Below are 40662 nucleotides of genomic sequence, written 5' to 3' on the forward strand. Positions count from 1 at the left end.
TGCTTCGAGCAGATAAGATCCCTCAGAGACGATGAGGTTGATAGGTCCGAGGTGGAAGCGTGGTGACACGTGGAGCTGACGGATACTAATGGATCGATGACTTATCTATATATACTTCGTGAATGATGTTTCATCAATAGTTGTTTCCTTATCCAGTTTTGAGGGTTTTCAAAAAAACTTTCAAAAACACCTTGATTTTCATTACAAGATACAGTATAATAGTTCTTGTCCTTGAAAAAAAGGAGTTATAAAGATCTGGTGATGAAGGCGAAGAGGTCACACCTGTTCCCATGCCGAACACAGTAGTTAAGCTCTTCAGCGCCGATGGTAGTCGGGTTTACCCCCGTGAGAGTAGGACGTCGCCAGATTGATACATTATTCCAACGTAGCTCAGTGGTAGAGCAATCGGCTGTTAACCGATCGGTCGTAGGTTCGAATCCTACCGTTGGAGCCATAGTGGAGAGTTGTCCGAGCTGGCCGAAGGAGCACGATTGGAATTCGTGTAAACCGTTACCACGGTTTCGAGGGTTCGAATCCCTCACTCTCCGCCATTAACATTGGCCCGTTGGTCAAGTGGTTAAGACACCGCCCTTTCACGGCGGTAACACGGGTTCGAATCCCGTACGGGTCACCACTTACGGAGGATTAGCTCAGCTGGGAGAGCACTTGCCTTACAAGCAAGGGGTCGCAGGTTCGAACCCTGCATCCTCCACCATAGAATTTCATTATCGTGCATAACGCACATTATCGCGGGGTAGAGCAGTCTGGTAGCTCGTCGGGCTCATAACCCGGAGGTCACAGGTTCAAATCCTGTCCCCGCAACCAAATTATTCTTTTGAATAGTCACGCTGTAAAGTGCAGCCAAATCATTTGGTCCGGTAGTTCAGTTGGTTAGAATGCCTGCCTGTCACGCAGGAGGTCGCGGGTTCGAGTCCCGTCCGGACCGCCACTTTAAATCTTATACATACTTAGGCTCGGTAGCTCAGTCGGTAGAGCAACGGACTGAAAATCCGTGTGTCGGCGGTTCGATTCCGTCCCGAGCCACCATTTAGCCGGCCTAGCTCAACTGGCAGAGCAACTGATTTGTAATCAGTAGGTTGGGGGTTCAAGTCCTCTGGCCGGCACCACTTTTCAAGTGGAGGGATAGCGAAGTTGGCCAAACGCGGCGGACTGTAAATCCGCTCCCATCGGGTTCGTAGGTTCGAGTCCTACTCCCTCCACCATTTTCTTTTAAAATTAAATAGGGGTATAGTTTAATGGTAAAACTACGGTCTCCAAAACCGTCAATGTGGGTTCGATTCCTACTACCCCTGCTTCTTATGGCGGTTGTGGCGAAGTGGTTAACGCACCGGATTGTGGTTCCGGCATTCGTGGGTTCGATTCCCATCAGCCGCCCCATTTATTTCATAATAAACGAACTGAATTATTGGGCCATAGCCAAGCGGTAAGGCAACGGTTTTTGGTACCGTCATGCGCTGGTTCGAATCCAGCTGGCCCAGCCACTTATCATTGCGGGAGTAGTTCAGTGGTAGAACACCACCTTGCCAAGGTGGGGGTCGCGGGTTCGAATCCCGTCTCCCGCTCCATACATTCACATATTCAGGATCCATTGAATATGATACAATCATAATTGAATATCTTATGGCGGCATAGCCAAGAGGTAAGGCAGAGGACTGCAACTCCTTTATCACCGGTTCGATTCCGGTTGCCGCCTCCATAAGATTATTTGCCGGTGTGGCGGAATTGGCAGACGCGCACGACTCAAAATCGTGTTCCTCACGGAGTGCCGGTTCGACCCCGGCCACCGGTACTAAAAGTCGATAACGACAAGGGAAATCGCTGTATAACAGCGATTTTTCTTTTTGTCTAATTTCGGTGTCGGGACGGGAAGTCGTGTCGCCCTAAATTATTATCCGTTAGGGCGACACGACCTATCACCTAACATCTTATCCTTCGTTGAATGAAACGGAGGATTTTTTATTTATGCCAGACAGAAGAATGAGAAAGCCAAGAAGTAGAATACCTGAAGTCCTGGATGGGAGTTCAGGGCACCTCTCAGAAAGTAAGAAAGCAAATACGACATGGCAAAAAGCTATGGAAGACTTTCTGTTGTGGAAAAAGGCACATGGTGTCAGCGAAGCAACTCTTAAAGGATATAACAACCATATAAAACATTTTTATAAGAAGAACCCTCTATCATGGGGGAAAGAAGAAGAAACCAAGCAAGGGGTTCTAGAGCACCTCTCAGCAAACATAAAGCCGGCAACTTACAATCTTAGATTGATATATCTACGCGCCTTTTATGACTGGTGCATTGGTGAAGGATTTATGTACATTAATCCACTGGATGGGTACAAAAAACGTAAAGCTCCGCCACGAATTGTTGAAATACCATTAGAAACACTACAGCACTTATTAAAGCTTCCAAATCAACAAACGTATGCTGGCTTGAGGGATTATTCCTTAATCCTGTTTACATTAGATACAGGCACAAGGCCCAGTGAAGCTTTTCAATTAACAGTAGAGGACTTTGATATCAATAACAGTTCGGTGACGGTTCCGGAGTCTGTAGCGAAAACGAGACAATCAAGAACACTTCCGCTTCTCCCAAGTACAATGAACACAATAAAGAAACTTATACGGGTGCGGCCGGACGATTGGGGAGAAGATTTGCCGGTCTTTTCAACCACTGATGGTGAGAGTATTACAAGGAAGATATGGAGTAAACGAATGAACGAGTATAGTAAGAAACTGAACTTCAAAATAAGACCTTACGACCTAAGGCATGCCTTTGCCATTATGTACTTGAGGAATGGGGGAAATGCCTTCTCCTTACAGAAGCTTATGGGACATGAGAACATGGATATGACAAAAAGGTATTTGAATATTACGGGTCAAGATTTAAGAGAAGCACATAAGCAGGCCAGCCCAATAAACAAGCTTATTCCGAAGAAAAACACCCGTATAAGAAAACTAAAATGAAAATTCCCAATAGGTATAGCCCCTGTTTATAGGGGCTAACTTTCTAACTACCATATTGGTAAGTGACTAAGCTGATATAGCAATCCTTGTGCTGCTAAGCTGTCAGATATACCTTCAAGAACATTCCTTATGGTAGTTAATGACTCTTTAACTAGAGGTATATTTGGTTTACTTGATTTTGTTTGCTTTTGGATAGTCTCTATTTCTTTTTGAACTGCTTTTTTCGACTTTCTATCTAGTGGCTCTATATGATTAATGTTCTCTTTAAGGGTTTTTATGAACCCGTCTACAGCTTCTGCATCAAATTCATTCACTTGGGTTTGCGATGAGTGTTGTGTGTGTTGTTGGATTTGAAGGCCTGATGTATTACCATAGAAGTTATTTACAGTATAGTTTTGTCTAATAGCTTCAATTTTTTCTTGCTCAGAAAAAGTCATACCTTCCCCCAATACTCCGTCCTTTTCTAGAGTTAAAGTTCAATCAAGAATAATGTTTTTAACTGTCTCAATTATTCTCTGAGCTTGGTTTTTACTGAATAACAGTCTGAACTGCTGTAATCCTCCATCCCCTAGACTGGAGATTAAGTTTTGTTGCTTTTGATTAAGTTGATAAACAAAGTTATTGCTGTCTATGCTATTTACTAAATTCTCGAGTTCGGAGACCGACTCAAATAGTTTAACGTTCGTAATGCTATCCATTAATTCCGGGTCTTCTGTTAACACGGCGCACCAGCCTCTTACTGGATTAAATCATTGAAGAGTTCCAGTTATTTCTCTGTAGTCAGGCGCGTTATTTGGTCTAGCTCTATAGCCGCTTAATTCATCATTTACCCACTTCTCAAAATCAATGAGTTCTAATTTTCTAGCAATGACTAAAGAGCGCCTTAACAGTCCACTTACATCATTATTTGAAACCATTGCTTCTTTTGAAGTTCGAGTACAATTGACTCCATTATTATAGTTCGCCTCCTGCAAATTACAGACTTGATATACGATTACATTATCTTACAAAAACAAGGTAATGACAATTTAGAACCCAATAATGATAGTTAACTATGAAAAAGGAAGCCCCAGTGGACTACCTTTTCATCAACTTGCTATAGAACCGACGAGAATTTGATTAAACAAGTCTTCCTCATCCTCGTTGTTTTTACTTTTAAGGAGTGAATTTCTCACTTCTGCTAGGCTTTTTCCCTTGCTAAACTCCTCTTTAATAGTTTGATATTCACTCTCATTACCGTTGAATTGGGCTAGTTTACTAAGAGTAGCCTGAATGCCAACAGCAGCTTCTTTCGATTTGTGCTCTGCAACCTGCATAGAAAGTTCATAATTCTCAATAATGAATTCAAGCAAATCTTTGTCTTGTGAATATTCCAGCCCAGTCGCTTGGTAGCTAGGTGTTTTTTTGCTTGAGTACGTTGCATCGGTATCGAAGTATCTTATCACTTTATATCTTTTAACTTTTTCTTTATCTCCATCAATGACTATAAAGTAATAGAATTGACCAGTCTTTGTATCCTTAACTTGATACGATGCATTATCTTTGAGAGTAAACGTTGCCCACTTTTGGTCTCCCGCTATATCTTGGCCCTCATCAGGAACTATATAATCAGAAAACCTAAACTTGTCTTCCTCTTTAGAGTAGCTGATAATCTCTTTAATATAACCACTATCTTTATATCTCTTCTTCCATGCCATTTCAAATTTCGCCATGTTGCTCATCCTTCCACTTAGTTTTAGTTTTGTTTGGTTATCTATGTACTGAATTCAAATTCTCTATGTTTTGTTCTGCATAATAAATGTACTAAATATGATAAAGCTTGTGGGGTTTTTTACGATTTAATTTTTCGTAACGAACTTCTTTTTGGATAAAAACTGAATTTTACGTGACATACAGTATGTTCTGCTAGAAATTTTTTATGGTAAAAGGATAATAAAATTTCTTTTTGAAACAATATTTACAAACCTTCAAGATAAGAATGTAGCGAAGCGCTCTTCTGGCAGATGGAAGGCATCTGCTTAGTTGTATAATTGACGAAAATTTTTACTAGGGTCCCCCGTCAAACCTTGGCGCCGACTAACCATCGGTAGGTCACTCGTGAGAAGAGTATTTCCTTCCCCAGAGTAACAATTATCTAGTAGTTGTTACATATACCGTGCCTGTCGCTAACGCGAGGTAGAAAAAAGTGAACACTGTGGTAGTGTGCTCGGTAAAGCAGGACCTGTGGCGAGTTTATTTGATAATCACTTTTTATTGGCTATATTGCCTTTCTATACTTTGAACAAGGGGTAGGTTTCTTTTCTAAAACTAACTATCATAAACCCTGTGAGTTTTGAAAAATTCACCCCCCCCTAAAACAAATGGAATCGCTGGTGAAACATATAACAACAATTAATTTATTGTTGGGTTCTTTAATGAAACCTATATAGGAATAATCTATTTAGTAGTTTAGCAAGAAGATTGATGAGTTGAATGAAGAGCAGACTGAATGTCATTGGCTCCATTAAAGCTTGTTGTAGATATTAGAACAAAAGTTCTATAATGGGGTTATCAAATACAAGTGGGGGACGGCTGTGAGAGCAACGGATATCCTTAAAGTCATTTAAATATGAATCCAGGCGAAAAGCATCGCTTTTGAGAATACTTAATTGATGCTCTCACTGCGTCATAATCCCCAGGAACGGCACTAGAAGAGATTTCAGAACGTAAGCATAAGAACGTCTATCATTGTCCAAATTGCAAATCAGAACATATTGTGCGATTTGGAAAATATACCACGATGGTATACGCTGAAGAAGTGAAGAAACAGTGTTGCCGCTGTAAAGCTTGTCGTATGACGTTCACCGACCTTATAAATACTGTTTTGAACTGAACGCGGCATCTCTATCTTTAAACGAAGTATATCGAATGTATGATAGAAAGTTATTCGCTCCGAAAAGCTGTAAAATTGATTGAGGATGTTACCCTAACCTTGTTCTATTGGAGATGCAAAATTCTTTCGGCATTAAACATATGGAAAGTACAGCACTCCAAGGTATTGTAGAAGGGGACGAGACCTATTTCCTGTACTCGGTAAAGGGACAATAAAAGATTTCGGATAGAAAACCTTGCAAAAGGGATGGCTTCACCAAGAAACGCAGCATAAGCAAGGAACAGGTGTGTGTGCTGGTCGCAAGAGAGCGTGAGAAGGTGATTTTATCCCCAACATTAGAGATGGGGCGATTGACAAAAAGAGCAATTAAACAAAGCCATCGGGCATAAACTTTCGAGTGAGAATCTGTTATGCACGGATGCTTGGCGTGCCTTCAAAACCTATGCGTTTGATAATGGGGTGGACACCTATCAGTTCAAATCAGACGGCAAAATCTGCACCAAACAAAGGGCTTTATCACATCCAAAGCGTCAACAACTACTACCGAAGGCTGAAAGTGTTGATTAATCGTATAAAGGTGTAGTAGCGAAGTATCTAAATCAATAACTGACATGGTTTCAAGTATTAGAAAGCATCCATCATGAAAGAAATGGAGTCACGATGAATGGTGTGCTAATAAAGGAGGCTTTAATTCCAATTATAGAAACCTATGATACAATTTAGGTTATCTAAGTTCGAGGCATAAATAATACCGTTTTTTTGAACTAACGGAGCAGAATAGTCAAATAAGAAAAAGAGTTAAATTGCAAAGGAAGTTTTATTATAATGCGAAGTGTTTTTGATGTCACACAACTAATGTTTATTCGTTTCTTAATGAGACTAATGTTAAAAAGGAAGATGTACAAAGAACCTATTAAAGTAATAGAGAAGTTCCGAGAGCGCTTTGTTAGTAAAGGATACTTGAACGATGACTTGTCAAAAGGACCTGAAACACCCAAGTATTCAATTATTAACAATTTAGTTTCTACATTTGAATCTCTACGTCATTATCGTAACGAAGATGATTTTCACCTTCAGGCGGGTAAACAGTGGGTTGGTGATTTATATAGCAGCAACCACAAAATATCTTTCTTCTTCGTTATTTTCTATGGAGTGATTTTATTAACCGTTTTTATAAATCAGTCTTTCATTACAATACCGGGGGAAATGATGTTCATAGGGCTCTTTGTGTTACCGTTACTGGGATTCATTAGCGCCGTAGGAGGAAGAGGTTGGAAGAGGTTAATGCTAATGTCAATTAACATCCTGGTTTTTGCTTATTCCATTATAATCGTAGCTTAAAGGTCTTTTAAGGGGATTATACAATCTCATAATCAGCGTTCTCTCTGAAGGCTATTTTAATAAGACAATAATTCTGCATAGGACTATCTTATAAGGTAGTCCTATTTTTTCTATAAATAACACCAACGAACTTTAATAGAGCTATGATAAAAAAAGAAAATTATGAAATCATAAAGCAAAGGTTTAATGAAAAAAACGTTAGACTTCTTATCTCTCCCTCGGACTTTCTACAGCGGGGTTATTCGATTTAGAAAAAGGCGCGGTTATATGAGTCCCATTCTAGGCCTTCATAAGCCTATCCCACCGCAAGAGTTTTAGCAGCGTGCGAAAATATGGAATCAAATAATTAAGGATACTATTTTTTTGAACTCAGATTTCAGAGAAGTAATGTGCATGGCTGGGGAATGGGATTTAGTTTATTGTGACCCTCCATATACACACTCTCAGACAATTATTTATGGAGCTCAGTCATTTAATATTAATGATTTGTTTGAAGAAATAGCTGCTTGTAAACGTAGAGGAGCCAAGGTAGTACTTTCAATAAATGGAAGCAGGCGTTCAGGGACAGAAGATATTAGTGTAGAAGCCCCAGAAGGTTTATTTGAAACTGAAGTTCTCGTGAATTGTGGTACTTCTATGATAAATCGACTTCAAAGAAGTGGTAAAAGCATGGATAATGAAGGTGTTCACGATAAACTACTTCTCACATATAAGTTGTAGTTAATTATAAAGAATCGTTTATATGATGTTCAATTTATTTAATAAAGCATCTACTTCTAATAAGTAAGCTTTATTATAGAATGGAAAAAGGACACTACTTTTTAAAGTAGTGTCCTTTTGTATGCTAGGAATATTTCTTGTAGCGCTAAATGCGCCAATATATATTGTAATACATTTTATTTAATATTAAAAGCAACTTTTATTCTGAAAAATACATAGCGGTGTCAATTCCATAAATCCTAAATGGCTAACCAAGCCTCATTAACATTTCCATAACAAAATTCTAACTATCTGGATTAACCTTTCACAAATGACCAAATGATTATGGAGTACATCGATAAAACTATCGTAGCGACTATAAATCTATTTAATTTGGGAACTTTGTCTAATGCATTAAAAATTAAGTTATTGTTATTAAATCTATAATAAAAGAGATACACACATTATAAAGCTGGGTTCCGAGAAACTCAGCTCTTTTGTTTTTTAAAGGGTAGATGTCTGTACCATGCAATTGAATATATGGTTGGAATGAATCATTTGTAAACCCATTTTGAAAATTAATTTAAGGATTTCTAGGATTTCTTTCTTCTATTCACAAATAACTAACAGTTAATTAAGAAAGGAAGAAACTAAATGACTAAGAAAAAGAAAACTGCAAAAAGGTATACACTGAAATGGATTGGAAAGAGCTGCTACGTTTACACGTGGAAATATATAAAGAAATCTAAGAGAGTCAAGGTGGAGCAACGATACAAATGGTATTCGTTAGGACCATTTAGTTTAGACCTTCTGTCAGAGTTAGAAAATATGACATTAGAATCCCGAAGGCAAATGGAATTGGAATACTCTTTTAAATGGCATCAAAGAGAATACATAGAAGGTAAGATAAATGAACTTTTGTTAAGAACACCCTATATAGAAAGAAGAGAGCGAATCAGTGAAATAAGTAATTCCTCAATAAAAGAACAATGGATAAAAAAACTTAGGAATGATTTAAAAGAGGAAGCAAAAGAATGTTGTGACGAAACATTTAAGGGTTTCACACCGGAAACTTTTAGGGATTACTTAAATAATGGTGGTAGTATTAAACAATTGCTAAAGTAAAGAACGCCATTTGTTTACTTTATTAGTACCTTACTTTTTAGAAAAACAGAGTATTGCTGATTTGAAGAGGTGTTAAAGGGCCTCTTAGAAAATTATTGTTCAGAAAGTAAGGGATTCAGTCGTTTCTTAAGAAATATAAGAAGCAGGCAATTTTATTACTTGGAGGAATATTAATGAAAATACTTTTAATGGGGAATTACAAAGGCGGTTGCGGAAAAACAACAAGCAATTTTATTTTAAGTCATCAACTTGTAGAGAAAGGATATAAAGTTCTATTTATCGATTTTGACCCACAATGCTCTGGAACAAGAATGCTCACAAGTGGGAATATGGTAGAGGGAATGGACCAGAACAACATCTTTTCAGCTATTGAAGAAGATGACATTACATCAAACATTATCCCGATAAACGAACAGCTACATATGGTAGCTGGGAGCGAATATATTAATCAATTCGAAAGGATTATGGAAGGTAAAGGCATTAATGAACGGAGATACCTATATTTCCGTTCATTAATGTCACAGTTAATAGAAAAGAGAGATTACGATTACATCCTTTTGGATATGTCACCTTCTAAATCTTCTCTAAGCACAGCAGTTATGGCAGCTGCCACTCACCATATTGTTATAACTCAAGCTGAGATATTATCGATGGAAATGACAAAGAACTACATAGAAGACATCGAAGAACTTCAAGAAGCTGGGATAGATAGTAAGATTAGTGGAGTCACTATTGGAATGATGAACAATACCAAGCTTTCAAACAAGGTTGAAAAGGCGCTGAGAGAGCATTATGGTTCAATGGTATTCCAAATGAAAACAAAACGAAAAAGCCGAATCCATGAATTTTCTGTTCTTGGGTATCCAGAGAAGAACACGCGTGGAATGTTTTATGCTGCAGACAGTAATGCATTATTCCATTATCAGAAGTTAACTAAAGAAATTATAGGAACACTTGAAAGAGCAACGGAGGTAGAATCTTAATGGGAAAATCAATTGAGGAAATAAACATTATTGGTAACCTTACAAGTCAAAAGAAAAAGGATAAGAAGAGTCCCTATGTAGGACCTTCCATGCAAGAATTAAGAGAAACGACTAATTTAACGCCTAAGATAAAAAGGAAAAGTATAGAACCTAAAAAAATGGTTAACACTCAGGTTCCCGAAGTGGTACTTGATGCATTTTTACTTTATTGTGCCAGGAACAACCAGTTTAGGAATAATGCCTTTCCTAAAATGCTTAAATTTGTACTTAACAAGTATAAAAACCATGTATTTCAGTTTGAGGACAGTATAAATGGCAGTTTTGTTTTCGACTGTAAGAAAGTATCTGCGAACTTTGAAGTGCCAATAGAGCTATTGCAGGATGTGCGCACATGGAAAGCAATTAAGAAAGTAAATTATCAAGATATATATTCTCAGGCTATCGTACAGTATCTTAATCAGCATACATAATAAAATGGGCACAGGTTAAAAGAGACCTGTGCTTTCCTGTGTATTTCTAATTATTCGTCTGTTTAGCTACTTATATTCGTTAATCAGAAGATAAGATACAAAAACCGGCAAAATTTGACGATATTCATATAATTTCCTTTGGCATACTCGAAAATTCTATACAAAATATATAGGTTGAACTTTTGATTCCAATCTATTTTTATCAGCATAAACCTTATCTCTTATTTTCTTAAAAGTTAGGTAATAAGAAGCCTCGGTATCCTAACGACATTATTTCTAATAATTTCATTGAAAAAAATCGGATTTTTTCCCATAAGCACATGTATATTTGATAAGTTTAGCGTGAACTACAGTTAAACTAAAACAACGAAACATTCATAGGAGGCAGTTAATAGATGGGGAGCTACATACTAACAGTTAAAGAAAGAGATAGTCTACTGAATAGTATAGACGAGAAACAGAAGGACTTTATTATCAACCAGTTGAAACGGGGAAGAAAAACAATATTTGCAAACGTGCTAGCAGCAGATAAAGGTAGAACAACTTCGGGGCATGTAGAATGGGAATTGGTTGATTATCAAGACGGTGGAACTGGATGGAACAGGCATAAAGAACTCCACTGTGAATGCGGAAAGATTCTGCGGTATCAATACACAGTTAAAAATCTCGAGACAGGGACCATAAGAAAATTTGGAATCAACCACTTTATTGAACACACTGGCATATCTTCTGAATTGGCCAAGGCTATTGTTAGAGGTTGGGAGAATATTGACTACGAGATGGATGAGTTATTAACGAAGATTCAAGAGTGTTGGACATTAGATGATATTATTGCGCCGGACCTTCTTGAACCAATCGACATTCCGAACGATATCCAAGAGCATTTCAATGTTGGTTTACCCCTTTTAGACAGGCAAGTAAGACGGTTAATAGTAAGAGTGAATGAACATTCAAAGAAAGAAGAGGATATAAGAGTATCGAAACTTAAAGAGAATGAACAGCAGTCGCGAGAAGAGATGAAGCAACAACGAGATGAAATGGTTTCACAACTAGACTCTCTGGGAATCTCAGATAATCTGATGTTAGAGAAAGAATTGCAGTTAGGCATCCTTGTGTATTTCAAAAATACAGATGAAACAAGAATTAGTGCGAAAAATATCTGTCAATACCTTATCGAGCTACATGGTGCTCCAAGTGAAACATACCCTGGTAGTTCGGCCTTAAGAATATTTCCAAATGTTTGTGTGTTCTTAAAGAAGCTTGTTGAAGTCGGTAGTTTAGAACTTATTGAAAAAAAGGGAATTGAAGATAGAATTTATCGAAAAGGTGCTATGTAATTAAAGAAAGCACTTTCCAGGTGTGAAAAGTGCTTTCTACTCCGCGAAAAGCTGAAGGTTCATCCATTATACCGTAAAAGGAATCCATCTTCACTATGAGATGGATTTTATTATTAGGCGATTGAGGCTTGTTTTTTTAGGTCCTTGTCACCTGAAAAAGGCCTATAAATCCATACTTTTATGAGCAAGTTCTGTATTTATAAGAAAAGTTCCGAAACTTTGTAACTTTTTCTAATAATTACGGAACTTTTCTTACCTTTTCTTACTTTTTCAGAATCTGAAAAACCTTTTGACAAAGCTGTTTAGGATGGTTTATGCTACTTCATGTGCTTCAGGCGGTTATTAAAAATCAAAAATAATCATATTAAATTTATAATTATTTTTGATTATAGAGAGAAGGGAAGAAGTGGGGAATATTATTCACATATATAAAGTTAACGAATCATTCCAAGTAAAAAGGTTACCCTTCATACCGAAAGAAGATAACCCACTATCAGTTCACCTTGACTTTTGTATTGAGGTTAGTGATGCACTAAGGGGGGAGGGCGAAGACAGTCTTAAGTTCCTCAACATTAAGGGTGAAAAGCTTAAAATGTGTAAGTTAGAAAAGGATAGGGAGATTGATATACGGCCGCCATTTATCATCTTTAAAGATTTTTGGATGACTGAACAGGTTAGAGCAGATGGTTTTGTCCTGCCAGCTAACCCTATACCAACTCGAATGAATGAAAATGACTATGCAAAAATGAAACACTTTTTGAAGACTCTATCAAACTCTTGTGAAGAGTGTAAAACAACATGAAATTCATCATGAATTAGGAGTGGGATTTATGTATACTTTTGAAACTAATGGCAGTAGGACACATGGTGAGCTCATTGTTATTGCAATGCACCATTTTGAGGAAACTAAGGAACTTTCATTCTCTATGGATGTGGGACGGTTTAAAAAAATACTCTGCACACTAGAGGACATCGATAAAATTGCAGAAGACATGAAAAGTGCTGAACGAATCTTCATTGTAAAACGTGAAGGTAAAGAACTTATGCGTTTGGGGTTATTTTCTAATGTATGGATATATGCCGAAGAGGACACGGACGGAGAACATATCAATTACCTAACTTATAAAATAAATAAGGAAGTCCTCGCTTGGTTAGAGGATACAGAATTGAAAAAAACGGTCGAAGAATTGGAGATGCAACAAACATTGAAAAGTTTTAAGGAAGCTTTGAAGGACCTTTAAGATTTCTCTCCAAATATAAATTATAGCAATTTAGAATGTAGTGAAGCACTCCTCAGTTAGATGGCAGGCATCTAATCTGTTGAAATAGACGAAAAACAAAAGTTCCGGAGGTAACCCGTCTGACCTCGGCATCGACTAACTATCGATGTGTGCCGTTATATGGTCATTCATTTCCTAGAGCAATATTGCATTAGGATGTAAATGACCTTTTGTAATATTTGCATATCCCGTACCTGTCATCAATTGATGAGGTGGAAGGGAACACGACACTGTAGTGGTGCGCCAGGTAAAGCAGGACCTAGGCTGGTTGGAGTTGTTCTGACTCCGGTGTTCTTTTAAAGCTCGACCGATGCTGCTAGTAAACTCAAGCAGAACTTTAGTTTCTTACTTCGAATCGCTACTATGCTATTTCCATCCTTTGCGTAAGGGGTAAAATTCTATTCCACTCTCCCTCAGCTCTAGTACCCATATAAATAAATTCCTTGCGTGGACCTCATTGCAATTAGTCATTATTAAAATATAACTACTGCATATCAGGGATGAATAAATGATTTTTTCTCCGGTACTTTCATTAATCCGATATAAAAATAGCACTTTAAGTATTTCCGCCTAGGATGGACATTCTTTTAAAAGTGACGTCGCATGAGGTTATACTCTAAAAAAGAGATGTATAAAAAATGAGCGAAAGTTTCCAGGAACTAAACAGGATATACAATCTACCTGATACGGTTACCGTTAAGGATGCTGCTAACATTCTAGGGATTACTAGGGACGATGTCCGTGAACGATGCCAAGAGGGAACGCTGAGAGCTACAGAAGGGCTACCAGGCAGTGGTAATGGAGAATAGAAACAGAGCAATTGAAAAACTATGGGAATTGGAAGGAGTTCCTCGAAAAACGCTTTCGAATCAAAGAGCAATCCTTAACAATCATTTCCCTGATGGTCAAAAAATTGGATGATGTTCCTGAAGAATGAAAGATGAAACCATCTAAAAGCTCTACCACCCTTTAAACATTTGGTGTTTAATAGAGCGCAACTTACTGGAGGAATCCAATATGGGGTTATTCTTAATAAGGCTGGTTAAAGATAAAGTCTATCAAGAAGTGATGAAAAAATTAAAAACACTTTTTAGTCAATGAAAAGTGTTTTCTGAGCCCATCTACTTTGCTGAAAAGTTTTAAAAAGTTGTTAACCAGGAAGTGATTGTATATCGCTCGTTATTCTCTCTTTAGAAAAACCATGTATTCGCAGGAGGGTTAGATTGGGTAGCGTGGGTTCTTACGGCGATAAAATACTCTTCTTTTTCATATAACTCTCTTTTCTCTTGTTTAAGTCCTTTTTCAATTTGTGATACTCGTTTTTTTCTCTCTGCAATTTCGCTTCTCGTTTAACTATAGGTTCAAATCTAGTAAGTAATATCTCCGTTTGTTTTTTCGTCTCTTGTATAATATTTGATACTAAATCTCCCTGACTTACGCCATCGATATCGTATTCACTTTTAACAGAACGGTTGGCCAGTGAAAGCTCAACGCTCTTCTTCACCTTCTTGTTCCTTCATAATATCAAGGAAGAAACTTTTAGCGCTATATCCTTCAAGTATGCTATTACTCTTCATTCGGACTATCTTTTCCCAAAGAGGCTTACCTTCATCATCTTCAGTCATTTCTTTAGGTAACTTGTCAAAGTACCTTTTAGTTACAAATATTTCCCCGGCTTCAGCTAAGTCGGTATGTTTACTTGCTATATTTGCATGTCTACCTGCCCAACCCAATTCAGTAGCTTCTTCATTTCTACTGCTAATTCCCACTTTTGCCAATAAAACTTTACCGTAATCAATTCCTACGCTGCATCCAATTGTTTTGTTATTAAAGTATTTTTCACATAAAGGATTAAAGAGGTGTTCTACTACACTGACGATAGCCCTTGAGGCATGAAAAGATTTTTTGGCAGCTGATTCATTATCATCTGAAATAAATACCCCCATAACTCTGTCACCGACTATTCGTCTAACACTTCCGCCACAATAGTTGATAATAATAGCTCTGGCGAAAGCTCTATATATTTTAGCCATTGAACTGGGCATAGACTCATCAGAGAGCTGGGTTGAACTTCTAATATCGACGAAAAGTATTGCACATTCAAAAGAATAGTTGTCAGTATCAGTTAAATCATCTTTATGTGGGACTACTGCTCCTTCATCAGAAGAGGTATCAATATCTGAAGTAAATATCTCTTCTAGCTTACTTTCAATCACATCTATGTTTTCACGCTTTAGTTCGGGCATATAGTTCACCTTATAATGTAAATTTTCAGTCATTTTATTATATAATAATGGTAGAATGCTGGAAAGGGAAAGCCAATCTGTGTGATTGGGGGTGACCATCAATTAAAGGAATTCCTATGTTGTAATAATAGAAAGTTTGGAGGGCTAGTAATGGATGAGAGAAGAAGTGGTGAAGAAAGTGCTTTCGATAAAGAGGAGATTAGTAAGAACCTTGATAGGGTTAACTATTGGATTAGCAAAAAGCAATATGAGCATTGATTGGAACCTTCGTGAAAGCGTACAAGCAAAAATGCGAGTCACTGTAAAAAGACTACTCAAAAAATACGGCTATCCACCTGATTTACAAAACCTTGCAGTAGACACTGTTATGAAACAAGCAGAATTGATGGCAGAAGAAGAAGCGAGTACATTAACTGAGGAAAGAGCTTCTTATAATTAAATATTACTCAAATACTATTAGACAGAAGTTATCAATTGGTACACTTCTGTCTTTTTTAAGGGGAGATACTTTTGATAGTAAAAACAGTAAATACAGGATTTGATAATTTCACAAAAGATTTTGTTTATTTAGACAAAGATAAAACTACCAAAGCACGTTCAAGTAGGGATTGGTTGTACGACCAATTAAAGGGTTTTCCGTCAAGTGTAGAGAATTTTCCAAAGTTATATGGTGGTAGAGAGACAAAAGGGTTCGGCTCTTTTAGACGTAGGACTAAAATACGCCCCTTAGATGATATAGACTTCCTTCTAGTCTTCTCAGGAGAAGGAACCACTTATTATGAAAGCTCTACCGGAGAAATAGAATTGAGTGTTCCCGAGTCAGCAGATAAATTAAGGAAACTTTGTAATGATGACAATAAACTAAACTCAATAAAATTCATTGAAAAAATAAAAAAATCTTTATCTAATGTACCGCAATATGAGAATGCTGAAATTCATAGAAATCAAGAAGCTGCTACTTTAAAAATGAAATCATATGACTGGAACTTTGATATCGTTCCAGCATTTATAACAGCAGAAGATAGTAAAGGAAGGACATACTATATAATTCCAGACGGAAGTGGAAAATGGAAGAAGACTGACCCTAGAATTGATAACGAAAGAACTAAGGATGTTAATAAGAGCTTTGGTGGTAATGTTTTAGGCTTTATTAGGTTAATTAAATATTGGAATACCAATTCATCTACTCCGAAAATTTCATCATATCTGATGGAGAATATTGTTTTAGATTACTTCGATGGTAAATATTCATGGTTAGGAAGAAAAGAAGAAGTAAGGGACTTTTTTGGGGAATTAAAAACATCAATTTTTAATTCTCATTATGACCCGAAAGGACTTCAGGGGGATTTAAATACACTAGATTATTATGTTAAGACAAAGATTAGTAATCAAGCAGGGAATTGCTACGATTATGCATGTGAGGCAATAGAGTTAGAGAGTAAAGGTGAGCATAAGGCTGCCGTTGAGAAATGGCGCAAACTGTTCGGTAAGGAATTCCCAGCGTATGAAGAGTAGGAGTGATTTAATGTTTGAAAGACAAAATGAAGAAAAGAATATTCTTTTACTTAAAGCAATGAGACATACTTACAACCAAGCTAAGAAGCTTTACGGAATAAGGATGACAATAGGGGTTTCTATCCCTATTGTTTCCATAATATTTTCTGCATTAAATTATTATGGAAGAATCGATGACTTTTCTTCTCTATTCTCTATAATAGGCTTAGTTTGGCTACCAATCTTCTATTTTCTTCAACAAGTGGAAAATAACCACATAGGGAATGGGGCAAAAATACAGGAAGAATTTGATACAAATGTATTTTCACTCCCTTGGAATAAAGCTTTAGCAGGAACCAAAATTTCTCCAGAAGATGTAGAGGGAGCAGCTAATTGTTTTGAAGGAGATGAATCAACCTTACGTGATTGGTACGGAGGAATGGATTCTAGGCACTACTTAATAAATGTGCTATTAGCGCAAAGAAGTAATTTAATGTGGGCAGTTTCTTTGAAAAAGAACTTCTCGAATTTCATTTTAGTTTTAGCTTTGGCTTATTTAACTGTGACAGTAGCTCTTGGATGCATAATAGATATGTCATTAAAAAGTTACCTGTTGGTGGTTCTTCTACCATCAATTTCAGTCTTGATATATGCAGTAAGTACATGGTGGGACCTAAGGAAACAAAGCGAAAAAATTTGTGAGCTTGGAGCAGAAATAAGGACTGATTGCGAGAAGTTTGCATCATATGAAATAGACATTCATGAAACATATTGCCGTCAATATCAAGATGCTATCTTTATTTACAATAGAGCAAATGCTGTACTCATACCAGAGTGGTTCTATTGGATGAAACGCAATAAAGATGATGAGAGAATGTTAGAAGTAAATAAAAGGCTTAGTGAAGAATCGAATATGAGGGATATATTTTAAGTGAATTAAAAAAATTACTTATAGTGGAGGAGAAATAATTTGTATAAAGCTATTGAATGGGTCAAATTCTGTAGTTGGCTAGTAATTTCAATAATTCTATTGAACTTTCACACAGTATTGGACTATTTAAATAATAAAGGTTTAGTTAAAGATGAAATAATAGAAAAAGTAAGTATTTATTACATATCTGGTAAAGATGAATTTGGATTGTTTTCAGGAGTTTTGTTAGGTGTTACTGGGGGTGTAATTTCTTTAATTGGATTGATTGCAATTTTTGTTTCATTAAACAGCCAACATAAAATACAAAAGTGTCGTGAAATTTATTGGGAATGTATAGATATTATCCAAGAGAATAGTTCGTGCTTTAAAATCGGTGAAAAATTAAAGAAAAAGCTTCAAAAGTATGCGAATGTATATGAATCCGCAAAAAAATTAGATAGGAGCATTGTGTTTGGGTCTAGAACAGGTATTATTGTTGTTCTAGTTATATGGGCTTCCTTAATAGGAATAAGAAATGATTTATCTGTTGAAAATGAAACCCTGCTTAACCTTTTTTTATTGCCAATATTTATAGTAATATTGATATTTTATAGAATATTGGGCAATTTAAATAACTTAGCAATTATTGGAAAGTTGAAGAGTACAAGAGAGCTACTTACCGTACAAGGTAAACATGATTTAAGAAATGTTCTATTAGCATCAAATACAAAATTCAATTTAAACTCTATAGACACTAATAAAAATACAATAGAAAGTGTAAGTGATTATTATCAGAATCCAGAGTATATTCAAAAAATGCAAATGGTAGGGGAACTATTCCCACCTTTAAACAAATTTAGAATATATCTTAAAGGTGTAATGATGTTAGATGAAGCAGAGGAAAAAATAGTAGACTTATACTCTATAGAAAACAGAAAAAAATCTTACATTGAAATCAATCTTGATAAAAAAGAACATGATAGAAAGATTGATGGTTGGCTGGATAAATCTGACTCTTTAATAATAGAAACCTTTAAATTAGTCCCTTGGAGTTCAGTGCCAAAAGAATTTCCTGAATTATTTAACTCTATAGCAAAAAATAGAAAGATTGAACCTGAAGAATTAGAGTTAAAAATAAAAAAAAAACAATTTGATGAGCATGTTTTGGTTGATGAAGAATCTATGACAATAATAGTACCAATTAACGTAAGATATTTATTTGTAAACCTTAAAGTCCGTTCAATTCCAGGGGATAACGATGGATATTCTAAAGAGGATTTAAAAATAATAAATCTTTCTGAAGAAGAACTTAGTACCAGAGACTGGTCGGATAAAACTCTTGCAGCTATAGAAAAAAATGAACCGAAACGTGATGAAATAAATACTATTGAGATGAAAGTGAAGCTAGATTTGCAACATAGTAAAGCAGAAGTAATCTATGGAAGTTACATTAAAGATGATGAATTGCAAGAAGCAGAAAAAAATAATTAACCAAAGCAAGTGCATAGCATCAATTTATGAATTTATATCCCCCGTAACTAAACTACGCACCTAGACCATATAATGAGAGAATTGTAAAAAATTCTTTAACATAAACCGTTAACAGTGTCATGTTTCATCAGTCTACTATTAAAAAGAACTCAACTAAGGAGTTCTTTTTAACTTATTATAATTTCGGGGTTCATGAGTTTATTACCACTTAATCAGTGTTTTTAAGTATTGGTGGGGCTTCCATATCCCCTTTATATAAATGTTCTCTATCAAAAAGTCTTTTTACTTGCATGGGGCTGAATGGTTTATTGTCTCTTGAGAATGACCATCTTCATTCAATTTATTTGCGATTTGTTTTAGTGACATCTTACCTTTAAGACGAAAAGCTTCAATGATTACCTCAGTCTTTTCTTCATTTACAAAAAGCTTTTTAGAACCCTTAATAGAATAATATCCGAGAGGTGGTTGGCCGCCTATATAACCACCCTTCTCTCGTTTTACCAACCTACCGCTATATAATCTTTCTGCAATACGGTTTTTTTAAAACTGTGCAAATACGCCCATCATTTGCCTCATCATTACCATAACAGGGTCTTTTCCCGAAAACTGCTCACGTACTGAAAGGATTTCTACTTCGTGTATTAATAATTCCTTTTCAATGAAAAGTTGTAAATAAAGTTCACGAGCTAATCTATCAAATTTAGCAACTATAACTTTTTGGAATATATTATTCTTCGCATCTTCTAACATATCATTTAAAGCTGGTCGGTTCTGCTCCGCACCACTGACTCCAGCATCCTCATAGATTTGTATGATATGGAATTCTTTCTTGCTACAGTAATCTTTAATCTCACCTAACTGGATACTTAGACCAAATTTATCCTCACCTACTTGGTCATCAGTCGACACACGAATATAAACACCAACATTTTCCATAAATTTTGCTTCCTCCTTGCATAACAGTCACCAAGCGTTATGACCTGTATAACGCTTGTGGACGTAACCGTTACAGTTTTAAATATGCTATCATAAAAATGAGGATTTTTATGGAATATATGTTTCTTTTTGGATTAAATCCATAAGCAAAAATATACGATATTTAATACTTTCTTAAAGGAGCTAACTATGTATTTATCAAACTTAAAGTTATGGAATTATAAGAAATATGGAGAAAGCTCAGGCAATCCAGGTCTATCAGTATCATTTAATCCTCAACTTAACATATTAGTTGGTGAAAATGATGCAGGTAAGACAAGTATTGTAAATGCAATTAAATTAGTGTTAAACACTCAAAGTAATGACTACAACAGCCCGGAGTTAGAGGACTTTTACTTGGAGTCAGGTAAGGAAGAAGTACACCGTAGAACAGAGTTCAAAATTGAATGTACTTTTTCTAGCTTATCTAATGAAGAAGCAAAAAACTTTTTAGAATGGCTTAGCTTTTCTGAGGTTGATGGTGAAATAGTGTTCTATTTAAAACTAACTTTTGTTGCAAGGAGAAATGGGCAAAAAATCACGTATGATTTAAGAACTGGAGAATTTGAAGATGGCCCCTCTATGCCAAGTTATGCACGTGAATTATTAAGAACTACATACCTTAAACCTCTAAGAAATTCTGAAAGAGAGCTAAGCCCTAGAAGAAACTCCCGATTGTCCCAAATTCTCTCCAATCATGATGCATTTAGTAATGACGAGGAACATGAACTTATAAAAATTATCCAAGAAGCTAACGAAGGTATTAATCAATACTTTCAAGGTAGAGACGCATATGGGGAAGACATAGAAGATAAGGGTGGTAAAAAGCTTTTAGAAGAAGTGAATTCTTATCTCGAAAACTTTTCTAGAGAGGGTAATCTCTTAAAATCTAACTTTACTATTGCTGATATAAAATTAAAATCAATCCTTGAGAAATTAAGCCTTCAGTTATTTACTAACAAAGCAGGATTAGGCTCTCAGAACTTATTATTCATTGCAACCGAGCTTTTACTATTAAAAAGAGAAAACTATAGTGGACTGAAATTAGCTTTAGTTGAAGAAATAGAAGCCCATCTTCACCCACAATCTCAAATATTGCTCATAGAATATTTAGAGGATGAGTGCAGCCAATCTGATATTCAATTGATTTTAACAACTCACAGCCCGAATCTAGCCTCAAAAGTGGATATAGAAAGGGTATTAATATGTAAGGAAGATAAAGTTTTTAATATGTCTCCATCATTTACAAAGCTCAGAGAAGGAGATTACTCATTTTTAAAAAGGTTTTTGGATGTTACAAAATCAAACCTTTTCTTTGCAAACGGAATAATCATGGTAGAGGGAGATGCGGAAAATATTCTAATTCCTACACTAGCAGAAATAATAGGTATTCCTTTGTCCAAGCATGGTGTCTCAATTATTAATGTTGGGAGTACAGCATTCCTAAGGTATTCCAATATATTCTTGAGAGAAAACGAGCAAGAAAGTATGGGCATTTCAGTTTCATGTATAACAGATTTAGATGTTAAGCCACCAATGAGTGGTGTGGAATATAAAAATGGCAATGAACCAGTAACCTACGAAGCTAGTAAGTCACTTCATAAAGAGAAGAAAATAGAACTATATTCTGAAGGTGATGTAAAGTGTTTCGTTTCAAAAGATTGGACCCTAGAGTATTGTATTGCACTCGGCAGTTTTAGAGAGGAGTTTTTTAGAGCAATAAAGTACGCTGAATACATTAAAAACAGTGAAAAGATAGGTTTAACGCAAGATAAAATCAAAAGTGGCGATGAATTCGTGTCAAGTGAATTAGCAAGATTAATTGAGGAAGGTAAGACGAAGGATGAGATTGCTTTTCATATATATAACGACTACTTACTCGAAAAGAAAATATCCAAAGCTATTGTTGCACAATGCTTTGCAAAGATTTTGTCCGAATTACAATTATCATCAGATACCACTAAAGAAAGAATATTAGATGATGAGAATTTAGAATATCTTGTTAAGGCAATTAAATTTGCATCGAAAATAGGTGAAGAAGAATGATAAGTATAACAGATGAAAAAATTATAGAAGCGGAAAAAATCTTATTACCCAAAGGGATGAGTTTTACTGAAGAAAAGAAACAAATAATAAGAAGTTTGGAGTCAAAGGATATAGTAGCATGTCCGGGTAGTGGTAAAACGACAACTTTATTAGCTAAACTCTCTATAATAGAAAATCACTTACCCTTAAACAATAATAGAGGAGTATGTGTATTAACTCATACGAATGTAGCAATTGATGAAGTTAAAGCAAGATTAGGAGTTGCTAGTAACAAGTTATTTGAATACCCTAATTTCTTTGGTACAATTCAATCATTTATCAACTATTACTTAGCTATACCTTTCTTTAGAAATGAATATGGGAAAAATGTCAGTTCGATTGATGATGATGTTTACAACCAAAATATCATCAAAGAATATTTCAACCTAGACAGAAATATCAGGTTTGGTTTAGAGAGCAACTATCGTGGTGAAGAAAATGCTATTGAAAAAATTCAAAGTATGAGATTTAGTTTTGAAACTGATGAATTAGTGGATAGAACTACAAATAAGCCACTTTTTAAAACTAAAAATAAGACTTCAATAGCTCTATTAGATTTAAAAATGAGTTTAATGCAAAAGGGAATTCTTTGCTATGAAGATGCATATTGGCTGGCACATAAGTATTTAAAAAAGTGTGGAGACTTACTTTCAAATTTTATGTCTGAAAGGTTCGCGTTTCTATTTATTGATGAGATGCAAGATACATCTGAATTTCAAATAAATATTTTAGAGTCTTTATTGAAAGAAGATATTGTTACAGTCCAAAGATTTGGAGACCCTAACCAGTCGATTTATGATAATTCCGATGAGATGGCATGGGCAATTAGAGAAGCTCCTTTGAAGATTACGGATAGTAAAAGAAACTCACTACTAATTAGTAATTTAATAGCTCCTTTCGAACTGGTTCCATCTGGTATGAAGGGAAATGATGAACATTGTGATATTGCTCCAAAAATAATTGTTTACGAGGAAGGTTCCATAAATGAAGTTATTCCTACCTTTGGAAAAATAATATGTGAGTTAAACCTTCACCGCAATTCGAGGAATATCTTTAAAGCGGTTGGTAGGATTGGCAAAGATAACGGTGATGGAAGAATAAAACTTCCAAGTTATTTTCCTGAGTACAATCAAAAGCACCAAACGTCCCATAGAAGGACGTACCTGGCTGACTTTTTGTCTCAAAAAAACATTTCAGAACACGAACAATATGATGTGAAAGCTTATAAGGATGTAATACTAGAAGCAATTCTACGGATGCTATGGTTATTGAATATAAAAAAAGAAGAGGCTTCTTATTTCTCAAAGAAAACTCTTATAGAGGAAATTCAATTACACCGTTCCCTATACGAAAGGTTTGAAGAGAAGCTAATTAAATGGGTATTAAAAATTAGGGTTGATGAAGAAGTGAAAACAGACTTTATACCTTTTGTTGAAGAACTATTAAATGAAGTATTTAATGTTAAGGATACTACATCTTTGAGAGGCTTTTATGATGGTGAAAATTCTACACCTACAACCAATGAAATGAGTACAAAGCAAAATATGTATTACCATAGTACAAGTGAAGAGGAAAGTTTGAAAATACACATTGATACAATTGCGGGTGTTAAAGGGGAAACACATACTGGCACTTTGTTGTTGGAAACCTTTTTTTATAAATATGATGTTGGTAGTCTTATTGAAGGTTTCAAAGGTAACTTTAAGCAAAGAAGTAAAAGAGGGAAACGGGAGATTGCAGCGTTAAAAAATGCTTATGTAGCTGCATCGCGCCCTACTCACCTTCTATGCGTAGCTGCTCAAAAATCTTCTGTTGCAGGCCATGAAGAAGATATTCAATCCGCAGGTTGGGAATTAGTGTATATCTAAAGTAAAGGGGAGCAGTGAAAACATGGAAGAGGATTACTCTGTTTATGAATAAAGGCATTGAAGACAAAATCTCGTCAAAACAAAAAGGGAAAATTACAGAAAGTAGAGTAGCAGAGTTGATTACATTAGGGTCGAAAGGACAGTTAACCTGTTACATTCCTACCTCAGATGATGACGGAATAGACCTTATAGTAAATGTAAAAAGCAATTTTAGACCGCTTTTTATCCAAGTTAAAAGTAGATTTAAGTTAAATAAAAACAATCGCTTTATTCAAAATGTAGGTTCTGCTACTTTTAAAAGCAATTTACATTTTTATATTGTGTTTATGTATTTTAGCCCTGTAAGTTTAGAGGTAGATACAATCTGGCTTATTCCTTCTGTAGAATTTGAGAAGTTGGCATATCTAAAAAAAGCAGGAGACAATTATAAAGAGTTTTATCGTTTTTCAGCTAATCCTATATCTGAAATTGATAAGTGGGCAAAATTTAAAGTGGACAAGTCGTTATTAGGGAAGATTATATTGAAGGAATGTTTAAAAGACACCAATAAGTCTAACTAGGTTATTAAATGGTGAGAAAAGTTTCTATATCAGATAATCGAAAAAGTATTTCCTTTTTCGATTATCTGTTACCGTTATCAATGATTTACATCACGCAAATAATACCACTCGTTCTTAGTACCATTTATTCTAAAGAGGGGCTTATATTCATTGTCATGTTTAGACTTTATTGAATAAACATCGGTACTTACTCTGTTACTATTACTCCAATTTACATTCCTTTCAAGCTTTAGTGTTTCGTTTGTAAAGGTCTCATACTGAAGCAGAATACCTTTAATATAGTATTGTTCCCCTGCGAGTATACGATTATCTTTATCCTTTATTTTATCTATAGGAACGTAAATTTTCTCATTTTCAAAGATTATTGGAATATCAACTTTAGTGAAAAAACTTTCTTTTAAGTTTATATAGTACACTTCAACTTGTATAGAACAATTTAAAGCTTTCCCAGGCCCTGAATTGTAAAGCTCTAAGTAATTTAGGTTGTAATTATCTAAGTCTAAATTGATTGCGTTTTTATATTGTTCTGTAATTATAAGGCGTCCATTCTTCTGGTTTAAATTTTTTAAGAACAAATCACCATTATAAATTTCATGGATTTCTATTATTGCTCTGTGTTGCTTTTGATATTCATCTTCGTCTTTTTGTCTTTGAGCTGTGATAGTCTTTTTGACACCTAAGTATGTAAACAATCCAGAGACAATTCCACCTATAATAGCACCGTAAAAACTTGCTATATACCCAATCCAATTATTCTCTTCCTCGATACCAAAGGGAGCAAGCCATTTCGGTGGAGAACTAAACATTAAAGAATTTGTTATGATAGGCATAGAAATAATAATAAGTAATACTAATACACCTGATATCCAGAGTTGGCTGTTATCATTTTTCTTGTTTTTCTTGTTCAAATTGAACTCCCCTTAATAATTTAAATTAGCTTATGAAAATTTGTCTATGTATCCAACAAGTCTAACGAAGACACCTCTTTTAAGTCGAACTTCCAAGCATGTAGAAAAATTTCTAATTTACCTGCCTTTATTTTATCTGAGTAAAAATCTTTAGATTTTTCAGAGGCGAACCCCCTGCAAACTATAATCCCACGGACCTTCTCAACACTTTGTTCGTTTTTTAAAGTATTTACATATCCCTCAAGTTGCTGGTATGTATCCATTTCAATCAAGCCTTTTTTTATCTCTACTACAACATAGATACCTTGTTCATCTTTAAACAATAAATCTAATCTTGATTTATTAAGGAATTGTTTTTGTCTCTTAACTAAGGTTAAATTACTTTCTAGTGCCTCAGGATTGTTCTCTAAAAAACTTTCAATATCGTATTCACGTAAATGATAAATATCACTTGTGGTTAGCTTTGTATCTTGGAGGGGCGTTTGTTGGAACTGCATTAAATATTCTATTAGATATTCCTTGGAGTCTTTTTCCATAACAAGTTTTTTTTGCTTAATTTGTTTGTCATTAACTAAATATTTTAAAAGAGTATCGTCTAAGGGGACTGGCCTTTCGAGTACATACGAATATATGGGGTGTCCAAAAACTATCGTGTCACTTTCTTGTCCATGATTTATGTGAGGATTATTATACCTTTCCCTTAGAAACCGGTCTTGTTGGATTTCCTTAACCGTTTTTTTATCAAACACTTTATAAAAGGCTGTGATATATCTTTTGTCCATGATTTTGGTGTGAAAAAATAAATATTCATCCTTGTTAACAGTATTTAAATCTGATTTATGTCCATATGTTAGTTCATTGAAAAGAGGGTCATTTTCTATTTTTCTGTTGTAAGGTACTAGATAGTTTCTTAACATTATGCTTCTCCTTATATTGAAATATTTTCCTTTATTATAATCACAAATATTTGGAACAATCTAGTATTTTTAGTATTTCACTAAGTATTTGGGTCACTAAGCAATTAACAGATAATCAGTGTACGTATAGTTTCCTTATTTATAAATAATAAAATCACTTTTAAGTAGTTAAAATCAATTGACCTTTGACGAGTTTCTTCATTATAATAGTACTGACACACGACCTTAAATAACCGCTCCCGAATTAGGAGTTTATTTAGCCGCTACTCGTGTCGTCCTAAAATATATCAACGAAGATAAGATGTATGATAAATCCTTATATGACAAGCGTTCCAGCCGTTCCCGCGCTTCCGTAACCGTAAAAGGGACTCAAAATCGTGTTCCTCACGGAGTGCCGGTTCGACCCCGGCCACCGGTACTAAATAGCTTGAATGAAAGACGATATCTACTTCGTGTAGATATCGTCTTTTTTGCGTAAATTCCTAATCATAGAGGTACTCTTTCATTCCAGCACACTTTCTTTTGCTTACATCCCCGAACGTTATACACTGGATATCATAAGAAAGAATCTCTCTCCATTTGAATATTTCAGGAGGAAATGCTGAATCTAAACAGGTGGTTCCATTCCTAATGGATTGGGGAATCGAAAGAGTACGGATCGTTATTGAAGGAGGAGGATGACAATGAAGATCGTAGTCACAGGTGCAACAGACGGCATTGGTCTGGCGACAGTTAAACGACTCGTTAAGGAAGGGCATGAGGTGCTTCTGCACGGCCGCAGCGCAGAGAAACTGGCTGACGTAGCCAACGAGCTGGGGGATGAGCAGATCGAGCAGTATGTGGCTGATTTGTCTTCTCCGAGTGAGGTAAGAAGGTTGGCAAAGGAAGTCGCAGCCAAACATGATTCCCTGGACGTTCTAATCAACAATGCAGGCGTCTACAATGCTTCGGAGCCTGTCACGGCCGAGGGACTGGACATTCGCTTTGCTGTGAATACATTGGCTCCCTATGAACTGACAAAAGCACTCCTTCCGCTTATGGATGCTTCAAGCCGTATCGTAAACTTATCGTCGGCTGCGCAGTCGCCGGTGGATGAACAGGCTCTTTACGGGAAGAAGAAGCTTGCTGACGGAGAGGCGTATGCGCAGAGTAAGCTGGCGCTGACGATGTGGACGTATGAAATGGCCCGGCGGGTGGAGCCTGTTGTGGTTGCTGTGAATCCTATGTCCCTCCTGGGCAGCAAAATGGTGAAAAAGGCTTTCGGAACAGAAGGACGCGATATCAACATTGGTGCAGATATTTTGTGCCGGGCGGCTTTGTCCGAGGAATTTGCGGATGCCTCAGGGCAATATTATGATAACGACATCGGAGCGTTCGGTGAACCGCATCCGGATGCGCGTAACCTGGATAAGTGTGAAGCTCTCGTCAAACAGTTGGAAGAGATGGCAGCCAGTGTATAAGTAACAGGTATCCGCCGTGAAGCCGGGCACCTGTTCTATCCTCTCGTTTTCTATCTATTAGAAACGGGTAAAGCTATGGATAGAGAATCTGAAGGAGGAATAAACGTGGGTCAAAACGCAGATTTAATTCACCACTATACAGAGTTTGCTACATTTGAAGCCGAAGGGCTGCAAAATGGGGAAATTGATTTTCCTGAGTTTGAAAAGGTCTTGAATGACTACATATTGAGCCAGCCGAAAGAGACGATGGAATTCAAGGAGTGCTGGGTGTATAAAGAGCAGGATGGACTGCGGACGGTACGTGTGGATTTTTATGATCACAATTTGAAAAATGATATCCGTCTGTGGGGATCCCGAAATCCAGAGGATGGCCAGGTGAAGAGCCTGAACGTGGATGCTTTGGATGTGTCGACGAACGAAGTGGTTTATGAACGTAAGCTGATGTAAGGAAAAAGAATGCCGATGCTGTCATGAAGGCCGCATCGGTTTTTTATATGCGGAAGACGGACAATCATGCCTCCTTAGGAATAAAAAGGGGGGATAGATGGATAGAATAGTAATGGGTGATAAACATGACGAATTCTACACTTTTTCCTACACTGTTGTTCTTTCTATTTCTATTGTTCTCGTTCGGACTTATTTTTTCAAGTCGCCGTCAGGCTGAAGACAAGCGGATGGTTGAAAAGGAAGTGTCCAAGAAGGCGCTGGCTGAAAAGCTTCACAGCGAATTGTCCAAGTATGGGCTGCATCCACAGCAGTACTATCAGGAAGGGGAATTCATAATCGATATGGCTTTTCCTGAGTTGAAAATTGCGATCGAAGCTGTGGAGCACGAGTATTTGGTGTCTCCCGATGAGTGGGAGATGGAATGGGAAAGGGATGCCTTTTTGAAAAATCACGGGTGGACCGTCCTGAGGTTCAGTGCGGCACGTATTGAAGAGGATATATCGAGGATTGCTGAGAAAATCAGCAGGGAGCTGGCCGGACGGCATCATGCAGGATCTTGAATAAGAAGAAGAGATCGAGTCAGAGAGGCCTCTGGCTTTTTCTTTTTGTTAAAAAGGTCAGAATCTTTGATACAATGGAGAGGGTCCTGTTTCTGTGGGAAACAGGCAGGAGGGTGAGTACTTGGTAAAGGAAGGTTTTATGACAGCTATGGAAGATAACTTGACCAGATTAACGATAGAAGGAAAAGAATATATTCTGATCGGCACGGCTCACGTCTCCAGACAAAGTGCGGAGCAGGTGAAGCAGGTCATTGAACAGGAACAGCCGGATGCTGTCTGTGTGGAGCTGGACGAACAGCGCTACCAGTCCATCAGGGACGGAGACCGGTGGAAGAATACGGACATCTTTGAAGTGATTAAAAGTAAAAAAGCGACGCTGTTATTAGTGAACCTCGCTGTTTCATCGTTCCAAAAGCGGATGGCGAAGCAGTTTGGCATTCAGCCGGGTCAGGAAATGATCCAGGGAATTGAATCTGCAGAAGACACAGGGGCAGAGCTGGTGCTCGCCGACCGGAACATCCAGGTGACATTCTCCCGGATCTGGGGCAATCTTGGCTGGAGTGGAAAGTCGAAGCTCTTAATGTCGATCTTCTACGGCATTTTCAGCAATGACAAAATTTCTGAGGAAGAGCTGGAGAAAATGAAGTCCCAGGATATGCTGGATGGCATGCTTCAGGATTTGACCGATCATTTCCCGGACTTGAAGAAGCCGTTGATTGATGAGCGGGATCAGTACCTGGCTCAGAAAATCAAGGATGCGCCCGGAGAGAAAGTGGTTGCTGTGCTCGGAGCGGCTCACGTGCCTGGGATTAAGAAAGAGATTTATAACGATCATGATTTGAAAGCGTTGAAAAAGCGGCCGTCTAAATCAAAAGCGCCCAAAATCATCGGGTGGTCGATCCCGATATTAATTTTATCGATTATTTTATATACATTCCTCTCCAATCCAGCCGCGGGTACCCAGCAGACAATCAGCTGGATCCTTTGGAACGGGTCGTTTTCAGCGATAGGAGCAGCGGCAGCCTTGGCACACCCACTCGCAGTTGTGGCCGCATTTCTACTTGCGCCGATTACATCGCTGAATCCTCTCCTTGCAGCCGGCTGGTTTGCCGGGATTGTACAAGCCTATTTCCGACGGCCGAATGTGGGGGATTTTGAATCGCTTTCCGATGATGTTACGACGGTAAAAGGCTTCTGGCAGAACAAAGTAACGAGAATTCTGCTTGTAGTCGTGCTTGCGAATCTGGGAAGTACGCTTGGGACAGTCATTGGTGGAGCTGATGTGATCCGCTTATTTATTGAAAACCTGTAAAAGAGAAGTCTAGGACAGACTTCTCTTTTTTTATGCTCATTTACAGTATTTTCAACGAATGTTACAATTAGATGACATGAGTTTGTCGGAAAAATATAAATTCAGAGAAAATATGGGCAATAAGGAATGAGAGGATATGAGCAGGTTTATAAAGGGCACATCAATTCTTGGGATTGCTCTCCTTGGTTTTGGTGTGTGGCAGCTGACAGAGATGGATCGGGAGAATCATGGGGAGACGGAAAGTGCCCAGACGATCATTCAACAGGATCAAAGCTATGAGAAGGTTTTTATTGAACAGGAAGAGGAAACAGAGGAGAACCGTCCGGATTATGAGCGCGTGGATAATCAGATGCTCCGGACGATTGAAGACAATGACGAGATGAAAGAACTCGTGTCCGGCCTTGGTAAAGGGGTAACGGATGATTTGAATGATCTGGAAGCGGAAACGGAAGAGCAGTGGAAAACGATTGAAAAAGATACAAAGCAGAAGAAGCAGATGTTGAAGCGGTTGATTGAGCTTACGGATGATAAGAAGATTGAGCAGATTGCTTCCAGTGCTGAGTCCAAACTGGACCGGATGATGGAGGACAAGAAAATCGACTTTTATAAGGAAGCTGTCCTTTCCTTCCAATTGATTTCTGAGCGGTTGTCTTGATAGTGGCTGTCAGGTGAGAGCGAGTCTCCTCACGTTTTGTCGAAATCGTAAATCATTTGAATGATTCATCATCAACGACATGGTAATTTTTGTTTATTTTGCTGTTTTTCAGTTTTTTATGGAGATAAAACGGGGATGTGGAGAATGTAAAACAAATAAGGAGGTTCTTCATTTATGTCCATTGCTGTAAAAGATAGGTTGAGTACAGACAAGCTTAGTAAACTGAGGACGGCCGCTGTTTTGGAGTTTACCGAGGAAATCTTCGAGTCAGACAATTACCGCTGCCTGGAAGTTCTGGATTCGGATCAGCAGCACCTGTTTATTGTGAACAGAAATGACCGCACGCTGACAGCCTTAAGCTTATCGCCGGATATGTCATTGAAAAAGGAAACGTTGTTTGCGGATAAAATCATTTCTATGAAGGAGTACTTCGACGAATACAGCCTCAATGAAAATACACCTCCTAGAAAAATTGAAATCGTATTTATGGAAAACCGGACAGTGCTCATTGAACCTGTCAGTTCCATGGAGCAGGACGAGGAGTACAAGAAAAATGATGTCGCTGCCCAAGTGAATGAGGATTTTGAAAACTTGATCGCTGCTTTGAAGAACACGTTGATTCTATAAGTCAGACGGAGGAAGAGCCATTTGAATGGCTCTTCTTTTTATTTGGCCTGCATAAAGCCGGCACGTCCGGGGACAATAAGAAGACTCGGCATTACATGCGCCAGAATACCTCTCCAGATGCAGCTTTCCTCCCGCACACATCCTCGTCCATCAGGATTGTGGAGGTGATTGAGATGAATACAACCGATCTGTTTGAGCTGTTTAAACTCTTCATTGACTCCCTGCATTTCACCGCTTTTCTCGTATTTTCCATCATCTACGTCTTCCAGCATAAGCAGAAGGATTAGTTCCAGGCGGACTGCTTTCCCCGGCAGTCTGCTTTTATATGTATAAAAAAGAGACCATCCGGGTATAGTAGGCCTATCAGGCTTTTAAACTATGACCCCATAACATTGTAAAGCTGCTATTAAGATTTCGACAAAAAAACGTAAAAATCATGTTGCATCGATAGAATTCGGATGTTATCATAACAAATATAGATGAGGGAAGTTGTACGGACAACTCAGCTCTTCATATGCGGGTGTAGTTTAGTGGTAAAACCTCAGCCTTCCAAGCTGATGATGAGGGTTCGATTCCCTTCACCCGCTCCATTCACTATTGTGATGCAATTATTTTTTATACTTATGTGAACCAACGCAGTGTTTCGTTAAATGGGTAACGAAGCATTGCGTTTTTTAATGTGGAAAAATGGATACAACCTATAATAGAACGAAGACAGGAGGATGCCGGAATGAAAAAACTTCAAACGATGCTGAAGCAGATCGACGGTAAGAGTTACAAAGGATATAAGCAGATTCAAGGGACGTACAGTTTCGAGGATTATACGCTTCATATAGACTATGTGCAGGGAGATCCATTTGCGGCTCCATCGAAAATCAGGATTCAGGTGCCTCAGAGCAGACGACCTGTTCCTGCCGAATATAAAGAGACGAAGAGTCGAAAAACGTACGCAGAAGATGCCTTTGCGAGAGCGGCAGCGGATACGATTAAGAAAACCCAGTTCAGTGTGAAGGGCTCAGGAAAAAGCGGAATGGTCGCCATTGATCAGCCGGGCCAGGAAATTTTAGAACGGACTGCGGTCACCCTGATGCCTGAAGATATCATCATCTGCCTGACGGTGGGCCTGCCCGCAAATGGCCGGCGCATCAATGGAAAGCAGGCGGAAAAGCTGTTTTTCTCTGTGATTCCTGAGATGCTGAAGCAGTCTGTGTTTACTGTCAAAGACAGCGAGCTGGAGGAAGTTTGTCAGCTTGCCGATCAGCACGATGCCCTTTTAGAGGCAATGCGTGAAAACGGCTGGATGTCCTTCGTGGCAGACGGGGCGGTTCTTCCAAGGGAGAGCGGAGTGAGCCAGCGCCCGATGAAAAAAGCCGTTCCTTTTGAGAGCCCGGAGGAAACCCGCGTCTCAATCACGATTCCCCATCGTCAGGAGCCGTTGACAGGGATGGCCTTGAAAAAAGGGATCGTCCTCATCGTCGGTGGTGGGTACCATGGTAAAAGTACCCTCTTGAATGCCATCGAGCGCGGGGTGTATCCTCACATTAAAGGGGATGGACGTGAATATGTCCTGACAGATCCGGACAGTGTGAAAGTAAGAGCAGAAGATGGACGTCAGGTCACCAAGGTGGATATTTCGCCGTTTATTAAAAATCTTCCGCACGGAACGGACACGACGGCTTTTTCTACGGAAAACGCAAGCGGCAGCACCTCCCAGGCGGCCAACGTTATGGAGGCGCTTGAGGCGGGGGCACGCACACTGCTGATCGATGAAGATACGAGTGCCACCAACTTCATGATCCGTGATGAACGGATGCAGGAGCTTGTCGTAAAGGAAAAAGAACCGATCACACCGTTCATTGATAAAATCAGACAGATGAGAGACGATCTTGATGTTTCTACGATTCTCGTCATGGGAGGTTCCGGCGACTACTTCCAGGCAGCGGATGACGTTATCATGATGGATCAGTATGTCCCGGTCAACGTCACGCAGAAAGCGAAAGAGATTGCCGCGAAGTATCCGTCAGAAAGACAATCAGCCGGGGAAGAACACTTCGGCAGCGTTCCACAGCGTGCCTTTCTTCCGAATACGCTGCAGACGAGAAAAGGAAAAAAGGAAAAAGTGCAGGCTAAAGGGCTGTTCAAGCTGCTGATGGGTCATGAAGAAATCGATCTTTCCGGTGTAGAACAACTGGTCGATGCCTCACAGACACGTCTGATTGCCGATGTCCTTCTGCATCTCGATAAAAAAGGCCGGCTGAAGACTGAGCAGAGTCTGCCGGCACTTCTGGATCAGATTGAAAAGCAGCTGGACACGAAAGGCCTCGCTTCCTTCGGTCCGTTTAAAGACCAGCATCCAGGGGAGCTGGCGAGACCAAGAAGATTTGAAATCGCAGCAGCTATGAACCGGATTCGGACAGCTGCCGTGAAAGATATCCGTTAGAAAGGAGAACGTCCGGGTGGATTTTCATCAGTTTAAAGAAGAAGTGATCACCTACAGCAGAGAAATCGGCATCGATAAAATCGGATTTGCTTCTGCTGATGTGTTCGGAGAATTGAAAGCCCGTTTGAAACGCCAGCAGGAACTCGGATACCAGTCCGGTTTCGAAAAGGGGGAGGTGGACGAGCGGACCGAGCCCGGCCGCCTTCTGCCGGGCGCGCAGTCGATTATTTCCATTGCTCTTGCGTATCCTTCAAAAATGAAAGATGCCCCGCGCAGTGTGAAGGGAGAACGGCGGGGGATTTTCTGCCGGGCCTCCTGGGGACAGGACTATCATGATGTGCTGCGGGACCGGCTGCACAAGCTCGGTGCTTTTATAAAAGAGAGGTTTCCGGAAGTGGAACTGAAATCCATGGTGGATACAGGGGAGCTCTCTGATCGTGCTGTAGCGGAGCGTGCAGGGATTGGATTCAGTGGAAAAAATTGTGCCGTGATCACTCCGGAGTTTGGTTCATATGTATATTTAGGAGAACTTGTAACGAATATTCCTTTTGCTCCTGATGAGCCGGTGGATGACAGCTGTGGCGACTGCAACATTTGTGTGGACGCCTGCCCGACCGGAGCCCTCGTCCAGGGCGGCCAGTTGAATGCTCAGCGCTGTATCGCCTTTTTAACGCAGACGAAGGGTTTTCTGCCTGATGAGTTCCGCACAGTGATTGGCAACCGTCTCTATGGCTGCGATACGTGCCAGACCGTCTGTCCAAAGAACCGGAAGAAAGATTTTCATAATCATGAAGAATTCGAGCCGGATCCGGAGGTTGTCAAGCCGAAGCTTACACCGCTCCTGTCCATTTCCAACCGGGAGTTCAAAGAGAAATTCGGGTTCATTTCCGGCTCGTGGCGGGGCAAAAAGCCGATTCAGCGGAATGCGATTCTGGCGCTGGCTCATTACCGTGACGAAACGTCCGTTGATGAACTGATCCGATTAATGAATCACGACCCGAGGCCGGTCATACGCGGAACCGCCGCGTGGGGACTCGGGAAAATCGGCCGTTCCGATTGTTTTGAGGCCATTGAGAAAGCGATGGAAAAGGAAGAAGATGAACAGGTCTTATATGAAATGGAAAAAGGGCTGCAATTTCAAACGTAATCAACTCCTGTACCTTTTCAATCCACTAGAGCTCTAGTATAATAGAAAAAACTGTTAATAAAGAAGGGGTTGGCTATGAACCATCATACTTTTCTATATTACGACACGTTTCAAACTCCTTTGGGGGCTATGACTGTCCTGGCCAATGATGAAGGAGTCTGCCGCATTGATTTTGGTCATCATGAAGATCGACTTCCAGCCTATCAATCTTGGAAAAGGAAGCATTTTCTAAAAGGTGAACTGGTTTATGACCCCGATCATTCATTGATTGTTCAGACAGAAAAAGAACTGCAGGAATACTTCCAGGGAATCCGCACAGCGTTTGATGTTCCGCTCAACTGTTACGGAACAGATTTCCAGCGGAAAGTGTGGAAGACACTGCTTCACCAGATCCCATTTGGTGAAACGCGCTCCTACAAGGATGTAGCCTTAGCGCTGCACTCTCCGCAGGCGATCCGTGCTGTCGGAGGGGCCGTGAATAAAAACCCTTTCTCTGTCATTGTGCCATGCCACCGTGTCATTGGAAGCAACGGAAAGCTCGTCGGTTATGCCGGCGGACTGGACAAAAAAGAAAAACTGCTGGATTTCGAAAAACAGCATACAGCTATACAACATTAAAAGTCCCTGCGGGGGCTTTTTTTCATGGCCTCCCCCCCTCTTCATATACTGAAGGAGGGGGGAAGCGGATGAATAGCACGGAGGAAATCAAGCGTTACTGGCAGAAAGTGCTGGACCAGGTTTTCGATCAGGAGGAAGAAGGATGGTTGAAGCGGAAAATGGAGGGCATGGAAGCGCGTGGTCACAAGCTCCAGCGGATGACTTTCCGAATTTATCCTTATCACAGAAAGGCTTATGATCACGTCGTGGATGTTGCTTATGACCTGCATTTGACCATGCTTGTAAAAAGTGGGCGCCATGTTTTTTTGGAAGAAGGGTTCTACACAGGTCGTGGACAGTGGGCCAAAGGGAAGTGGGTGCATCACGAAGTCGTGACGGAGATTCCCGCCTCCGGGGATTCCTCCTTGCCTTTGACATTCGAGATGGGGGAGAGAGAGCCGGTGGATAATCCACGCTTCGACTACAACCGCCGGGAGGCTGTGCGGTATGCGGACCGCTGGTGGGACAGCTACAACCCGGCTTATAAGAAGTTTGAAGTCGATTGCACCAATTACGTTTCCCAATGTCTGCGGGCCGGCGGTGCACCAATGAGGGGAGCCGGGGACCGGACGCGCGGGTGGTGGTACGGGAATGGAACGTGGAGCTACAGCTGGACTGTGGCTCATGCGCTGCGCTGGTACTTAAGCGGATCGCGTAAAGGCTTGAAAGCCGTGGAAGTATCCTCGGCGGATCAGCTCGCGCCGGGGGATGTCATCTGTTATGACTTTCAAGGAAACGGGCGGTATGATCATAATACTTTTGTTGTGAAAAAGGATGCCCAGGGGATGCCTCTGGTCAACGCTCATACATCAAACAGCCGGCACCGCTACTGGGCGTACGAGGACTCTACCGCTTACACGCCGGATATTCAGTATAAATTTTTCAGAATTAACGGGTGACCGATATGGTATAATGGTCTGGTTGACTACGATTAGACTGAGGTGAAAGTGATGCCTAACCATATTGTCCTTTTCCAGCCGGAAATACCGGCCAATACCGGAAATATCGGGCGGACCTGTGTGGCGACAAATAGTGTCCTGCATCTGATCCGTCCGCTCGGTTTCTCGACTGATGATAAAATGGTGCGCCGTGCGGGTCTCGATTACTGGCCTAAACTGACGGTCCATTACTATGACTCGATCGAAGAGTTGTATGAGAACTATCCAGAAGGCGAGTTCTACTACATTGAAAACTTCGGAACGAAATCGTACGCTGATTTTGATTTCAGTGATGCAAAAAAAGATCAGCTGTTTGTTTTCGGGCGGGAGAGTGACGGCATACCGAAGGAGCTCTTAACAGGTCTTGAAGACCGCTGCCTCCGGATTCCGATGACCGGCGAAGTCCGCTCGTTGAACTTATCCAATACCGCATCGATCATTTTGTTCAATGCTTTACTGCAGCAGGGGTTTCCGGGATTAATCAAATAAGACATGAAAAAACGCACCCCATCGGGTGCGTTTTTTTACTTTCTTGGCCCTGGCTTCGTATCATATCCAGCTGAGAAGATAGCTGTCAAAAATGCGAGGCAGACGAGAATAATCAAGGTTACATTCATGAATAGTCCTCCTTTTCTAGCCAGACAAGCGTTTCTTTTTTAAGTATACCCCATTTTATTCGAGGTGTGAATGGGCTTACAGTTAATTTTATCCTATCCCTGGTGACAGATGCCTATACGATGGCCGGGCTGGTGACATAGAGTGAAGAGTAGGTGAATAACCACAGGAATGGATAGGAGGAGAACGAGTGAATCAGTATCCATATGCTTATCCTTATGGAATAGAAGAAGACTTCCGGAATGAAGAAGAGCGTTTCTTCTTTTTCGGCCCCTTTGCCGGTGGGTTACTGGGTGGCTTTTTAGGCGGTGCCCTGGCTCCAGGTTTGTACGGAGGATTTGGCGGCGGCGGTTATGGCTATCCACCTCCTTATTACGGACGCCCGCCTTATTATGGAGGCGGAGGCGGAGGTTATTACGGCCGTCCCCCGTACGGAGGTTTCTGGTAATCAATAAATCCCCTTCTCCTGATTCAGGAGAAGGGGATTTTGTTTAGAAGTTCGTTGTGTCGAGTTCTTTTCCTTGGGACTCATAGCCCTGCATGTACTTGATCCGTCGCTGGGCGGAGGTGCTGTTCACTTGTTCATCCGCATGATAGGAGGAGCGGACCATCGGGCCTGCTTCACAGTGCTTGAATCCTTTTTCAAGGGCAATCTGTTTCAGTTCCTCGAATTCATCCGGATGGTAGTAGCGTTCCACGTTCAAGTGTTTTTTCGTCGGCTGCAGGTACTGGCCGATGGTCATGATGTCGACGTTATGAGCAAGCAGATCATCCATCGCTTCGATGATTTCCTCTTTCGTCTCGCCAAGACCGACCATCAGGCTGGACTTCGTCGGTGTATTCGGACGGATTTCCTTCACACGGCGGAGCAGCTCAAGAGAACGGTCATACATGGCGCGTGCGCGGACTTTCTTCGTCAGACGGCGGACGGTTTCAATGTTGTGGTTGAAAATATCCGGCTCGCCCTCCATCAAGGTATGCAGGCTTTCATAATCACCTTTCATATCAGAAGGAAGAATTTCCACGGTGCATCCCGGTACCCGGCGGCGGATTGCCTTCACGGTTTCACCGAATACAGCAGCACCGCCGTCGTTCAAGTCATCACGGGCAACCGCTGTAACAACGACGTGTTTCAGTCCCATGATTTCAACGGATTCCGCAACACGCTCCGGCTCGCCCCAGTCAAGTTCGTTCGGCAGCCCGGTCTTAACGGCACAGAAACGGCAACCGCGTGTACATGTATCCCCCAGGATCATGAAGGTAGCGGTTTTCCGTTCACTCCAGCATTCGTGGATGTTCGGGCAGCGGGCTTCCTCGCACACCGTGTTCAATTTCTTCTCGCGCATCAGTTTCTTCAGACCTGTATAGGATTTGTTGGTGTTGATCTTGATTTTCAGCCATTCCGGCTTTCTTATGTATTCCTGGTTTTTACTCACGTTCACCACTCCTTATCCCGCTCAGCGGGCGTAGTTCCATTCATCTGTTTCGTAGCGTTCCCGGGCGATTTTCCTTACCTCGTCCCATTGTTCCTCAGACAGGTGGAAGGGCTCCAGGTGAACATTCAATCCTTGTTCAAATCCTTGTTTAAATGCATGTTTTGTTTCTTCGAAAGAGACAGGCTCTTCGAGGATTTCGTTGACGGCAATGGCTTTGCTGCCGAAAGCTTTGCGGGCTCTTTCCTTGATGCGTTCATTTTTGTAAACAAACATATCAAAAAGCTTCCCATCATCCACTTCAATCGGGATGGACCCGTGCTGCAGGATGATGCCGCGTTTTCTAGTCTGTGCACTTCCCGCCGCTTTTTTTCCATCGACAATCAATTCATACCAGGACGGTTCTTCAAAACAGACAGCTGACCCGTTCACATCCAGCCTGCCTTCAGGAACAGCAAAGTCTGCATCAATGTTCAGGTTCCTGAACCCTTCAAGCAGGCCCTTGGAAATGACGAGATAGGCTTCTTTCACGGAATCCGGCATGTCCTCGTGTTTTTCCGATACGATGACACTATATGTAAGTTCATGGTCATGTAATACCGCACGGCCGCCCGTTTGACGGCGGACGAGCTGATACCCATGCTTTTGAACGCCATCCAAGTCAATTTTTCCTTTTACTTTTTGAAAATAACCAACAGACAGCCCGGCAGGTTCCCAGCCGTAAAAACGCAGAACAGGCGGGATGGCCCCTTCCCGGTGCCAATTCATAAGGGCCTCGTCCAGTGCCATGTTGATGGCAGGTGTACAATGGCCTGAATCGACAAAGTACCATGTTTCCATATGCAGTCCTTCTTTCTTTTTGAGTGAGTACTTTATCAAAGTAAAATAGTCAAAACAATTCTAACAATCGGACAAGGGCATGTCAAAATATAGTAAATCCTTCTTCCGGGAATTTATTAGGACTTTAGGCTGAAGAATTTACAGCCTCAGATTCGGTATATGACTATATAATGAGAAGAGGAGGGATTATGATGAATCAAACCTTGCTGTCCAGCGTGCTTTTTTTAATCAGTGCATCCATCTGGGCCATCCTTGCTATTTTTTACGACGATTACCGCTGGCTGAATTTATTCTTATTTATTTTGTTCCTCGTCATGGGACTTGCCAAAAGGAAAAGCTATATGGAAGGGAAAGATGTGGAAGAGGACGGAGATTGATTCCGTCCTCTTTTTTCATAAATGACGGGCAGCGGCATAGGTTTAAGTAGAGGGGCTGTCCTTCTACCCTGCAGGGTGCAGGTCAAAATGACGTAAAATCACTGGATAGGCAACACCGCAAGGGGACAAGTCGAACGGATTCGTTGTTGTAGTTGTAAGGTTCCTGCAGCTCTTTCATGATGGATGTTTTGGTTCTTTGCACAGGCTAGTCGGGACTGACCAAGCCGCTTCCACATTTCTTTTGTCGTCCAGTTGCAGCGGCTAGTCCCTCGAGGTCATAAGTCCAACACCTCTGTGGAGAAAAGCCCTCCACGGCGGTGCTGGTCTTATGCTTGTCGGGACTGACCAAGCCGCTTCCACATTTCTTTTTTTGTAGTCCAGCTCCGGCACCCAGATGCTCGAGACATAAGTCAATGATCTCCGTGAAGGAAGAACGCTTCACTGCAATCCTTGTCTTATGCTTGTCGCATCTATCAGGGTGCTTCCGCATTTCAGTCTTTGTCCAGTTGCAGCGGCTAGTCCCTCGAGGTCATAAGTCCAACACCTCTGTGGAGAAAAGCCCTCCACGGCGGTGCTGGTCTTATGCTTGTCGGGACTGACCAAGCCGCTTC

At 39.7% G+C, this 40662-nt stretch carries 37 protein-coding genes, 16 tRNA genes, 2 rRNA genes and 3 pseudogenes; 48 read left to right on the forward strand and 10 right to left on the reverse strand.

What is annotated here, in order from left to right; genetic code table 11:
* From ACXAJH_RS19570 to ACXAJH_RS19655, 18 genes are all read left to right on the forward strand, one after another.
* Window positions 1–109 (forward strand): 23S ribosomal RNA (locus ACXAJH_RS19570); the annotation flags it as partial.
* 145 nt (window positions 110–254) lie between these two features.
* Window positions 255–368 (forward strand): 5S ribosomal RNA (gene rrf, locus ACXAJH_RS19575).
* 11 nt (window positions 369–379) lie between these two features.
* A tRNA-Asn gene (locus tag ACXAJH_RS19580) sits at window positions 380–454 on the forward strand.
* A gap of 4 nt (window positions 455–458) precedes the next feature.
* Window positions 459–551, forward strand: a tRNA-Ser gene (locus tag ACXAJH_RS19585).
* 8 nt (window positions 552–559) lie between these two features.
* A tRNA-Glu gene (locus tag ACXAJH_RS19590) sits at window positions 560–634 on the forward strand.
* Between the two features lie 5 nt (window positions 635–639).
* Window positions 640–715 (forward strand) — tRNA-Val (locus ACXAJH_RS19595).
* Between the two features lie 33 nt (window positions 716–748).
* Window positions 749–825, forward strand: a tRNA-Met gene (locus ACXAJH_RS19600).
* Between the two features lie 47 nt (window positions 826–872).
* Window positions 873–949: transfer RNA gene (locus tag ACXAJH_RS19605), tRNA-Asp, on the forward strand.
* A gap of 22 nt (window positions 950–971) precedes the next feature.
* Window positions 972–1047, forward strand: a tRNA-Phe gene (locus ACXAJH_RS19610).
* Window positions 1048–1051: 4 nt separating this feature from the next.
* Window positions 1052–1127 (forward strand) — tRNA-Thr (locus ACXAJH_RS19615).
* A 10-nt stretch (window positions 1128–1137) separates the two neighbouring features.
* Window positions 1138–1223 (forward strand) — tRNA-Tyr (locus tag ACXAJH_RS19620).
* Window positions 1224–1242: 19 nt separating this feature from the next.
* Window positions 1243–1313: transfer RNA gene (locus tag ACXAJH_RS19625), tRNA-Trp, on the forward strand.
* 9 nt (window positions 1314–1322) lie between these two features.
* Window positions 1323–1398: transfer RNA gene (locus ACXAJH_RS19630), tRNA-His, on the forward strand.
* A 29-nt stretch (window positions 1399–1427) separates the two neighbouring features.
* Window positions 1428–1502 (forward strand) — tRNA-Gln (locus ACXAJH_RS19635).
* A gap of 9 nt (window positions 1503–1511) precedes the next feature.
* Window positions 1512–1586: transfer RNA gene (locus ACXAJH_RS19640), tRNA-Gly, on the forward strand.
* A 57-nt stretch (window positions 1587–1643) separates the two neighbouring features.
* Window positions 1644–1717 (forward strand) — tRNA-Cys (locus ACXAJH_RS19645).
* Between the two features lie 11 nt (window positions 1718–1728).
* Window positions 1729–1810, forward strand: a tRNA-Leu gene (locus tag ACXAJH_RS19650).
* Between the two features lie 173 nt (window positions 1811–1983).
* Window positions 1984–2982 (forward strand): tyrosine-type recombinase/integrase, encoded by a 999-nt coding sequence (locus tag ACXAJH_RS19655; protein ID WP_474994950.1) that lies wholly within the window; start codon window positions 1984–1986, stop codon window positions 2980–2982.
* Between the two features lie 47 nt (window positions 2983–3029).
* Here the strand turns inward: ACXAJH_RS19655 and ACXAJH_RS19660 are convergent, their stop codons facing one another.
* The 3 genes and pseudogenes from ACXAJH_RS19660 to ACXAJH_RS19670 form a co-directional block, all read right to left on the reverse strand.
* Window positions 3030–3419, reverse strand: coding sequence for a hypothetical protein (locus ACXAJH_RS19660; RefSeq protein WP_474994951.1), 390 nt, complete (start codon window positions 3417–3419; stop codon window positions 3030–3032).
* A 39-nt stretch (window positions 3420–3458) separates the two neighbouring features.
* Window positions 3459–3899 (reverse strand): annotated as a pseudogene (locus ACXAJH_RS19665) (AbiTii domain-containing protein).
* Between the two features lie 171 nt (window positions 3900–4070).
* Window positions 4071–4694, reverse strand: a complete 624-nt coding sequence (locus ACXAJH_RS19670) for a hypothetical protein (RefSeq protein ID WP_474994952.1) — start codon at window positions 4692–4694, stop codon at window positions 4071–4073.
* Window positions 4695–5555: 861 nt separating this feature from the next.
* Here ACXAJH_RS19670 and ACXAJH_RS19675 point away from each other — a divergent pair.
* From ACXAJH_RS19675 to ACXAJH_RS19715, 9 genes and pseudogenes are all read left to right on the forward strand, one after another.
* Window positions 5556–6599: pseudogene (locus tag ACXAJH_RS19675) on the forward strand (IS1595 family transposase).
* Window positions 6600–6751: 152 nt separating this feature from the next.
* Entirely contained in the window at window positions 6752–7195 is a 444-nt protein-coding gene (locus ACXAJH_RS19680) for a hypothetical protein (protein ID WP_474994953.1), read from the forward strand.
* Window positions 7196–7558: 363 nt separating this feature from the next.
* Window positions 7559–7915: a DNA adenine methylase gene (locus ACXAJH_RS19685; RefSeq protein ID WP_474994954.1), complete on the forward strand. Its 357-nt coding sequence runs from the start codon at window positions 7559–7561 to the stop codon at window positions 7913–7915.
* A gap of 633 nt (window positions 7916–8548) precedes the next feature.
* Window positions 8549–9019 carry a hypothetical protein gene (locus ACXAJH_RS19690; protein ID WP_474994955.1) on the forward strand — a complete coding sequence of 157 codons (471 nt, stop codon included), beginning with the start codon at window positions 8549–8551 and terminating at the stop codon, window positions 9017–9019.
* A 173-nt stretch (window positions 9020–9192) separates the two neighbouring features.
* Window positions 9193–10002: a ParA family protein gene (locus ACXAJH_RS19695; protein WP_474994956.1), complete on the forward strand. Its 810-nt coding sequence runs from the start codon at window positions 9193–9195 to the stop codon at window positions 10000–10002.
* Entirely contained in the window at window positions 10002–10472 is a 471-nt protein-coding gene (locus tag ACXAJH_RS19700) for a hypothetical protein (RefSeq protein WP_474994957.1), read from the forward strand. The genes ACXAJH_RS19695 and ACXAJH_RS19700 overlap by 1 nt, the downstream gene beginning before the upstream one ends.
* A gap of 395 nt (window positions 10473–10867) precedes the next feature.
* Window positions 10868–11809 (forward strand): DUF3895 domain-containing protein, encoded by a 942-nt coding sequence (locus ACXAJH_RS19705; protein WP_474994958.1) that lies wholly within the window; start codon window positions 10868–10870, stop codon window positions 11807–11809.
* A 406-nt stretch (window positions 11810–12215) separates the two neighbouring features.
* A complete protein-coding gene (locus ACXAJH_RS19710; protein ID WP_474994959.1) occupies window positions 12216–12611 on the forward strand; it encodes a hypothetical protein in 396 nt (131 codons plus the stop codon).
* Window positions 12612–12639: 28 nt separating this feature from the next.
* Window positions 12640–13050, forward strand: a complete 411-nt coding sequence (locus ACXAJH_RS19715; RefSeq protein ID WP_474994960.1) for a hypothetical protein — start codon at window positions 12640–12642, stop codon at window positions 13048–13050.
* 1279 nt (window positions 13051–14329) lie between these two features.
* Here the strand turns inward: ACXAJH_RS19715 and ACXAJH_RS19720 are convergent.
* Complete coding sequence (locus ACXAJH_RS19720) at window positions 14330–14593, reverse strand: hypothetical protein (RefSeq protein WP_474994961.1); 264 nt, start codon at window positions 14591–14593, stop codon at window positions 14330–14332.
* Window positions 14577–15335 (reverse strand): adenylate/guanylate cyclase domain-containing protein, encoded by a 759-nt coding sequence (locus ACXAJH_RS19725; protein ID WP_474994962.1) that lies wholly within the window; start codon window positions 15333–15335, stop codon window positions 14577–14579. The genes ACXAJH_RS19720 and ACXAJH_RS19725 overlap by 17 nt, the downstream gene beginning before the upstream one ends.
* A 238-nt stretch (window positions 15336–15573) precedes the next feature.
* Here ACXAJH_RS19725 and ACXAJH_RS19730 point away from each other — a divergent pair.
* The 4 genes and pseudogenes from ACXAJH_RS19730 to ACXAJH_RS19745 all read left to right on the forward strand — a co-directional run.
* Window positions 15574–15774 (forward strand): annotated as a pseudogene (locus ACXAJH_RS19730) (type I restriction enzyme endonuclease domain-containing protein); the annotation flags it as partial.
* A 71-nt stretch (window positions 15775–15845) separates the two neighbouring features.
* A complete protein-coding gene (locus ACXAJH_RS19735) occupies window positions 15846–16850 on the forward strand; it encodes a nucleotidyltransferase (protein WP_474994963.1) in 1005 nt (334 codons plus the stop codon).
* A 10-nt stretch (window positions 16851–16860) separates the two neighbouring features.
* Complete coding sequence (locus ACXAJH_RS19740) at window positions 16861–17760, forward strand: S-4TM family putative pore-forming effector (RefSeq protein WP_474994964.1); 900 nt, start codon at window positions 16861–16863, stop codon at window positions 17758–17760.
* A 39-nt stretch (window positions 17761–17799) separates the two neighbouring features.
* The gene (locus ACXAJH_RS19745; protein WP_474994965.1) at window positions 17800–19230 is read left to right on the forward strand and encodes a hypothetical protein; all 1431 of its coding nucleotides are present in this window, start codon (window positions 17800–17802) and stop codon (window positions 19228–19230) included.
* Between the two features lie 540 nt (window positions 19231–19770).
* Here ACXAJH_RS19745 and ACXAJH_RS19750 read toward each other — a convergent pair.
* The gene (locus ACXAJH_RS19750) at window positions 19771–20166 is read right to left on the reverse strand and encodes a recombinase family protein (RefSeq protein WP_474994966.1); all 396 of its coding nucleotides are present in this window, start codon (window positions 20164–20166) and stop codon (window positions 19771–19773) included.
* 189 nt (window positions 20167–20355) lie between these two features.
* Here ACXAJH_RS19750 and ACXAJH_RS19755 point away from each other — a divergent pair, with 189 nt between their 5' ends.
* Genes ACXAJH_RS19755 through ACXAJH_RS19765 form a run of 3 tightly spaced genes read left to right on the forward strand, consistent with a single transcriptional unit; the run spans window position 20356 to window position 24718 of the window.
* On the forward strand, window positions 20356–22251 hold the full coding sequence (locus ACXAJH_RS19755; protein WP_474994967.1) for an ATP-dependent nuclease: 1896 nt from the start codon (window positions 20356–20358) through the stop codon (window positions 22249–22251).
* Window positions 22248–24158 carry a UvrD-helicase domain-containing protein gene (locus ACXAJH_RS19760; protein ID WP_474994968.1) on the forward strand — a complete coding sequence of 637 codons (1911 nt, stop codon included), beginning with the start codon at window positions 22248–22250 and terminating at the stop codon, window positions 24156–24158. Before ACXAJH_RS19755 ends, ACXAJH_RS19760 begins: the two co-directional genes overlap by 4 nt.
* Window positions 24159–24202: 44 nt before the next feature.
* The gene (locus tag ACXAJH_RS19765; protein WP_474994969.1) at window positions 24203–24718 is read left to right on the forward strand and encodes a hypothetical protein; all 516 of its coding nucleotides are present in this window, start codon (window positions 24203–24205) and stop codon (window positions 24716–24718) included.
* A gap of 77 nt (window positions 24719–24795) precedes the next feature.
* Here ACXAJH_RS19765 and ACXAJH_RS19770 read toward each other — a convergent pair whose 3' ends face one another.
* Window positions 24796–25626 (reverse strand): hypothetical protein, encoded by an 831-nt coding sequence (locus tag ACXAJH_RS19770; protein ID WP_474994970.1) that lies wholly within the window; start codon window positions 25624–25626, stop codon window positions 24796–24798.
* 44 nt (window positions 25627–25670) lie between these two features.
* Window positions 25671–26543 carry an endonuclease NucS domain-containing protein gene (locus ACXAJH_RS19775; RefSeq protein ID WP_474994971.1) on the reverse strand — a complete coding sequence of 291 codons (873 nt, stop codon included), beginning with the start codon at window positions 26541–26543 and terminating at the stop codon, window positions 25671–25673.
* A 683-nt stretch (window positions 26544–27226) separates the two neighbouring features.
* On the opposite strand from ACXAJH_RS19775, the gene ACXAJH_RS19780 reads away from it, so the two are divergent.
* The 13 genes from ACXAJH_RS19780 (at window position 27227) to ACXAJH_RS19840 (ending at window position 37849) form a co-directional block, all read left to right on the forward strand.
* Complete coding sequence (locus ACXAJH_RS19780) at window positions 27227–28003, forward strand: SDR family NAD(P)-dependent oxidoreductase (RefSeq protein WP_474994972.1); 777 nt, start codon at window positions 27227–27229, stop codon at window positions 28001–28003.
* Between the two features lie 105 nt (window positions 28004–28108).
* Window positions 28109–28450: a hypothetical protein gene (locus ACXAJH_RS19785; protein WP_474994973.1), complete on the forward strand. Its 342-nt coding sequence runs from the start codon at window positions 28109–28111 to the stop codon at window positions 28448–28450.
* A 125-nt stretch (window positions 28451–28575) separates the two neighbouring features.
* Window positions 28576–29010, forward strand: coding sequence for an endonuclease domain-containing protein (locus ACXAJH_RS19790; RefSeq protein ID WP_474967702.1), 435 nt, complete (start codon window positions 28576–28578; stop codon window positions 29008–29010).
* Between the two features lie 139 nt (window positions 29011–29149).
* Window positions 29150–30322 (forward strand): TraB/GumN family protein, encoded by a 1173-nt coding sequence (locus ACXAJH_RS19795; protein WP_474994977.1) that lies wholly within the window; start codon window positions 29150–29152, stop codon window positions 30320–30322.
* Between the two features lie 136 nt (window positions 30323–30458).
* Window positions 30459–30977 (forward strand): hypothetical protein, encoded by a 519-nt coding sequence (locus tag ACXAJH_RS19800; RefSeq protein WP_474967703.1) that lies wholly within the window; start codon window positions 30459–30461, stop codon window positions 30975–30977.
* A gap of 174 nt (window positions 30978–31151) precedes the next feature.
* A complete protein-coding gene (locus ACXAJH_RS19805; protein WP_474967704.1) occupies window positions 31152–31604 on the forward strand; it encodes a hypothetical protein in 453 nt (150 codons plus the stop codon).
* Window positions 31605–32120: 516 nt separating this feature from the next.
* Window positions 32121–32194, forward strand: a tRNA-Gly gene (locus tag ACXAJH_RS19810).
* Between the two features lie 140 nt (window positions 32195–32334).
* A complete protein-coding gene (locus tag ACXAJH_RS19815; RefSeq protein WP_474994974.1) occupies window positions 32335–34044 on the forward strand; it encodes an ABC-ATPase domain-containing protein in 1710 nt (569 codons plus the stop codon).
* A 16-nt stretch (window positions 34045–34060) separates the two neighbouring features.
* Window positions 34061–35191: a tRNA epoxyqueuosine(34) reductase QueG gene (gene queG / locus ACXAJH_RS19820; RefSeq protein ID WP_474971910.1), complete on the forward strand. Its 1131-nt coding sequence runs from the start codon at window positions 34061–34063 to the stop codon at window positions 35189–35191.
* Between the two features lie 75 nt (window positions 35192–35266).
* Window positions 35267–35809, forward strand: a complete 543-nt coding sequence (locus ACXAJH_RS19825; protein WP_474994975.1) for a methylated-DNA--[protein]-cysteine S-methyltransferase — start codon at window positions 35267–35269, stop codon at window positions 35807–35809.
* 68 nt (window positions 35810–35877) lie between these two features.
* On the forward strand, window positions 35878–36747 hold the full coding sequence (locus ACXAJH_RS19830) for an amidase domain-containing protein (RefSeq protein WP_474994976.1): 870 nt from the start codon (window positions 35878–35880) through the stop codon (window positions 36745–36747).
* A 51-nt stretch (window positions 36748–36798) separates the two neighbouring features.
* On the forward strand, window positions 36799–37275 hold the full coding sequence (locus ACXAJH_RS19835; protein ID WP_474967708.1) for a tRNA (cytidine(34)-2'-O)-methyltransferase: 477 nt from the start codon (window positions 36799–36801) through the stop codon (window positions 37273–37275).
* Between the two features lie 316 nt (window positions 37276–37591).
* Complete coding sequence (locus ACXAJH_RS19840; protein WP_206936089.1) at window positions 37592–37849, forward strand: hypothetical protein; 258 nt, start codon at window positions 37592–37594, stop codon at window positions 37847–37849.
* 43 nt (window positions 37850–37892) lie between these two features.
* Here the strand turns inward: ACXAJH_RS19840 and lipA are convergent, their stop codons facing one another.
* On the reverse strand, window positions 37893–38837 hold the full coding sequence (lipA, locus tag ACXAJH_RS19845) for a lipoyl synthase (RefSeq protein ID WP_027956632.1): 945 nt from the start codon (window positions 38835–38837) through the stop codon (window positions 37893–37895).
* A 21-nt stretch (window positions 38838–38858) separates the two neighbouring features.
* Window positions 38859–39674 (reverse strand): lipoate--protein ligase family protein, encoded by an 816-nt coding sequence (locus ACXAJH_RS19850; protein ID WP_474967709.1) that lies wholly within the window; start codon window positions 39672–39674, stop codon window positions 38859–38861.
* Window positions 39675–39865: 191 nt separating this feature from the next.
* On the opposite strand from ACXAJH_RS19850, the gene ACXAJH_RS19855 reads away from it, so the two are divergent.
* Window positions 39866–40051, forward strand: a complete 186-nt coding sequence (locus ACXAJH_RS19855; protein ID WP_027956630.1) for a hypothetical protein — start codon at window positions 39866–39868, stop codon at window positions 40049–40051.
* Window positions 40052–40662 lie beyond the last annotated feature (611 nt).

The organism is Halobacillus sp. ABD4_316, from assembly GCF_056161385.1.

Coding starts and splice junctions, on each gene's coding strand:
- ACXAJH_RS19655 (WP_474994950.1), top strand. CDS start 1,984: ATGCCAGACAGAAGAATGAGAAAGCCAAGAAGTAGAATACCTGAAGTC.
- ACXAJH_RS19660 (WP_474994951.1), bottom strand. CDS start 3,419: ATGACTTTTTCTGAGCAAGAAAAAATTGAAGCTATTAGACAAAACTAT.
- ACXAJH_RS19670 (WP_474994952.1), bottom strand. CDS start 4,694: ATGGCGAAATTTGAAATGGCATGGAAGAAGAGATATAAAGATAGTGGT.
- ACXAJH_RS19680 (WP_474994953.1), top strand. CDS start 6,752: ATGTACAAAGAACCTATTAAAGTAATAGAGAAGTTCCGAGAGCGCTTT.
- ACXAJH_RS19690 (WP_474994955.1), top strand. CDS start 8,549: ATGACTAAGAAAAAGAAAACTGCAAAAAGGTATACACTGAAATGGATT.
- ACXAJH_RS19695 (WP_474994956.1), top strand. CDS start 9,193: ATGAAAATACTTTTAATGGGGAATTACAAAGGCGGTTGCGGAAAAACA.
- ACXAJH_RS19700 (WP_474994957.1), top strand. CDS start 10,002: ATGGGAAAATCAATTGAGGAAATAAACATTATTGGTAACCTTACAAGT.
- ACXAJH_RS19705 (WP_474994958.1), top strand. CDS start 10,868: ATGGGGAGCTACATACTAACAGTTAAAGAAAGAGATAGTCTACTGAAT.
- ACXAJH_RS19715 (WP_474994960.1), top strand. CDS start 12,640: ATGTATACTTTTGAAACTAATGGCAGTAGGACACATGGTGAGCTCATT.
- ACXAJH_RS19725 (WP_474994962.1), bottom strand. CDS start 15,335: ATGCCCGAACTAAAGCGTGAAAACATAGATGTGATTGAAAGTAAGCTA.
- ACXAJH_RS19740 (WP_474994964.1), top strand. CDS start 16,861: ATGTTTGAAAGACAAAATGAAGAAAAGAATATTCTTTTACTTAAAGCA.
- ACXAJH_RS19750 (WP_474994966.1), bottom strand. CDS start 20,166: ATGGAAAATGTTGGTGTTTATATTCGTGTGTCGACTGATGACCAAGTA.
- ACXAJH_RS19755 (WP_474994967.1), top strand. CDS start 20,356: ATGTATTTATCAAACTTAAAGTTATGGAATTATAAGAAATATGGAGAA.
- ACXAJH_RS19760 (WP_474994968.1), top strand. CDS start 22,248: ATGATAAGTATAACAGATGAAAAAATTATAGAAGCGGAAAAAATCTTA.
- ACXAJH_RS19765 (WP_474994969.1), top strand. CDS start 24,203: ATGAATAAAGGCATTGAAGACAAAATCTCGTCAAAACAAAAAGGGAAA.
- ACXAJH_RS19775 (WP_474994971.1), bottom strand. CDS start 26,543: ATGTTAAGAAACTATCTAGTACCTTACAACAGAAAAATAGAAAATGAC.
- ACXAJH_RS19780 (WP_474994972.1), top strand. CDS start 27,227: ATGAAGATCGTAGTCACAGGTGCAACAGACGGCATTGGTCTGGCGACA.
- ACXAJH_RS19790 (WP_474967702.1), top strand. CDS start 28,576: ATGACGAATTCTACACTTTTTCCTACACTGTTGTTCTTTCTATTTCTA.
- ACXAJH_RS19795 (WP_474994977.1), top strand. CDS start 29,150: ATGACAGCTATGGAAGATAACTTGACCAGATTAACGATAGAAGGAAAA.
- ACXAJH_RS19800 (WP_474967703.1), top strand. CDS start 30,459: ATGAGCAGGTTTATAAAGGGCACATCAATTCTTGGGATTGCTCTCCTT.
- ACXAJH_RS19805 (WP_474967704.1), top strand. CDS start 31,152: ATGTCCATTGCTGTAAAAGATAGGTTGAGTACAGACAAGCTTAGTAAA.
- ACXAJH_RS19815 (WP_474994974.1), top strand. CDS start 32,335: ATGAAAAAACTTCAAACGATGCTGAAGCAGATCGACGGTAAGAGTTAC.
- ACXAJH_RS19825 (WP_474994975.1), top strand. CDS start 35,267: ATGAACCATCATACTTTTCTATATTACGACACGTTTCAAACTCCTTTG.
- ACXAJH_RS19830 (WP_474994976.1), top strand. CDS start 35,878: ATGAATAGCACGGAGGAAATCAAGCGTTACTGGCAGAAAGTGCTGGAC.
- ACXAJH_RS19835 (WP_474967708.1), top strand. CDS start 36,799: ATGCCTAACCATATTGTCCTTTTCCAGCCGGAAATACCGGCCAATACC.
- ACXAJH_RS19850 (WP_474967709.1), bottom strand. CDS start 39,674: ATGGAAACATGGTACTTTGTCGATTCAGGCCATTGTACACCTGCCATC.
- ACXAJH_RS19855 (WP_027956630.1), top strand. CDS start 39,866: ATGAATCAAACCTTGCTGTCCAGCGTGCTTTTTTTAATCAGTGCATCC.